The organism is Caulobacter sp. 05L422, assembly GCF_056397765.1.
The window spans coordinates 1-55639 of the sequence record NZ_JBFTOB010000026.1 but is presented as its reverse complement, the minus strand read 5'-3'; the positions used below and the strand labels follow the sequence as shown (position 1 = coordinate 55639).

The 55639-nt window shown below is 68.9% G+C and carries 51 protein-coding genes, 1 tRNA gene and 1 pseudogene (1 of these 53 cut by a window edge); 26 read left to right on the top strand and 27 right to left on the bottom strand.

Annotated features, from left to right (window positions below):
- The 3 genes in view from AC1DMQ_RS22055 to AC1DMQ_RS22045 are tightly spaced (at most 46 nt apart) and all read right to left on the bottom strand, a layout consistent with a single transcriptional unit that may run on beyond the window.
- Positions 1–54 carry the 5' end (the start) of a M23 family metallopeptidase gene (locus tag AC1DMQ_RS22055; protein ID WP_477035682.1) on the bottom strand. The gene continues 1080 nt to the left of window position 1, outside the view, so only the first 54 of its 1134 coding nucleotides appear in the window; the start codon lies at positions 52–54; the stop codon falls past the left edge of the window.
- 46 nt (positions 55–100) lie between these two features.
- Positions 101–754, bottom strand: a complete 654-nt coding sequence (locus AC1DMQ_RS22050) for a DUF3052 domain-containing protein (protein ID WP_477035681.1) — start codon at positions 752–754, stop codon at positions 101–103.
- Positions 754–1578: a crotonase/enoyl-CoA hydratase family protein gene (locus AC1DMQ_RS22045; protein WP_477035680.1), complete on the bottom strand. Its 825-nt coding sequence runs from the start codon at positions 1576–1578 to the stop codon at positions 754–756. Before AC1DMQ_RS22045 ends, AC1DMQ_RS22050 begins: the two co-directional genes overlap by 1 nt.
- Positions 1579–1910: 332 nt before the next feature.
- Between AC1DMQ_RS22045 and AC1DMQ_RS22040 the strand changes: the two genes are divergently transcribed.
- Entirely contained in the window at positions 1911–2267 is a 357-nt protein-coding gene (locus AC1DMQ_RS22040; protein ID WP_477035679.1) for a response regulator, read from the top strand.
- Between the two features lie 51 nt (positions 2268–2318).
- Complete coding sequence (locus AC1DMQ_RS22035) at positions 2319–2930, top strand: pyridoxamine 5'-phosphate oxidase family protein (protein WP_477035678.1); 612 nt, start codon at positions 2319–2321, stop codon at positions 2928–2930.
- 211 nt (positions 2931–3141) lie between these two features.
- On the opposite strand, the gene dksA is transcribed toward AC1DMQ_RS22035, so the two are convergent.
- Both dksA and fliX read right to left on the bottom strand, forming a co-directional pair.
- Positions 3142–3570: an RNA polymerase-binding protein DksA gene (gene dksA, locus AC1DMQ_RS22030; RefSeq protein WP_477035677.1), complete on the bottom strand. Its 429-nt coding sequence runs from the start codon at positions 3568–3570 to the stop codon at positions 3142–3144.
- A gap of 175 nt (positions 3571–3745) precedes the next feature.
- A complete protein-coding gene (fliX, locus tag AC1DMQ_RS22025; protein WP_477035676.1) occupies positions 3746–4174 on the bottom strand; it encodes a flagellar assembly regulator FliX in 429 nt (142 codons plus the stop codon).
- A 234-nt stretch (positions 4175–4408) separates the two neighbouring features.
- On the opposite strand from fliX, the gene AC1DMQ_RS22020 reads away from it, so the two are divergent.
- From AC1DMQ_RS22020 to AC1DMQ_RS22010, 3 genes are read left to right on the top strand one after another with little or no spacing between them, the layout of a single operon-like run.
- Positions 4409–5521 carry a flagellar basal body P-ring protein FlgI gene (locus AC1DMQ_RS22020; RefSeq protein WP_477035675.1) on the top strand — a complete coding sequence of 371 codons (1113 nt, stop codon included), beginning with the start codon at positions 4409–4411 and terminating at the stop codon, positions 5519–5521.
- Positions 5521–5838 (top strand): rod-binding protein, encoded by a 318-nt coding sequence (locus AC1DMQ_RS22015; protein ID WP_477035674.1) that lies wholly within the window; start codon positions 5521–5523, stop codon positions 5836–5838. Before AC1DMQ_RS22020 ends, AC1DMQ_RS22015 begins: the two co-directional genes overlap by 1 nt.
- A gap of 5 nt (positions 5839–5843) precedes the next feature.
- Positions 5844–6290, top strand: a complete 447-nt coding sequence (locus tag AC1DMQ_RS22010; protein WP_477035673.1) for a flagellar basal body protein — start codon at positions 5844–5846, stop codon at positions 6288–6290.
- Between the two features lie 182 nt (positions 6291–6472).
- Here AC1DMQ_RS22010 and AC1DMQ_RS22005 read toward each other — a convergent pair whose 3' ends face one another.
- The 3 genes from AC1DMQ_RS22005 to AC1DMQ_RS21995 all read right to left on the bottom strand — a co-directional run bounded on the left by AC1DMQ_RS22005 (position 6473) and on the right by AC1DMQ_RS21995 (position 11439).
- On the bottom strand, positions 6473–7579 hold the full coding sequence (locus tag AC1DMQ_RS22005; protein ID WP_477035672.1) for a PepSY-associated TM helix domain-containing protein: 1107 nt from the start codon (positions 7577–7579) through the stop codon (positions 6473–6475).
- Positions 7579–9750, bottom strand: coding sequence for a TonB-dependent receptor (locus tag AC1DMQ_RS22000; protein ID WP_477035671.1), 2172 nt, complete (start codon positions 9748–9750; stop codon positions 7579–7581). Before AC1DMQ_RS22000 ends, AC1DMQ_RS22005 begins: the two co-directional genes overlap by 1 nt.
- Before the next feature lie 84 nt (positions 9751–9834).
- Positions 9835–11439: an ABC-F family ATP-binding cassette domain-containing protein gene (locus tag AC1DMQ_RS21995; RefSeq protein ID WP_477035670.1), complete on the bottom strand. Its 1605-nt coding sequence runs from the start codon at positions 11437–11439 to the stop codon at positions 9835–9837.
- A gap of 222 nt (positions 11440–11661) precedes the next feature.
- On the opposite strand from AC1DMQ_RS21995, the gene AC1DMQ_RS21990 reads away from it, so the two are divergent.
- The 3 genes from AC1DMQ_RS21990 to AC1DMQ_RS21980 all read left to right on the top strand — a co-directional run bounded on the left by AC1DMQ_RS21990 (position 11662) and on the right by AC1DMQ_RS21980 (position 16344).
- Complete coding sequence (locus AC1DMQ_RS21990; protein ID WP_477035669.1) at positions 11662–12138, top strand: DUF1203 domain-containing protein; 477 nt, start codon at positions 11662–11664, stop codon at positions 12136–12138.
- Between the two features lie 104 nt (positions 12139–12242).
- Positions 12243–14045 (top strand): ATP-binding protein, encoded by a 1803-nt coding sequence (locus AC1DMQ_RS21985; RefSeq protein WP_477035668.1) that lies wholly within the window; start codon positions 12243–12245, stop codon positions 14043–14045.
- A gap of 124 nt (positions 14046–14169) precedes the next feature.
- The gene (locus tag AC1DMQ_RS21980; RefSeq protein ID WP_477035667.1) at positions 14170–16344 is read left to right on the top strand and encodes an ATP-binding protein; all 2175 of its coding nucleotides are present in this window, start codon (positions 14170–14172) and stop codon (positions 16342–16344) included.
- A gap of 4 nt (positions 16345–16348) precedes the next feature.
- Here the strand turns inward: AC1DMQ_RS21980 and AC1DMQ_RS21975 are convergent, their stop codons facing one another.
- Entirely contained in the window at positions 16349–16543 is a 195-nt protein-coding gene (locus tag AC1DMQ_RS21975; protein WP_477035666.1) for a hypothetical protein, read from the bottom strand.
- 171 nt (positions 16544–16714) lie between these two features.
- On the opposite strand from AC1DMQ_RS21975, the gene AC1DMQ_RS21970 reads away from it, so the two are divergent.
- Positions 16715–17440, top strand: a complete 726-nt coding sequence (locus tag AC1DMQ_RS21970; RefSeq protein WP_477035665.1) for a DUF1223 domain-containing protein — start codon at positions 16715–16717, stop codon at positions 17438–17440.
- A 9-nt stretch (positions 17441–17449) separates the two neighbouring features.
- Here AC1DMQ_RS21970 and AC1DMQ_RS21965 read toward each other — a convergent pair whose 3' ends face one another.
- Together AC1DMQ_RS21965 and AC1DMQ_RS21960 are read right to left on the bottom strand one after the other, a co-directional pair.
- Positions 17450–17914 (bottom strand): hypothetical protein, encoded by a 465-nt coding sequence (locus AC1DMQ_RS21965; RefSeq protein ID WP_477035664.1) that lies wholly within the window; start codon positions 17912–17914, stop codon positions 17450–17452.
- Positions 17915–17994: 80 nt separating this feature from the next.
- Positions 17995–18630: a hypothetical protein gene (locus AC1DMQ_RS21960; protein WP_477035663.1), complete on the bottom strand. Its 636-nt coding sequence runs from the start codon at positions 18628–18630 to the stop codon at positions 17995–17997.
- A gap of 276 nt (positions 18631–18906) precedes the next feature.
- On the opposite strand from AC1DMQ_RS21960, the gene uvrA reads away from it, so the two are divergent.
- Positions 18907–21816 (top strand): excinuclease ABC subunit UvrA, encoded by a 2910-nt coding sequence (gene uvrA, locus AC1DMQ_RS21955; RefSeq protein ID WP_477035662.1) that lies wholly within the window; start codon positions 18907–18909, stop codon positions 21814–21816.
- On the opposite strand, the gene AC1DMQ_RS21950 is transcribed toward uvrA, so the two are convergent.
- Genes AC1DMQ_RS21950 through AC1DMQ_RS21940 form a run of 3 tightly spaced genes read right to left on the bottom strand, consistent with a single transcriptional unit; the run spans position 21813 to position 24466 of the window.
- Positions 21813–22676 (bottom strand): hypothetical protein, encoded by an 864-nt coding sequence (locus tag AC1DMQ_RS21950; protein WP_477035661.1) that lies wholly within the window; start codon positions 22674–22676, stop codon positions 21813–21815. The two genes, uvrA and AC1DMQ_RS21950, sit on opposite strands and share 4 nt — an antisense overlap.
- A gap of 9 nt (positions 22677–22685) precedes the next feature.
- The gene (locus AC1DMQ_RS21945) at positions 22686–23540 is read right to left on the bottom strand and encodes a hypothetical protein (RefSeq protein WP_477035660.1); all 855 of its coding nucleotides are present in this window, start codon (positions 23538–23540) and stop codon (positions 22686–22688) included.
- Between the two features lie 11 nt (positions 23541–23551).
- Entirely contained in the window at positions 23552–24466 is a 915-nt protein-coding gene (locus tag AC1DMQ_RS21940; RefSeq protein WP_477035659.1) for a hypothetical protein, read from the bottom strand.
- Between the two features lie 175 nt (positions 24467–24641).
- On the opposite strand from AC1DMQ_RS21940, the gene AC1DMQ_RS21935 reads away from it, so the two are divergent.
- Positions 24642–25256, top strand: coding sequence for a glutathione S-transferase family protein (locus AC1DMQ_RS21935; RefSeq protein WP_477035658.1), 615 nt, complete (start codon positions 24642–24644; stop codon positions 25254–25256).
- On the opposite strand, the gene AC1DMQ_RS21930 is transcribed toward AC1DMQ_RS21935, so the two are convergent.
- Both AC1DMQ_RS21930 and AC1DMQ_RS21925 read right to left on the bottom strand, forming a co-directional pair.
- Positions 25253–26122 carry a hypothetical protein gene (locus AC1DMQ_RS21930; protein WP_477035657.1) on the bottom strand — a complete coding sequence of 290 codons (870 nt, stop codon included), beginning with the start codon at positions 26120–26122 and terminating at the stop codon, positions 25253–25255. The two genes, AC1DMQ_RS21935 and AC1DMQ_RS21930, sit on opposite strands and share 4 nt — an antisense overlap.
- The gene (locus AC1DMQ_RS21925; protein WP_477035656.1) at positions 26119–26913 is read right to left on the bottom strand and encodes a hypothetical protein; all 795 of its coding nucleotides are present in this window, start codon (positions 26911–26913) and stop codon (positions 26119–26121) included. The genes AC1DMQ_RS21930 and AC1DMQ_RS21925 overlap by 4 nt, the downstream gene beginning before the upstream one ends.
- A gap of 199 nt (positions 26914–27112) precedes the next feature.
- Between AC1DMQ_RS21925 and trmFO the strand changes: the two genes are divergently transcribed.
- Positions 27113–28558, top strand: a complete 1446-nt coding sequence (gene trmFO / locus AC1DMQ_RS21920) for a methylenetetrahydrofolate--tRNA-(uracil(54)-C(5))-methyltransferase (FADH(2)-oxidizing) TrmFO (protein ID WP_477035655.1) — start codon at positions 27113–27115, stop codon at positions 28556–28558.
- A 26-nt stretch (positions 28559–28584) separates the two neighbouring features.
- Here the strand turns inward: trmFO and AC1DMQ_RS21915 are convergent, their stop codons facing one another.
- Positions 28585–29508 carry a LysR family transcriptional regulator gene (locus AC1DMQ_RS21915; protein ID WP_477035654.1) on the bottom strand — a complete coding sequence of 308 codons (924 nt, stop codon included), beginning with the start codon at positions 29506–29508 and terminating at the stop codon, positions 28585–28587.
- Positions 29509–29609: 101 nt separating this feature from the next.
- Between AC1DMQ_RS21915 and AC1DMQ_RS21910 the strand changes: the two genes are divergently transcribed.
- Positions 29610–30431 (top strand): oxidoreductase, encoded by an 822-nt coding sequence (locus AC1DMQ_RS21910; protein ID WP_477035653.1) that lies wholly within the window; start codon positions 29610–29612, stop codon positions 30429–30431.
- 36 nt (positions 30432–30467) lie between these two features.
- Complete coding sequence (locus AC1DMQ_RS21905) at positions 30468–31559, top strand: mechanosensitive ion channel family protein (protein ID WP_477035652.1); 1092 nt, start codon at positions 30468–30470, stop codon at positions 31557–31559.
- Here AC1DMQ_RS21905 and AC1DMQ_RS21900 read toward each other — a convergent pair.
- On the bottom strand, positions 31549–32415 hold the full coding sequence (locus AC1DMQ_RS21900) for a DUF1206 domain-containing protein (RefSeq protein WP_477035651.1): 867 nt from the start codon (positions 32413–32415) through the stop codon (positions 31549–31551). The two genes, AC1DMQ_RS21905 and AC1DMQ_RS21900, sit on opposite strands and share 11 nt — an antisense overlap.
- 267 nt (positions 32416–32682) lie before the next feature.
- Here AC1DMQ_RS21900 and AC1DMQ_RS21895 point away from each other — a divergent pair, with 267 nt between their 5' ends.
- The 6 genes from AC1DMQ_RS21895 to AC1DMQ_RS21870 are packed head-to-tail and all read left to right on the top strand — an operon-like array spanning position 32683 to position 38469.
- Entirely contained in the window at positions 32683–33966 is a 1284-nt protein-coding gene (locus AC1DMQ_RS21895; protein ID WP_477035650.1) for an allantoate amidohydrolase, read from the top strand.
- Entirely contained in the window at positions 33963–35186 is a 1224-nt protein-coding gene (locus AC1DMQ_RS21890; protein ID WP_477035649.1) for a pyridoxal-phosphate-dependent aminotransferase family protein, read from the top strand. The genes AC1DMQ_RS21895 and AC1DMQ_RS21890 overlap by 4 nt, the downstream gene beginning before the upstream one ends.
- On the top strand, positions 35183–36097 hold the full coding sequence (gene puuE, locus AC1DMQ_RS21885) for an allantoinase PuuE (protein ID WP_477035648.1): 915 nt from the start codon (positions 35183–35185) through the stop codon (positions 36095–36097). Before AC1DMQ_RS21890 ends, puuE begins: the two co-directional genes overlap by 4 nt.
- Complete coding sequence (uraD, locus tag AC1DMQ_RS21880) at positions 36094–36615, top strand: 2-oxo-4-hydroxy-4-carboxy-5-ureidoimidazoline decarboxylase (RefSeq protein WP_477035647.1); 522 nt, start codon at positions 36094–36096, stop codon at positions 36613–36615. Before puuE ends, uraD begins: the two co-directional genes overlap by 4 nt.
- A 1-nt stretch (position 36616) precedes the next feature.
- Positions 36617–37798: a urate hydroxylase PuuD gene (locus AC1DMQ_RS21875; RefSeq protein ID WP_477035646.1), complete on the top strand. Its 1182-nt coding sequence runs from the start codon at positions 36617–36619 to the stop codon at positions 37796–37798.
- Positions 37795–38469 (top strand): TetR/AcrR family transcriptional regulator, encoded by a 675-nt coding sequence (locus AC1DMQ_RS21870; protein ID WP_477035645.1) that lies wholly within the window; start codon positions 37795–37797, stop codon positions 38467–38469. Before AC1DMQ_RS21875 ends, AC1DMQ_RS21870 begins: the two co-directional genes overlap by 4 nt.
- A 146-nt stretch (positions 38470–38615) precedes the next feature.
- On the opposite strand, the gene AC1DMQ_RS21865 is transcribed toward AC1DMQ_RS21870, so the two are convergent.
- On the bottom strand, positions 38616–39563 hold the full coding sequence (locus AC1DMQ_RS21865) for an acetamidase/formamidase family protein (RefSeq protein ID WP_477035644.1): 948 nt from the start codon (positions 39561–39563) through the stop codon (positions 38616–38618).
- Positions 39564–39787: 224 nt separating this feature from the next.
- Between AC1DMQ_RS21865 and AC1DMQ_RS21860 the strand changes: the two genes are divergently transcribed.
- From AC1DMQ_RS21860 to AC1DMQ_RS21840, 5 genes are all read left to right on the top strand, one after another.
- Positions 39788–40003 (top strand): AtzG-like protein, encoded by a 216-nt coding sequence (locus tag AC1DMQ_RS21860; RefSeq protein WP_477035643.1) that lies wholly within the window; start codon positions 39788–39790, stop codon positions 40001–40003.
- Positions 40000–41397 carry an AtzE family amidohydrolase gene (locus tag AC1DMQ_RS21855; RefSeq protein ID WP_477035642.1) on the top strand — a complete coding sequence of 466 codons (1398 nt, stop codon included), beginning with the start codon at positions 40000–40002 and terminating at the stop codon, positions 41395–41397. Before AC1DMQ_RS21860 ends, AC1DMQ_RS21855 begins: the two co-directional genes overlap by 4 nt.
- On the top strand, positions 41394–41798 hold the full coding sequence (gene hpxZ, locus AC1DMQ_RS21850; RefSeq protein WP_477035641.1) for an oxalurate catabolism protein HpxZ: 405 nt from the start codon (positions 41394–41396) through the stop codon (positions 41796–41798). The genes AC1DMQ_RS21855 and hpxZ overlap by 4 nt, the downstream gene beginning before the upstream one ends.
- 215 nt (positions 41799–42013) lie before the next feature.
- The gene (locus AC1DMQ_RS21845) at positions 42014–44191 is read left to right on the top strand and encodes a TonB-dependent receptor (protein ID WP_477035640.1); all 2178 of its coding nucleotides are present in this window, start codon (positions 42014–42016) and stop codon (positions 44189–44191) included.
- Positions 44192–44334: 143 nt separating this feature from the next.
- Entirely contained in the window at positions 44335–45306 is a 972-nt protein-coding gene (locus AC1DMQ_RS21840) for a nucleoside hydrolase (protein WP_477035639.1), read from the top strand.
- 141 nt (positions 45307–45447) lie between these two features.
- Here AC1DMQ_RS21840 and guaD read toward each other — a convergent pair whose 3' ends face one another.
- Genes guaD through uraH form a run of 5 tightly spaced genes read right to left on the bottom strand, consistent with a single transcriptional unit; the run spans position 45448 to position 51885 of the window.
- Positions 45448–46734: a guanine deaminase gene (guaD, locus tag AC1DMQ_RS21835; RefSeq protein WP_477035638.1), complete on the bottom strand. Its 1287-nt coding sequence runs from the start codon at positions 46732–46734 to the stop codon at positions 45448–45450.
- On the bottom strand, positions 46721–47731 hold the full coding sequence (gene xdhC, locus AC1DMQ_RS21830) for a xanthine dehydrogenase accessory protein XdhC (RefSeq protein ID WP_477035637.1): 1011 nt from the start codon (positions 47729–47731) through the stop codon (positions 46721–46723). The genes guaD and xdhC overlap by 14 nt, the downstream gene beginning before the upstream one ends.
- Positions 47728–50064: a xanthine dehydrogenase molybdopterin binding subunit gene (xdhB, locus tag AC1DMQ_RS21825; protein WP_477035636.1), complete on the bottom strand. Its 2337-nt coding sequence runs from the start codon at positions 50062–50064 to the stop codon at positions 47728–47730. The genes xdhC and xdhB overlap by 4 nt, the downstream gene beginning before the upstream one ends.
- Positions 50057–51538: a xanthine dehydrogenase small subunit gene (gene xdhA / locus AC1DMQ_RS21820; RefSeq protein ID WP_477035635.1), complete on the bottom strand. Its 1482-nt coding sequence runs from the start codon at positions 51536–51538 to the stop codon at positions 50057–50059. The genes xdhB and xdhA overlap by 8 nt, the downstream gene beginning before the upstream one ends.
- Positions 51538–51885 (bottom strand): hydroxyisourate hydrolase, encoded by a 348-nt coding sequence (uraH, locus tag AC1DMQ_RS21815; RefSeq protein ID WP_477035634.1) that lies wholly within the window; start codon positions 51883–51885, stop codon positions 51538–51540. The genes xdhA and uraH overlap by 1 nt, the downstream gene beginning before the upstream one ends.
- Positions 51886–52253: 368 nt before the next feature.
- On the opposite strand from uraH, the gene AC1DMQ_RS21810 reads away from it, so the two are divergent.
- A complete protein-coding gene (locus AC1DMQ_RS21810; RefSeq protein WP_477035633.1) occupies positions 52254–54554 on the top strand; it encodes an NADP-dependent malic enzyme in 2301 nt (766 codons plus the stop codon).
- A gap of 159 nt (positions 54555–54713) precedes the next feature.
- Here AC1DMQ_RS21810 and AC1DMQ_RS21805 read toward each other — a convergent pair whose 3' ends face one another.
- The 3 genes and pseudogenes from AC1DMQ_RS21805 to AC1DMQ_RS21795 form a co-directional block, all read right to left on the bottom strand.
- Complete coding sequence (locus AC1DMQ_RS21805) at positions 54714–54911, bottom strand: cold-shock protein (RefSeq protein WP_026171987.1); 198 nt, start codon at positions 54909–54911, stop codon at positions 54714–54716.
- A 144-nt stretch (positions 54912–55055) separates the two neighbouring features.
- Positions 55056–55259 (bottom strand): annotated as a pseudogene (locus AC1DMQ_RS21800) (cold-shock protein); the annotation flags it as partial.
- Between the two features lie 232 nt (positions 55260–55491).
- A tRNA-Met gene (locus AC1DMQ_RS21795) sits at positions 55492–55568 on the bottom strand.
- Between the last annotated feature and the right edge of the window lie 71 nt (positions 55569–55639).

Sequence of the window (55639 nt, the reverse complement as noted above, 5' to 3'; positions counted from 1 at the left end):
GGGCGCCGACACCAGCATCAGGCAGGCGAAGAGCGGCGCGATGCGGTGTCTCATGGCGATCTCCCCGATGGCCCGGACGTGGGGTCGAAGCGGCGTGGGATCAATCCTCGTCGCCGTCGAAACCCTCGTCGTCCTCGGCCGGCGCCGGCTTCACCACCGCCTCGCCCTTGCGCTTCACGAAGCGCAGCGCGGTGTGGGTCTTGGAGAAGGCGCAGACCTTGGTGTCGACCAGGCCCTGCTCGCGGGCGGCGGTCAGGATCTCGACGTCCTTCAGCGGCGCGCCCTTGCCCTTCTGGGCGACGATCCAGATCGCGCCCTTGGGCCCCAGGCCGCCGATCAGGTCTTCGAGCTGGTCGAAGTCGGCCAGGTCCTCGACGCCCAGGAACAGCAGGTCGATGCCCTCGTAGGCCTCCACCGGTTCGACGCGGGTCGACAACTCGTCCAGGAACTCGGCGTCGTCGATCGCCTCGACCACCACGGTCTGGCCGGCCTTGACGCCCAGCTTGTCCAACCGGCCGGGCGGGTTCTGGATGGCGTGCAGCCACTTGTCGGCCTGGCCCGGCTCCAGCGTGAAGCGCGTGCCGTCGGTCAGCACCAGGTCATCGCCCTCGACCTTCAGGTCGCGCAGGGCGTGACCCTGGTAGATGCCGCGCACCGCGCCGCGGAAGATCAGCTTGGGCGGCTCCCACACCAGCTTGCCGTCGCTCTCGCCGTCGGAGAGCTGGCCCCAGACGCCCTTGGCCTCCTTGCCCATCACGACCCCCTGAAGTTGGGCTGGCGCTTCTCGAGGATGGCGTCGACGCCCTCCATGTGGTCGTCGGTGTGGTGGGCGATGGCCTGGGCCGCGGCGCTCATCTCCATCAGCGTGTCGTAGCTGGCGGTCTGGCCGTGCTTGAGCAGGCTCTTGCCCATCCGCAGGGCGTGGGGCGGCTGCTGGGCGATCCGCGTGGCCAGGGCCATGGCCTCGTCCATCAGGGTGTCGGCCGGGACGGCCTTGCTGACCAGCCCCCACTCGGCGGCCTTGGCCGCGTCGATGACGTCGCCGGTGAACAGCAGCTCGGCGGCGCGGCTCATGCCGATGGTGCGCGGCATCAGCCAGGCCCCGCCGTCGCCGGGGATCAGGCCCAGCTTCAGGAAGGTGACGCCGAACTTGGCGGTGTCGGCGGCGATGCGGATGTCGGTCATGCAGGCCACGTCGCAGCCCAGGCCGATGGCCGCGCCGTTGACCGCCGCGATCGACGGGACCTCCAGGCCGTAGATGGCCCGCACGATGCGGTGGATGTTCTTGCGATAACCGTCGCGGACCTTGACGCCGTTGCCGCCGAACGCCCCTTCCCGCGCCTTCATCGCCTTGACGTCGCCGCCGGCCGAGAAGGCCCGGCCCGCGCCGGTCAGGATCACGCAGCGGATGTCTTGGTCGTCGTTGATCGCCTCGCAGGCGGCCGCCACCTGATCGCCGTCGCCCGGAGCGCCCAGGGCGTTCAGGGCGTCCGGCCGGTTGAGGGTGAGGATCGCGATGTGGCCGCGCTTCTCGGTCAGGATCAGGGGCGGAGGGGTCGAGGGGGTGTCTTGCGACATGGCGGGCGCGCTCCTGCGGGTTTTTCGGCTTGGGCCTTTTTGATCTGCATAGCGCAAATCACCCAGGGAGAGGCAAGAGACCAGCGCTCGGCGGACTTTGTTTTATAAACTAAGGTAAATCCCCGACTTCGCCCAAAACCGACAAGACCGTGCGCTTGTTTTTGTGATCACACACAACACCTGGAAGATCTTGCGGCGTGAGAACAAGACGCAACAGCACGCCCTGCGACATTTTAGACAAGCTGAGCCGTAAAAACCGTTAGCGCAGAACAGAATCATAGGCTTCTACTAACGCCAGGGACGAATTTTAAAAGCGGTGGCGTGCAGTGCACATGTCCCACAGACATGCTTTGATCATCGAGGATGAAATCCTCATCGCGATGGAAGTGGAGGCTTTGCTCGCCGAGCAAGGGTTCGACACCTTCGATATCGCGGAAAGCCCCCAGGAGGCGCTGGACTGCGCCCTCAGGCGTCCGCCCGATCTGATCACCGCCGACTATCGCATCATCGGCGGCACCGGCGTCGAGGCGGTGACCGCCATCCTCGCCCGCCTGGGGCCGATCCCCGTGGTCTACGTCACCGGCAACGCCGACCAGCTGGGCGCGCGCACCCGCGCCGTGGTCGACAAGCCGATCTCGCCCCACCGCCTGGCCGAGGCCTGCGCCATGGTCCAGAGCGCCAACGCCTAGGCGCGCGATAGCGACACCCGCTATGTTGGCGGCCCTGCAGGGGAGCCGTCCATGATCATCGACAGCCTCGAGGCGCTCGAAGCCCTCTACACGCCGGCCCCGGTCCCGGCCTCGACCGTCAAGGTCGCCGACCGCATCACCCCGCACTATCGCGCCCTGATCGAGGCCTCGCCGTTCCTGGCCCTGGCCACCGTCGGCCCCGAGGGCCTGGACTGCAGCCCGCGCGGCGACCAGCCCGGCTTCGTCCGCATCCACGACGAGCGGACCCTGATCCTGCCCGACCGCCGCGGCAACAACCGCACCGACAGCCTGCGCAACGTGATCCGCGATCCGCGGGTGGCGCTGATGTTCCTGATCCCCGGCTCGGGCACGACGTTCCGGGTCAACGGCCGGGCGGTGGTCAGCGCCGATCCCGACCTGCTGGCCAGCTTCGCCGTCGACGGCAAGGCGCCGCGCACCTGCCTGGTGATCACCGTGGTCGAGGCCTATTTCCAGTGCGCCCGGGCGATCGTCCGATCGGGCCTGTGGAAGGCCGAGGCTCAGGTGGATCCCCGATCCCTGCCCTCGCCCGGCGCGATGCTGGCGGCGATGAGCCAGAACGCCATCGGCGGGGAGGAATACGACAAGGGATGGCCGGAACGGGCGGCGGCGAGCCTGTGGTGAACTAGATCCTCCCCCTGTGGGGGAGGTGTCGGCGAAGCCGACGGAGGGGGAGTTATCGGCCGATCGCCGGAGCCCGGATCTTCGACCCTAAAACTCCCCCCGCCGATCGCTGCGCGATCGCCTCCCCCACAGGGGGAGGACCTTACAAAAACGGCCCCGCGGTGAGGCGGGGCCGTTCGAAACACATTCAGTCGAGATCCCTTGAAGGGTCTCAGTCGTCGCGGTGAACCCGTTCCCGACGTTCGTGACGTTCCTGGGCTTCCAGGCTGAGCGTCGCGGTGGGCCGCGCGTCCAGTCGAGCCAAACCGATCGGTTCGCCGGTTTCCTCGCAGTAGCCGTAGGAACCGTCCTCGACCCGGCGCAACGCCTGGTCGATTTTCGAGATGAGTTTTCTCTGGCGGTCCCGGGTGCGAAGTTCCAGCGCCCGATCAGTTTCCGACGACGCGCGATCGGCGAGGTCGGCATGGTTTTCAGTTTCCTTCTGGAGATGGGCGACCGTCTCGCGAGATTCGCGGAGGATCTCCTCTTTCCAGGCGTTCAGCTTTTGCTTGAAATACTCAAGCTGACGCTCGTTCATGAAAGGCTCGTCATCCGACGGACGATACGAGTCTGGTATCTTAAGAACAGTGGCCGTTTGCATTAACGCCTCACGCCCCGATGAACTCCGCCCAGGTCAGGCCGGGTGCTTATACCAAAACGATAGCCGGGTTCAATGAACGTCGCGTGAGCGGCGTGTTCACCGACGTGCACGGACATCGCGAATCTGGGGATATTCGATGAACCGTGTTCTTTAAGATACGGTTTCATCAGCGTTCTCAGCCCAGTCGCATCTGTTCGAGCTTGGCCGCTTCGACGGCGGCCCGGGTCTCGATTTCGTTGAGAATCGCCTCGAGCTTGGGGTCGTCCGTGGCCTCGCGATGTTCGCGTACGGCGCTTTTGAGTCGCGACAGCGTGCCGGTCGAAACCTCGCCGTCCAGGGTGGCCAGCTTCAGGGCGTCCAGCAGGTCCAGCAGGCCGCCGGCCCGCTTGACCGCCCGACGCTTGCGCTCCGCTGGGTCCATGTCGGCCTGCAAGGCCAGGAGCGCGTCGAGCGATCCGACCCCGGCCACGCCGCCTGTCTGGGCGACCCCGGACGCGGCGCTGGTCCCGCCCACCGAAGGCAGGGAAAACCCCGATCCGCCGCCCGCCGGTTTGGCCCGCGATGCGCCAACCGCGCCCGCGCCTCCCGTGCTGGAAACCTTCATGACGAAACGCTGCTCCGACTCACGATTTAGGGAGTCACCCCCTCCCCGTTAACCACATCTTGCTGGGGCGCCGCTTGCGGTATGGTTAATGCCGGGCAGAATCTGCCGAACCAGAATGTCGCAGGCGAAAAATGCACGCCTTTCGACGGATTTCATTGAGCTTTTCAGCACGTTCGGACTGGCCCGGTTCTGGCATGGGACGGCGCGGGGATGCCACCCCGCCGTAGGATCGCCATGTCTCGTTCATTCTTTGCCTCCGTTCTGGGCCTCGCTCTCGCCGCCGTCGCCCTGGTCTCCAGCCCGGCCGACGCCAAGTCGCGCATCAAGGACATCGTCGCCTTCGAAGGCGTGCGGGACAACCAGCTGGTCGGCTACGGCATCGTCGTGGGCCTGAACGGTTCGGGCGACAGCCTGCGCAACGCGCCGATGACCAAGCAGAGCCTGGAGGCCATGCTCGAGCGCCAGGGCGTCAACGTCCGCGACGGCAACCTCAACACCAAGAACACCGCCGCCGTCATGGTCACGGCCAACCTGCCGCCGTTCTCGGCGGCCGGCGCGCGCATGGACGTCACGGTCTCCACCCTCGGCGACGCCAAGAGCCTGCTGGGCGGCACCCTGCTGGTCACCTCGCTGCAAGGCGCCGACGGCCAGACCTACGCGGTGGCGCAAGGCTCGGTGCAGACCGGTTCGGTCTCGGCCGGCGGCGCGTCGGGCAGCTCGGTCACCAAGGGCGTGCCGACCGCGGGTCGGATCGCCGCCGGCGGCATCATCGAAAAGGAAACCGGCTTCCAGATGGTGAGCATGGACGTCCTGCGCATGACCCTGCGCAATCCGGACTTCACCACCTCGCGCCGCATCGCCGACGCCATCAACACCCGCTTCCCCAACTGCGCCCAGGCCCAGAACCCGACCATCGTCGCCGTGCGTCCGCCGGCCGGCATGGACATGATCAGCTTCGTCACCAACATCGAGAACCTGGAAGTCGAGCCCGACGCCCCGGCCAAGGTGATCATCGACGAAGTGGCCGGCGTGATCGTCATGGGCGACGACGTGCGCATCAGCCAGGTGGCGATCGCCCAGGGCAACCTGACCATCTCGGTCCAGGAGACCCCGGCCGTCAGCCAGCCGGCCCCGTTCAGCCAGGGCCAGACCCGGGTGGTCCCGCAGTCGACCGTCAGCGTCAACGAGGAGACTGGCAAGCAGCTGCTGACCCTGGGCGGCGGCGCCTCGCTCAAGAGCCTGGTCGGCGGCCTCAACGCCCTTGGCGTCACGCCGCGCGACATGATCTCGATCCTGCAAGCCATCAAGGCTTCGGGCGCCCTGCAAGCCGAAATCGAGGTGATGTGATGAGCGCTCTTTCCTCAGCCGCCGTTTCGCCCATCGACACCGTCGGCCCGACCGCCGCCTCGACCGCCGAACTGCTCAAGCGCGGCAAGATCCGCGACACGGCCCAGAAGTTCGAGGCCTCGTTCCTGTCGGTGATGATGCAGTCGATGACCGCCGGCATGAAGACGCCGGAGATCGGCGGCGGCGGGGCCGGCGAGGACATGTTCAAGTCCCTTCTGGCCGAGGAAATGGCCAAGCAGGTCTCCAAGGCCGGCGGCATCGGCGTGGCCGCGTCGATCCAGAAGGAAATGCTGAAGATGCAAGGTCTGAAGGAGTAACCCCCATGGCCCTCACCGCCCTCGATTGCGACGACCGCGTCGAACAGCTGATCATCCTGACCGAACGCCTGACCGACCTGATCGCCAGGCAGTCGGCCGCCTTCGAGGCCCGCCGCCCGCACGAGGCGGCGCAGTATGTCGACGAGGTGGCCAAGCTGGCCAATCTCTACCGCCACGAGTCGACCCGGGTGCGCGGCAACGTCGCCCTGGTGTCGGGCGCCGCGCCGCAGCGTCGCGCGCGCCTGGTGCGCGCCACCGAGGCCTTCGACGCCGTCCTGGCCCGCCAGGGCCGCGCCGTCACCGCCGCCAAGACCGTCACCGAGGGCCTGGTCCGCGCCATCGCCCAGGAGGTCGCCGAACAGCGCCCCACCGCTTCCGGCTACGGCCCCGGCGCCCAGGGCGCGGCCTATCGTCAGAACGGCACGGCGATCACGTTGAACCAACGGGCCTGATGCCGCCAAGAGCCTGACCCCTCTCCCCTTGCGGGAGAGGGCGGCCTCCGAAGGAGGTCGGGTGAGGGGTCGAAGAACGCAAACGCCGCGATCAGCCTCAAGGCCGGTCGCGGCGTTTGCTTTTTGGGAGACCCCTCATCCGTCGGCTTCGCCGACACCTTCTCCCGCAAGGGGAGAAGAACCTAGGCCGTCACCTCGACCGCCTTGGCCTTCGCCGCCTTCTTCCGCCGCTTGGGATTGCCCACCGGGTTGCCCCAGAAGGTCGCCACCGCCAGCGTGCCCAGCAGGGTCAGGGTCACGCCCGACACCGTCATGACCAACCGGTACGGCAGGCCGCCTACCTTGGCCGCGTGCAGCGGGTAGTCGAGGTTGGCGATGCGCGAGCCCAGCGGCAGGCCCTGGGCGTCGCGGTCGGCGACCATCTTGCCGGTCGCCGGATCGAACCAGGCCATGGTGCGGCCGTTGGGCAGCCACTCGGCCTGCTGGCGCAACCGCACCGAGACCAGCGCGCCCGGCTTGGCCGGCAGGCCGATCGTGCGGATTTCCGCGCCGGGATAGCGGGCCTGAGCCTGGGCGATCACCGCCGTCCAGTCCAGGTCCTTGGCCAGCTTGCCGCCCTTGATCTTCGGCGGGGCCGAGGCGGCCTTCATCACGGCCGCCGACGAGAATGGCGCGCGGATCGCGTCGGAGAACCATTTCAGGTTCATCGCCGCCCCGGTGGTCAGCGACAGGATCAGCAGCGGCGCCACCAGCACACCGAGGTCGCGGTGGTGGTGGACGATGGCCGCCCGCTTCATCATCCGCGGCCACGGTCGGATGTGGAACATCCGCCGGGTCGGCCACCACAGCCACAGGCCGGTGCCGACAAAGCCCAGGCCCGCCAGGCCGGCGATCCCGCCGACGATCTCGCCGGTGTCGCCGTTGAACAGGTGGTGGTGCAGGTCGAACAGCCAGACCTCGGGCCGGGTCCAGTTCGAGCTCCAGCTCTGGACGATCGCGCCGTCCTGGTCGGCATAGGCGGCGTTCTCGCCCTTGTAGGCCAGCTTGTGCAAGCCCAGGCGTTCGGTCGCCAGCACGATAGAGCGCGGGCGGTCCTTGGCGGCGAAGATCCGCGTCGCGGCCGCGCCCAAGCTGGCGGCGTCCTGGCGTTGGGCGTCGGCGGCGTGCGGCACGGTGGCGCGCAGGAAGGCGTCCTCGTGCAGCAGCAGCGTGCCGGTCAGGCCCATCACGGCCAGCAGCAGGCCGATCAGCCCGCCGGTCCAACGGTGGATGAGCCGGACGATCTTCATCAGAAGCGGGCTTCCCAGCCCAGGGTCGCCGCCCGCCCGCGCCCGGCGAAGAACCGGTCGTTGGCCGGCGCCGTCGTGTCGGAATTGTACGAGATGTACTGCTCGTCGAAGAGGTTCTGGACGCCAAGCGACAGCGCCCCGACCGGCAGCTGGTAGCGCACGAACACGTCGGCCAGGGTGTAGCCGGCGAAGTCGTCCTTCACGAGGGCGTTCTGCATGTCGCGCTTGATGTACGACTGGATCTGGAAGCGCAGGCCCCACTTGTCGCCCTGGTAGTCGGCGGCCAGGTTCAGGCGGTCGGGCGAGATGTTGGCGCCGTCCAGGTCCTTGTCGACCTTGCCGTCGGCGTTGGTGTCGGTCCGGCCCTCCAGGTGGGCGTAGCCGGCCGAGACGACCAGGCCCTGGATCGGGGTGCGAGCCTTCAGATTGGCTTCCAGCCCCTCGATCTCGACCCGCTGGCGCTGGACGTCGAAGATGCCGCCGCTGTTGCGGATCAGCAGTTGGCCCAGCTTCGAGGCCGACCAGAAATAGCTGAGGCTGGCGTCGAACGGTCCGCGCTTCAGTTCGGCGCCGATCTCGCGGTTGTTGGACACGATCGGCTCGATGTTCAGGAAGGTGTCGACGTCGACGTTGTCGACATTGATGCCGCGCAGGATCCGGCCGACGTCCGGCACGGTGTAGCCCTCGGCGTAGCTGGCGTAGACGCGCAGGCCGCGGACCGGCTCGACAACGACGCCGCCGTTGGCCAGGGTCGCCTTGAACTCGGGATTGCCGCGGCTGACCTTGCGCGAGCCGTAGAAGGCCAGGGTGGTGAAGTCGTCGACCTTCAGCTCGACGTTCTCGAAGCGCACGCCGCCGGCGAAGTGCACCTTGTCGTCGAGCAGCGAGAGGTTGCCCTGCACGAACGGCGCGACGCTCTGGAACTCGGTCGGCGGCACCCAGGCGCGGCCGGTTTCGATCAGCAGCTGCTCGGTGCGATCGTTGATGGTGTCCATGCCGACCGTGCCGGTCAGGCCCTCGATCCCCGGAATGGCCCGCTCGTAGCTGACCCGCGCGCCCAGCTTGCGCGAGCGGTTGGACGACTGGTCGAACAGCGTGCCGGCCGGGGCGATGGCCGGGTCCTGGAAGGTGGCGTTGACGTCGCCGCCGAACGTGTCGCGCGTGCGGTTGAAGAACGCCTGGGCGATCAGGTTGCCGCCGTAGAGGTCGCTGTTGACCAGCGAGGCCGACACGGTCTCGACGCGGTTGGCCGCCGGCTCGCCGGGCTGGACGCCGCGGAAGCTGGTGGTCGGCACGTGCATGATGCGGTTGCCGTTGGTCGGCGGATTGGGCCGCGCGGCGGTGATGACGGTGGTGACGTAGTCGCCGTCGCCCTTCAGCTCGAAGCGGTTGGCCACCACGTCCAGGCGGGTGTTGTCGCCCAGTTGCCAACCCAGGCGGGTGAAGAACGACAGGGCCTTGGAGTCCTGGACGTCGCCTTGGGTGCCGTCCATGCCCAGACGGCGGCCGTCGCCGTCGTAGAACGCGCCGCGCGCGTCGTAGGCGACGCCGGCGGTGGCGTCGAACTGGCCGCCGCGCCAGGCCACCAGACCCGCCAGCTTGCCGCCGACGCTGTCGCCCAGATCGTTGCCGGTGGTGACCTGGGTCAGGATCTTGCCGCTGACCCCGTCCGCCTTGGGCGGGCCGACGGTCACCTGGTTGACCACGCCGCCGGTGGCGCCGATGCCTTGCAGGGCGTTGGAGCCGTAGATCACCTCGACCCGGTCGATGAAGAACGGATCGATCGTATAGCCGTCGCGCGAGCCGTCGCGGATCGGGGTCGACTGCGGGATGCCGTTGATCGCGTACAGCGGCGAGCGGCCGCGCAGGGTCTCGCCGGCGCCCGACAGCTTCTGGCGGGTGGGCGAGAACGACGGCGACAGGGTCGAGACGGCGTCGACGATCGAGCCGCTGACGCTGACCTGCTGCGACAGGGCCTCGGAATCGATCACGTCGACGGTCAGCGGCAGGGCGCTGGCCGGCAGGATGGTGCGGGTGGCGGTGACCACCAGCTGGTCGACGTCGGTCGCGTCCTGGGCGTGAGCGGCGGTCGCGACGGACAGGGCCAGCAGGCTGAGACCGGCCAGGGCCGACGCACGACGACCAAGGCCGCAGGTTGAGATGGTCCGCATGTTGGTCGACGCCCCGGCAGTACAAAAGATGGCGCCGTATAACTGCTGTTGAGAGTGATTAGCAATGAACCGTAACGTGTACCTTCACCGCGACTGGAGTTCGATCCGCCGCTCCACCCCCACCGCGTCGAGGAAATCCTCGTCGTGGCTGGCGATCAGCAGGGCGCCGTCGTAGCCGGCCAGGGCGCTCTCCACCGCCTGGACGGAGTCGAGGTCCAGGTGGTTGGTCGGCTCGTCCAGGATCAGCAGTTGCGGCGGATCGGCCGCCATCAGCACGCAGGCCAAGGCCGCACGCAGGCGCTCGCCGCCGCTGAGCGTGGCCACCGTCTGGTGGGCGGCGACGTTGCGGAACAGGAACCGCGCCAGGGCGGCGTGGGCCTCGTTGGCGCCGGCCGCCGGGTTCAGGCGGCGGAAGTTCTCCAGGATGGTCTGGGTCTCGTCCAGCACCGCCGCCCGCTGGTCCAGCAGGGCCGCCGCGACGCCGCGGTTCACCGTTCCGGTCGTCGGCGCCAGCCCGCCGGTCGCCAACCGGATCAGGGTCGACTTGCCCGCCCCGTTGCCGCCGACCAGCGCCACCCGCTCGGGACCGGTCAGGCGGAAGCTGACGTCCGACAGCACCAGCGGTCCGTCCGGATAGGCCCCATTCTTGTATGCAAACCCGACGCCGTCGAAGTCGAGAACGGTCCGCCCGGCGGGCAGGTCGCAGGACGGCAGGTCGAAGGCCAGGCGGCGCAGGCGCTCGACCCGGGCGTCGGCGGCCTCGCGGGCCTGGGCGGCGTCCTGGGCGGCGCGGTCGGCCAGCCGCCCGTCTCGCGCCCCGCTCAGCTCGGCCCGCTCGGCCTGCGCGCCTAGCAGGATCTTCGGCTCGCTGCCCTTGGCGGCGAACTTGCGGCCGGAGGCGTCGCGACGGGCCTTGCGCTCGCGGGCGACCTGGGCCTCGCGGGCCGCCTGGCGCACCTGACGCTCGGCCGCCTCCAGGTCGTGCTCGGCGGCGGCCACGGCCTGGGCCTTGCGCTCGGCATAGAGATCGTAGCCGCCGCCATAGCTGGTCGCGCCCAGGCTGGTCAGCTCGACGATCCGGTCCATGCCGCGCAGCAGGCTCCGATCGTGGCTGACCACCACCGCTCCGCCCTTCCAGCGTCGCAGCACGTCGGCCAGCAGGCCGCGGGCGCCGGCGTCCAGGTTGTTGGTCGGCTCGTCCAGCAGGATGACGTCGGGCGCGGCGACCAGCAGACCGGCCAGGGCCGCGCGGGTCATCTGGCCGCCGCTAAGGGCGGCGGCGGGATCGGAGGCGTCTCGGCGCGACAGCCCGACCTCGGCCAGGGCGGCGGCGACGCGGCCCGGCAGGGTCCAGTCGGCCTCGATCAGGTCCTCTTCGGTCCCCTCCTCCGCCTCGATGCGGCACAGCCGGTCCCAGGCGGGTCCGACGCCCAGCAGGTCGGCCAGGCGCGCGCCCGGCGACGGCGCATGCAACTGCGGCAGCACGCCGACCACGCCGGCGCGGCTGACCGTCCCCGAGGTCGGGGCGGCGATCCCGCCGATCAGCGACAGCAGTGTGGACTTGCCCACGCCGTTGCGCCCCACGAGGCCGATACGTTCGGCCCCGATCGTCAGGTTCAGATTGTCGAAGAGGACGCGGCCGTCAGGGGTGGCGGCGCTGACGGAATCCAGAGTGATGAAGGCAGGCATGGGAAACCACGGTCAGGTCAGTGGGAAGGGCGAAACGGTCGTCCATCGCAATGTCCATGGTGGCCTCCATCGGTTGGCTCGGGATTTCGAGCACGGACGTTCTAGGCGATCGAACTTCGTTCGACAAGATTGGGTTCGGCAAGTTTCACGCCCATCGCAAGGATCGGGTGTCGAGCCGGCCCGGCGGGCGCCAAAAGCGGGTCTCAGCCAAGGGAGACCATCATGTCCTTCACCGTTTCCAGCCTGCCGATCGAGCCCTTCGCGCCGCTGTTCGCCCTCGACGACGCGGCTCTGGCAGAGCGCGGCATGCTGCGTGTCGTCGCCGACGCGCCGTTCGCCTTCCCCTGCCGCGTCACCCTGGAGGACGCCGCGCCGGGCGAGACCCTGATCCTGCTGAACCACGAGCACCAGGCCGCCGACACCCCCTTCCGCTCGCGCCACGCGATCTACGTCCGCGAAGCCGCCCAGGCCCCCGCGTCGACGACCGACGCCCTGCCCTCGGCCTTGCGCCGCCGGTTACTGTCGCTGCGCGGTTTTGACGCGGCCGGCATGCTGCTGGACGCCGACGTGGTCGAGGGCGCGGCCGCCGCGCCGGTGATCGAGCGCATGCTGGAAAACCCCGCCGTGGCCTACCTCCACGCCCACTACGCCAAGCCCGGTTGCTACGCCGCCCGCATTGATCGCGTGGGCCAAGTATAGGTCCAAGTATCGTATGGGAACGGTAGCGGTCTCAATCGCAACTTAACCTTGATCTCCTATGGTTCGCTTCAAGTCAGAGGGCTGACGAAGGCGCGCGGGGGCTCATGAAGCGGACGATCGGCAGGCCAGAACCGATACCCACACAGGAAATCGTCGGGTCGTACCTGCCGATCCTGCGCGGCTATCTGGTGGCCGCCGCCGCCTATTACAGCCTCATCAGCCTGTCCCATCCCTTCTACGAGAAGGGTCTGGCCCTGATCGTGCTGGAGGGGCTGGCGGTGGTCGCCGCCGTGGCCGGGTTCTGGCTGTGGCGCCGGCTGAAGGTCCGCCCGCCGCAAATGCCGGCGCTGGAGATCGCCGCCGTGGCGATGAACACGCTTTTCATGGCCAATGTCGCGGCCTACCAGTCCATCCACTTCGAGCCGGCCAAGTTGGTCTATTTCGTGCTGATGGCCCTGGTGTTCGCCACCTCGGCCCCGACCCGGCGCGTGGCCTTCGTCAGTGTCGCCGCGGCGACCGTCGGCCTGGTGCTGATGGCCCGCAACGCGCCGGGCGACCTGGTCAGCCAGTACGGCTTCATCGGCGTGGCCGGGGCCTTCGCCGCCCTGGGCATGTCGACGCTGATGCGCGGCGCGGTGATGCGCGAACTGCGCGCGCGCCTGGCGTCCGACGCCCTGAACCGCAAGCTGGAGGCCGAGCTCGAGGAGAACCGCCGCCTGCGCACCGAGGCCCAGGCGCTGATGGTGGTCGCCCAGACCGCCAGCCGCGTGAAGACCGAGTTCCTCGAGACCATGAGCCACGAGATCCGCACGCCCCTGAACGGCGTGCTGGGCATGGCCCAGGCCATGGAGCGCGACGCCCTGTCGGCCAAGCAGCGCGCCCGCCTGGCCATGATCCACGACAGCGGCGCCACCCTGCTGGACGTGATCAACGCCGTGCTCGACATCTCGCGGATCGAAGCCGGCAAGATGGAGATCGTCCGGGCCCCGTTCGACCTGGACGCCCTGACCGATACCCTGCGCCAGCTCTATGGCGGCCTGGCCCACGACAAGGGCCTGGACTTCAGCCTCGAGGTCGCCCCCGGAGCCGGCGGCTGGCGCGACGGCGACGCCGCGCGGCTGCGCCAGGTGTTCAGCAACCTGATCTCCAACGCTATCAAGTTCACCGACGCGGGCCAGGTCGCCGTGCGCATCGGCGGCGACGCCCAGACCCTGACCTGCACCGTCACCGACACCGGCGTCGGCGTGCCCGAGACCCGTCGCGCCCAGATCTTCGAGAAGTTCGTCCAGGTCGACGGATCGAGCACGCGCCGCACGGGCGGCAGCGGGCTGGGCCTGGCCATCTGCCGCGAGCTGGTGACGCTGATGGGCGGCCAGATCGGCTTCGAAAGCCCGACGCAAGGCGGCGCCTGCTTCACCTTCGAGGCGCCTTGCGCGGCCCTGGGGGCCCCGGTCCGGCCGGCGCCCGTCGAGGCGGCCGACGACGAACCGGCGATGAACGGCGAGTTGAAGATGCTGGTCGTCGACGACAACGCCACCAACCGCACCGTCCTCCAGGCCATGCTCGGCCACATGGGCGTCGCCTGCGGCGTGGCGCGCGACGGCCACGAGGCGGTGGCGATGTGGGAATCCGGTCCCTGGGACGCCATCCTGATGGACATCCACATGCCGGGCATGGACGGGCTGGAGGCCGGCCGGGTCATCCGCACGCGCGAGGCGGCCGAGGGCCGGACCCGCACGCCGATCCTGGCGGTCACCGCCAGCGTCCTGACCCACGAGACCGACCGCTACCTGGCCGCCGGCATGGACGGCTTCGTGGCCAAGCCGATCGCCGCCCAGCGCCTGGTGGCGGCCCTGGACGCGGCCCTGAGCGGCCCGCCGGAGGGCGTCGCAACGGCCGTGGGCTGAGGCCAGGCCAAAAGGTCCAGATCACGGACAACGACGACAACCTTGCTTCGGCGTCTCGGTTAACCTTCCTTGTTGGGCTCAGCTTGACTACAAGGGCGCCCAGTACCGCAGGCGGGGGCGTTCGATGGTGGCTTCAACGGAAACAGGCCCGACCGAACCGGCCGCCTGGCGCCATGTCCTCCGCTCGGCCCGCGAGATCTTCCTCGTGTCGCCCCGCTGGGCCAACGGCCTGGCCGCGCGGCTGGTGTTCTCCGCGGTCGTCTTCCTGGCCACCATCCCCTATTCGGACTGGCCGATGCCCTGCGCCTGGATGGCGGTCATGGCGCTGCTCGCCGTCGCCGAAAGCCGGAGCACGTCGTGGACCGGTTCCGGCCAGGGCGACAACTGGTTCGCCTGGCTGCAAAGCGCCGGCTACGCCGCAGCCGGATTCTACCTGACCTTCGTCCAGTCCGGCGCGGCCCAGACCTTCGGCGTCACGCTGTACGGCATCGTGATGTTCGAGATTCTGGCGCGGGACTACGTCCAGCCCCGGCGCATGGTCACCAACCTGACGCCGATGCTGATCTCGATGATGGTGGTGCAGTCGGCCGCCTGCATCATGATGGTGTACCGGGGCGAGCCCTGGCGGATCCTGACCGTGCTGGCCACGACCTATCTGGTGTTCCGGGGCCTGCGCTCGGTGCAGGTCGACCTGACCCAGACCCGTCACGAGCTGGCGCAGGCGTCGGTCCTGGCCGAGGCCTCGGCCCGCAAGATCCGCGAGGCCCACCGCATCGCGCTGATGGCCGAGACCATGGCCGGCATCGGCCACTGGCGCGTGGACATCGCCAGCGGCGTCACGACCTGGTCGGAGGGGGTCTACCGGATCTACGGCCTGGACCCGACCACCGCGCCGCCGCCCCTGGAGACGCTGCTCCTGCACTACGATCCCGCCGAACGGGACGAACTGAGAGCCCGGCTGCAGGCCGCCGCGGCCCTGGGCGAGCCGTTCGAGCTCGAGCGCCGGCTTACCCGGCGCGACGGCGCGGTGCGCCACGTCGTCTGCCACGGCGCCGGCGAACTGGACGCCAACGGCCGCGTGGAGACCCTGTTCGGGGCGTTCATGGACGTGACCGAAGCGCGGGTCCGCGAGGAGGCCCTGCGCGACGCCAAGCTGCGCGCCGAGGCGGCCGCCGAGGCCAAGTCCGAGTTTCTGGCCAATATGAGCCACGAGATCCGCACGCCCCTGACCGCGATCAACGGGTTCTCCAGCCTGCTGAGCGAACTGGAAGACCTGCCGCCGACGGCGGGCGCCTACGTCCGGCGGGTCAACACCGCCGGCCAGACCCTGCTGGCGGTCGTCAATGACATCCTGGACTTCTCCAAGCTGGGGGCCGGCCACGTCGCGCTGGATCCCCAGCCCTTCGCCCTGAAGCCGTTCTTCGACGATTTGACGGCCATGTTCACCGCCCAGGCCAAGGGCCTGACCCTGCGGCTCGACATCGACCCCGCCGCGCCGCCGGCGCTGATCGCCGACGCCGGCCGGTTGCGTCAGGTCGTGGTCAATCTGGTCAGCAACGCCATCAAGTTCACCGACGAGGGCGAAATCCGGATCAGCGTGGCCTATCACGCAGGGTTCGACATGCTGAAGGTCGCGGTCTCGGACACCGGCTGCGGCGTGCCGCCCGACAAGCGCGAACTGCTGTTCCAGCGGTTCTCGCAGGTGGACGGCTCGCTGAGCCGCCGTCACGGCGGCACGGGCCTGGGGCTTTCGATCTGCAAGGGGCTGGTCGAGTTGATGGGCGGGACCATCGAGATGATCCCCTCGGCCAGCGGCGGCTCGATCTTCCGGTTCTATGTCGGCGCGACGATCGCGCCGCTGGATCCCGTGGCCGCGCCTCGCGGCCTGAAAAGCGCGGCGTCGCCGACCTCGGCGGCGCGGATCCTGGTCGTGGACGACCTGGACGCCAACCGCGAGCTGGTGCGCGCGATGCTGGAGGCGACCGGCCACCAGGTGTCGGAGGCCGACAGCGGTTCGGAGGCTCTGCGCCTGGCCGCCGACCGGCCGTTCGACCTGATCCTAATGGACCTGCAGATGCCGGGCATCGACGGCTTCGCCTCGGCGCGGGCGATCCGCCAGCAGGACGTCCACAATCGCGAGACGCCCATCATCGCGCTCAGCGCCGACGTGCTGCCCGAGCATATCCTGGCCAGCGCCGACGCCGGCATGAACGGGCATATCGGCAAGCCGATCTCGGCCGCCGAATTGCTGGACACCGTCGCGCGTTGGTCGGGGGTCCGCCTGGGCGGCGAGCCCTAGCGGCTCAGAAGCTCAGCGCGCCCAGGTCGACGATGATCTTGAAGGCCCAGATCGTGCAGGCGATGCAGACCACCAGCGTGATGATGTCGTCGATTTCGGTGCGCTGACGGGCGACCTTGGCGGGCTTGCCGCCCTTGCCCTTGGCCGAAGCCTCCGGCGCCGCCGGCTTCGCAACCTCTTTCGCCGCCGCCTTGGCCACGCTCGATCATCTCCGTCGGCGCGCCCCATGCGCGTCTGCCCGGCCATAGACACCGGCGGTGCTGAAGGTTGCGCTTCCAAAGGCGGTTTATTGTTCGTGAACGCTGTAACCTTGGCCCGTCCCGCCGCGAACTGATCCCCGACGATCACCTGATCGATAGGGATGCGCGACATGACACGGACGACGATGCGGAAGACGGCCTGGGCCAGCCTGGCGGCGGGGACCGCCCTGGCGGTCGCCGTGGGCGCCTGGTCGATGTCCGGCGCGGGCGGCACGCCGCGGCGCCCGGTGGTGCTGGAGCTGTTCCAGAGCCAGGGCTGCTCGTCCTGCCCGCCGGCCAACGCCAATCTCAACGCCATCGCCGACCGACCCGACGTCCTGGCCCTGAGCTTCGGGGTCACCTACTGGGACCAGCTGGGCTGGAAGGACACCTTCGCAAAGACGGCCTACACCGACCGCCAGAAGGCTTACGCGCGCGGCCTCGGCGCCCAGCTCGGCACGCCGCAGATGGTGGTCGAGGGCCGCGAGGACCTGATCGGCACGAACGCCCGTGAGTTGGAAGCGGTCCTGCGCCGCGCCCGCCCGGCCATGGACGCCACGGTCGCCCTGTCGCGCGGCCGGGTCGAGATCGGGGCGGGCCAGGCCCCGAAGGCCGGGGCCGACGTCTGGCTGGTGCGCTACGATCCGCGCGTCCAGCAGGTGGCCATCCAGCGCGGCGAGAACAACGGCAAGACCCTGCCCCACCGCGACGTGGTTCGCGAACTGACCAGGCTGGGCGGCTGGAACGGCGCGCCGGTGGGCTTCAGCACCCTGCCGCCCGCCGATCCGGCCTTGCGCACGGCGGTGCTGGTCCAGGCCACGAACGGCGGCCCGATCCTGGCGGCGGCGCGGCTCTAGGTCAGAGAGCTAGCCGCCGTACCGCTTCTTCACGTCGTCGGTCAGGACGTTGCAGAGCTTCATCTGATCGCGCAGGAACGCCTTGTCGACCTCGCCGGCCTTGTGGAACTGCGGGATCAGGGCGGAAGCGAAGTCGAAGCGCGCCTTGACCACCTCCTCGCGCTTGACCTGGCCCACCAGCTCCAGCGTGTCGAAGGCGTCCATCAGGGACGGCGTGTAGAGCAGCTTCGTCGGGATGAAGAGCGGCTTGTAGAGGATGCCGCCGCCGGGTGCGATGATCGTGCCGGCCTCAAGGTCGGGGTTCGACAGGAAGAACCGGGTCATGTCGCAGGCCGCCAGGGCGTCGCCCCAGCCCTTGGCCTTGTTGATGTCCAGCGAGGCGAAGATCGACGGCTCGGCGGCGTGGCTCGGCGCGGCCACGGCGAGGGCGGCGAAGGAAGCAACGGCGGCGATGATCTGGCGAATGCGCGTCATGCAGGCAGGCTACGCCGGTTAAGATTGAGCGCCTACTGTCTTGGCCTCCATCCTGGAGGCGCTAGACTGGGCCGGTCGGACTAGCAGGGCCCTTGCCGCAGAGGCGCGCCGCCGGACACGCCCGGAAAGTCCAGGGACGACCCGCCCATTGCGTTGCCGGGCGTTCGTTGGGTGCGATAGGCGCGGCACCGCTCCTGGCGCGCCGCCTCGGCGTCGTACCGCGACGGCGGCGGCTTGGCAGGCAGTCCGGCCATCTTCCTTTGCCAGCGCAGTTCGGCCTCGCGCCACTCTCCGTAGCAGCGGTCCTTCTCTTCGTCGGTCATGTGCTCGCTGGTGAGGCCCAGGCAGGCGCGCTTGTACCGTCCGCGGTGGAAGGGTCCGCCCTCCTTCAGCGCCCATTTCGCCTTGGCGTCGGCGGCCCGGGCGGGATCGGTCCAGGCGCCGCCGTCCACGGCCCAGGCCGGATCGATGGCCGGCGTCGCCGACGGCGTCTGGGCCGGAGCGGCCGCGACGTCCGGCGCCGGCGCCGCCTTCTCGATCGGCGAACTCCGCGCATCGCGGGCCGATCGCGCCGGCGAGCGCGGCGAAGTCCTCCGACGAACTTCGGGCCGCTCCAGCGAGATCACCAGCGAGGTGTCGTCCATGGTCGGCGGCCGCCGCTCGGACAGGATCAGGCTGGCCAGCAACAGGGCGTTGATCCCGACGCCGCCCAGCACGGAAATCCATAGGCGCCGCCGTCTCGCCGCCTCGCCGCGCCCCATCCGCCACCCCAGGTTTAAGCCCCAGGGTGATGATCGCCTTTAGCTCGCGTTCTTTTCGTGGCCTTGAAGTGTCCGAGCGGCGCCGTCTGCTGACTCCTACTGTCAGCAGCCTGACACCGACCTAGACGCGGCATTTGTTCGCACCTTGTTCTTGTGTTAATCGCGGGTCTGCGCCCTACATATAGCCGTCTCGCCGTGGCTCTCCCCACGGCCTCACGCGTTCCGGAAAACATGGCTGAACAACTGAACTTCATCCGCGTGCGCGGCGCGCGGGAGCATAATCTCAAGAACGTCAGCGTCGATATTCCGCGCGGCGAGCTCGTGGTGCTGACCGGCCTGTCGGGCTCGGGCAAGAGCTCCCTGGCGTTCGACACAATCTACGCCGAGGGCCAGCGCCGCTACGTGGAGAGCCTGTCGGCCTACGCCCGCCAGTTCCTGGAGCTGATGAGCAAGCCGGACGTGGACCTGATCGAAGGCCTGTCGCCGGCCATCTCGATCGAGCAGAAGACCACCTCGCGCAACCCGCGCTCGACGGTGGGCACGGTCACCGAGATCCACGACTACATGCGCCTGCTGTGGGCGCGCGTGGGCGTTCCCTATTCGCCCGCGACCGGCCTGCCGATCGAGAGCCAGACCATCAGCCAGATGGTCGACAAGATCACCGCCCTGCCGGAAGGCACGCGCCTCTACCTGCTGGCCCCGGTCGTCCGCGACCGCAAGGGCGAGTACCGCAAGGAGATCGCCGAGTGGCAGAAGGCCGGCTTCCAGCGGCTGAAGATCGACGGCGAGTTCTATCCGATCGAGGACGCTCCGGTCCTCGACAAGAAGTTCAAGCACGACATCGACGTGGTCGTGGACCGCATCGTCACCAAGCCGGGCATGGAGCAGCGCCTGGCCGACTCCATGGAACAGGCGCTCCGTCTCGCCGACGGCCTGGCCGTGGCCGAATGGGCCAATGTCGAAGAGGGCGAGAAGGAGCCGCGCCGGCTGCTGTTCTCCGAACGCTTCGCCTGCCCGGTCAGCGGCTTCACGATCGCCGAGATCGAGCCGCGGCTGTTCTCTTTCAACAATCCGGCGGGCGCCTGTCCGGCCTGTGACGGCCTGGGCGCCAAGCTGGCCTTCGACGCCGACCTGATCATCCCCGACAAGGACAAGAGCCTGCACAAGGGCGCGGTGTCGCCGTGGGCCAAGGGCCCTTCGCCGCTCTACACCCAGACCCTGCAGGCCCTGGCCCGCCACTACGGCTTCTCGATGGACGAGCCCTGGCACAAGCTGCCGGAAAGCGCCCGCCAGATCGTGCTGCAAGGCTCCAAGGGCGAGAAGATCAAGTTCGTCTACGACGACAACGCCCGCAAATACGAGGTCGCCAAGCCGTTCGAGGGCGTGCTGCCGAACCTGGAGCGCCGCTGGCGTGAGACCGACAGCTCGTGGGTCCGCGAGGAGCTGGGCCGCTACCAGTCCGACACGCCTTGCGAGGTCTGCCACGGCAAGCGCCTGAAGCCCGAAGCCCTGGCCGTGAAAATCCACGGCCTGGACATCGCCGCCGTCTCGAACCTGGCCATCCGCCCGGCCCGCGACTGGTTCACGGCGCTGGAAGGCCACCTCTCCGACAAGCAGATGGAGATCGCCCGGCGGATCCTGAAGGAGATCAACGACCGCCTGCGGTTCCTGGTCGACGTGGGCCTGGACTATCTGAACCTGTCGCGCGGCTCGGGCACCCTGTCGGGCGGCGAGAGCCAGCGCATCCGCCTGGCCAGCCAGATCGGCAGCGGCCTGACCGGCGTGCTCTACGTGCTGGACGAGCCGTCGATCGGCCTGCACCAGCGCGACAACACCCGGCTGCTGCAATCGCTGCAGGGCCTGCGTGACCTGGGCAACTCGGTGCTGGTCGTCGAGCACGACGAGGAGGCCATCCTCACCGCCGACTATGTGATCGACATGGGTCCGGCGGCGGGCGTGCACGGCGGCGAGATCGTCGCCGAGGGCAAGCCGGCCGACATCATGGCCAATCCCAACAGCATCACCGGCCAGTACCTGACCGGCGCCCGCGAGATCGAGGTGCCCGAACAGCGCCGCCCGATCAATAAGAAGAAGACGCTTCGCGTCATCGGCGCCACCGGCAACAACCTCAAGGGCGTGACCGGCGAGATCCCGGTCGGCACCTTCACCTGCATCACCGGCGTATCGGGCGGCGGCAAGTCGACCTTCACGATCGAGACCCTGTACAAGGCCGCCGCGCGCCGCCTGAACAACGCCAGCGACGCCCCGGCCTCGCACGAGCGGATCGAGGGGCTGGAGAACTTCGACAAGGTCATCGACATCGACCAGTCGCCGATCGGCCGCACCCCGCGCTCGAACCCGGCGACCTATACCGGCGCCTTCGGCCCCATCCGCGATTGGTTCGCCCAACTGCCGGAGAGCAAGGCGCGCGGCTATGGCCCCGGCCGCTTCAGCTTCAACGTCAAGGGCGGCCGCTGCGAGGCCTGCCAGGGCGACGGCCTGATCAAGATCGAGATGCACTTCCTGCCCGACGTCTACGTCACCTGCGACGTCTGCAAGGGCCAGCGCTACAACCGCGAAACCCTGGACATCCTGTTCAAGGGCAAGACCATCGCCGAGGTCCTCGACATGACGGTCGAGGAGTCCGCCGACTTCTTCAAGGCCGTGCCGCCGATCCGCGACAAGATGGAGACGCTTAAGCGGGTGGGCTTGAGCTACATCAAGGTCGGCCAGTCGGCCACCACCCTGTCGGGCGGCGAGGCCCAGCGCGTGAAGCTGTCCAAGGAGCTCTCCAAGCGGGCCACCGGCCGCACGCTCTATATCCTCGACGAGCCGACCACCGGCCTGCACTTCGAGGACACCAAGAAGCTGCTGGAGGTGCTGCACGAGCTGGTCGACCAGGGCAACACAGTGGTCGTCATCGAGCATAACCTCGACGTCGTGAAGACCGCCGACTGGCTGCTGGACTTCGGTCCGGAAGGCGGCGACGGCGGCGGCGAAATCGTCGCCGTGGGCTCGCCCCAGGACGTGGCCAAGGTCGAGGCCAGCTGGACCGGGCGCTATCTGAAGGACGTCCTGGCCCGCCACGAGGAGCGGCGGCTGGAACGGGTCGCGGCGCTGAAGGCGGCCAAGCGGGCCTAGTCGAACACGGCGGCCTGATCGACGATCGGGTCGCCGGCCAGGCGACGCCAGGCGTAGCCGAGCGGCGCGACCTGCACCGCGAAGGCCACGACGTGGATCATCGCGCTGAACGCCATCAGCAGCAGGCTCCGTGGACCAAGGGCGGCGTTCATCGCTTCGGCGACCGACGGATATCGCGTCGCGGCGCGTGGCGCGTTCACGGCGAGCGCATCGGACAACAGGTCTCGGCCGTAGCTGGCGATCTCCTCGATCAAGCCGGCCAGGATCAGCGTCGTGACCAGGATCGCCGCCAATCGCAGATGGCGTCCGCGCGTCAGGTCCGCGGACTTGGCCAGGCGCACCCGGCCATCGGCGACGGTCAGGGGCGCCGCCAGGGCCAGCCGCGCGCCGAACAGCACCAGCACGACGGCCGCCAACCGCCCCAACGCGCCCATGCGCGAGACAATCGGCTCCGGATTGATGGAATACATCATCAACGCCGACATCATCATCGCCGAACCGATCAGCGTCGCCAGCGTGAACGGGATCGTCAGGGCCAGCAGGCGAAGCTCGTCACCGCCGAACCGGGGCCAGGCCCGCCGCTGATCCTCGGGCCGCATTTCAGCGCGCAGCACGGCCGCCAGGGCTACGACCACCGCGATCTGGCCCACGACCAGGCCGCTGGCGGAAAGCTTCAAGGCGATCGCCCCGAACCCCGCTTCCGGATCGGAGCTTTGCACGGCCCAGATCCGCGCGGCGGCGGACGCCACGCCGCTGATCAGGAACACAAACGCCCAAGACAGCGCCGCCGCCGGTCGATGCGCGACCAGCCGGAAGCCGGACAATACACCGTCGCGCCAAGACAGGGTCTGGGATGTCATCGCAGGCCCCTAATCGAACACGGCGGCCTGGTCGGACGCGCGGTCCTCGGCCAACGCCCTGGCGATGACCGTCGCCGGCGCGGCCTGCAGAACCACGCCGAGGCCGAAGATCAAGCCCTGCAGGAGCAACTGGCCCAGCTGCAAGGGATGGAAGGCCGACTTCAGCACGGCGGTCGTGGCGCCGTAGGCGCTCCATCGCATGGCGGGAAGCTGCTTCACCATGTCGTTCACGGCGATGTTGCCGCCGACGCCGATCAAGAGCGCGACCGCCGTCGCCAGGCAGAAGAGGGCGAAAATCTTCCAGCGCCTCTTGCGTGTAAGCCGCCACGCGGCGCGCAGTCGCATTTCCCCGGCCCGCACGGTCATGACGCCCGCCGGCCACAGTCGGCCGGCCAAGCCGAACATCAGGATCACGCCGACCGAACCCGCCGACAACATGATCGCGTCCTGGGTCGTCCCCTCGCTGATGCCCGCCGCCACGCTGATCGTCATGCCGATCGCCATGGTCAGCAGCACGACGAGCAGGCCGGGAACCAGCAGCAGGCTCAGGATGAACAGGCGGGCTTCGTCGCCGCCCAACCGAAGTCCGGAGCCCCGGGCGTCCGGCTTGGCGTCAAGCCGGGCGACCGCCGCTCCGATGATCGCGATCGTCGCGCCGACCACGGCAAGCAGCAGGATGACCGTGGACGCCATGCCGGCGAAGTTTGATGACTGGCGGGAGAGATGGACGTTCATGATCGTCATGATCCGTCCGCCGAAGCTGATCAGCGCTCCGACCAGGGCCAGGCCCAGCGTCGCCGCCGGGCGGCGACGCAGCAGGTCGAAGCCCGCGAACGCCGCTCGCGCGAAACCGAAATCCCCCAACAGGAACGCTCCTAGCCGAAGGTGTCGGAGACGTCGCGGCCCTTCAGCTGGGCGTAGATGGTCGGGGCCGGGGCGAAGACGATCAGCAGGACCAGGATCGACACCACGCCCGAGAACAACGTCCGCACGATGCCGGCCGGGGTGAAGAACGAGGCCAGCGAACTCATGTCGGGATTGAAGGCGTCGGCCATGGCCGCGAGCCCGCCGCCCAGGCTGGCGCCGATCACCGCGATGATCACCAGCAGCAGCGCATAGACGACAACCGCCAGGACCAGGGCGACGAAGTAGGCGCCGAACAGCGGCCAGAACTGGCCCTTGGTCAGGTCCCAGGAGTCCCGGATGCTGACCTTGCGCGTATCGAACGTCAGGACGCCGGCGAACGACAGCCTCACCGCCAGGAAGACCATCGCCGCCAGCACGCCGAGGAACAGCAGCACGCCCAGGATCACGCCGATCGCGGCGCCGCCGACGGCGATGCCGATGCCGATGACGACGCCCGCCACGATCACCAGGCCGAAATAGGCGGCCAGCAGGATCAGGTTGACCAGGAGCAGAACGGCGGCCTGCCGCAGCTCGTCGGCGCCGATGCGCAGGTGGGCGCCGGCGCTGTCCTGGGGCCGCAGCACCAGGCGATTAACGCCGGCCAGCAGGATCGAATAGACTACCAGGCTGTAGAGGGCGGAGAACAGGAACAGCGGCCCCATGCCCTCCATGGCCTTGAGGGTGGCCTGGGGATCGGTGCTCTGCTCGGCGCTGAGCTCCAGCATCGCCGCCATCTGCGGACCGGCCAGCTTGATGGTGGCGATGCTGACGATCACCGAGGCGACCGTCATCAGCACCACCCATACGCCCACCGTCTTCAGGTGCTCGCGCACCAGACGAAAGCCCGACAGCGCCGCGTCGGTGGCCGAGAATTGTTGTTGCATGGTCTGTTTCGCCCCTCAAAGCCCATCACGCCTAACAAGGTTCGCGGCCGCGCGACAGTCCCGCTTGGATGTTTGCCCGCCAGGATGTTTGCACTGTGCAAACGCGCCGGCCAATTCTAACGTTCGTTTGAAGTGGCCGAAACAGGCCGCGCGAAGGTCGCTCGAGGAGGATGTCATGAAGCTCTATGGCGAGGCCAATCCGGCCCCCAATCCGCGCCGGGTGCGCATCTTCGCGGCGGAGAAGGGGCTGGACCTGCCGGAGATCCGGATCGGCATGCGCCAGGGGGGCCACAAGTCGCCCGAGCACAAGGCCCGCAACAGCTTGGGCCAGGTGCCGGTGCTGGAGCTGGACGACGGCGAGATGATCAGCGAGAGCGTCGCCATCTGCCGCTATCTGGAAGCCCTGCATCCGGCCCCGCCGATGTTCGGGACCTGCGCCCTGACCCAGGCCCGGACCGACATGTGGGTGCGCCGGCTGGAGTTCCAGGTGATGATCCCGGTCGGCATGTACTGGCGCCATGCCCATCCGCTGACCGCGTCGCTGTTGGTCCAGAACCGCGAGTTCGGCGAGTCCAACAAGCCGATCGCGGCCAAGTCCATGAACTGGCTCGACCGCGAACTGGCCGACGGCCGCGAATGGATCGCCGGCGACGCCTACGGGATCGCCGACATCGTGGCCCTGACCACGATCGACTTCGCCGGCTTCATCGGTCTGGACGTCCCGGAAGAGGCCGAGCGGCTGAAGGCCTGGCGTGAACGGGCCTCGGCCCGGCCCAGCGCGGCGGCCTAGGCGGCGGCGGGCGCCAGCTCGCTTTCGTGCAGGTCGTAATAGGCCCTGGCCGGGGCGGCGGTCAGGATCACCATCTGCACGGTGAAGAAGAACGGCGCCAGCAGCAGGGTGGCCAGGCCGGACAAGGCCAGCATGATCGGGTTGGTGATGCCGCCGGAAAAGGTGAGGATCAGCCCCGAAACCACGGTCTGCGCCACGCCGACCAGGATCGTCAGCACCACCGCCAGGGCATACATGCCCAGCAGGTGCCAGAAGTGATGATCGGTCAGGGTCCAGGTCCGGCGCAGGTCCAGCTTGCCCTCGGCGAAGGTGGTGATCGACAGCAGCGACAGGCGGATGCCGGCCCATATCGACAGGCCGGCCACCGCGATGGCCCCCAGCACCTCGACCCAGCGGTTGGTCTCGACCGCGCCCAGGCTGATCAGGCCGGCGCCGATCAGCACCAGCACGGCGCTGGGCAGGGCGGTGACGACCAGGGCCACGATCCAACCAACCAGGGCGACGACGAACTGTCGCCCTTCCTCGGGACCGACCCGCAGATAGGCCAGGCGCCGTTCCTGCGGTCGCACCACCGCCCGCATGATCGCCACGCTGATCACCGACTGCAGGGCCACGGCGAAGGCGATCAGCGGCAGCAGCGTGCCCTTGCGGCGGGCGACGATGTCGAACAGCTCGCGCAGGTCGTTTGTCCGCGACAGCAGCGCCAGGTCGGCCCGCACGGTGCCGCCGAACGCGAAGGCGACCACCAGTCCCAACACGACCAGCATCGCGAAGTAGCAGGCGGCCCAGGCCAGCACGACCAGCGGCTTGCGACGCGTCATGCGGACGCCTTCGAGGGCGGCTTGGACGGGCGAGAAGGTGGTCATGTCCGGAGGGTTCCAGGGGTCGGGGCGGGCTGCAGTCGGTAGACGTCGATCAGGGCCGCGGTCCAGACCGGGATGAGGTAGAAGAACACCGGGGCGACACTGACCAGTTCGGGGACCAGCGCGCCCTCCGAAAAGCCGGCGATGGCTCGCAGATAGCCGATGGCGACCACCAGGATGACGGCCGGCGCGGCCAGGACCGCCCCCGTCGCCGCCAGGACCAGCACCACGCCGCGCGTGCGACCGAAGGCGCTGAGCACCTGGATCCTGTCCAGGTCGACGGTGGCGGCCGGGGCCAGGGACAGGCGCAGGAACAGCCAGATCATGATCGCCGCCGACAGCAGCGGCGGCAAGCCGGCGGCCAAGGCGCCGGGCCCGTCCAGCGCGCCGCGCCAGGCGTCCAGCGAGGTGATGTCCAAACCGGGCGCGTTGCTCTTGGCCACGCCCACGACCACCGCCCCGACCAGCACCGCCAGCACGGCCATCACGACAGTCAGGATGACGGTGACCAGGGCCTGGACCGCCGCCAGCCGCCACTCCTGGGCGCCCCAGCGCAAGCCCTTCCAGCCGGCGGGACCGCCGAACGCGGCGCGGTACAGGGCGCCGTAGGCCAGAGTCGTGGCGGCCAGTTCCAGCGGCAGGCCGAGGAAGGCCAGGCCCGGCGGCAGGGCGCGGGGCAGCAGGCCGAGCGCGGCGCCCACGACGAGCGCGCCCCAGCAGTCCCGTACGCCCGGCGCCCATCCCGCCATCCCGGCGCGAACGGTCCGCCCGATCGCCGCCGATCCCTCGCCCATGCAGCCCTCACTCGTCCGCTGTCCGCGCGAACCCCTGAACCCCAGGAGTCATAAGCGGTTCGCCCCCGGCTTGGCGACGAGTCGCGACGGGTGTCACGCTGAATTTCACCGGACGTGGCCCTGGCGCCGCGCCCGTACGCTCCGATAGCGGACAACACGCGGGTTCCGCCGCGCGACCGCCGGGGGTATGAGGGCGCCCATGAGCACTTCCCCCCATTCCACCTCCCCCGTTCACGTCATCGGGGGCGGCCTGGCCGGGTCCGAGGCCGCCTGGCAGATCGCCCAGGCCGGCGTCCCGGTCATCCTGCACGAGATGCGTCGCGACGTGCCCTCAAGCAGCGAAGCGATAGGGCCGACAAAAGTGCGGACCGATGCGCACCAGACCGACGGCCTGGCCGAGATGGTGTGCTCCAATTCCTTCCGCTCCGACGACTGGCAGTTCAACGCCGTCGGCCTGCTGCACGCCGAGATGCGCAAGCTGGACTCGCTGATCATGTCGGCCGCTGACCAGCATCAGGTGCCCGCCGGCGGCGCCCTGGCCGTGGACCGCGACGGCTTCTCGGCCGAGGTCACCCGCCGCATCGAGGCCCACCCGCTGATCACCATCGCCCGCGAGGAAGTCGCCGGCCTGCCGCCGGAAGACTGGGACAGCGTGGTCGTGGCCACCGGCCCCCTCACCTCGCCCGCCCTGGCCGACGCGATCCTGGAGCTCTCCGGCGAAGGCCAGCTCAGCTTCTTCGACGCCATCGCCCCGATCCTCCACGTCGAGTCGATCGACATGGACATCGCCTGGCGCCAGTCGCGCTACGACAAGGAAGGCCCCGGCGGCGATGCGGCGGCCTACATCAACTGCCCGATGAACAAGGCCGAATACGAGGCCTTCATCGACGCCCTGCTCGAGGGTCCCAAGGCCGAGTTCAAGGACTGGGAGCACGTGCCCTATTTCGACGGCTGCCTGCCGATCGAGGTGATGGCCGAGCGCGGCCGCGAGACCCTGCGCCACGGTCCGATGAAGCCGGTCGGCCTGACCAATCCGCGCGACCCGACCGTGAAGTCCTACGCCATCGTCCAGCTGCGCCAGGACAACGCCCTGGGCACGCTGTGGAACATGGTGGGCTTCCAGACCAAGCTGAAGCACGGCGCCCAGGCCGACGTCTTCCGGATGATCCCGGGCTTGCAGAACGCCCAGTTCGCCCGGCTGGGCGGCCTGCACCGCAACACCTTCATCAACAGCCCGCGCCTGCTGGACCGGTCGCTGCGGATGAAGGTCGCGCCGCGCCTGCGCTTCGCCGGCCAGATGACCGGCGTCGAGGGCTATGTCGAAAGCGCCGCCACGGGCCTGTTGGCCGGACGCTTCGCCGCCGCCGAACGCCTGGGCAAGACGCTCGAAGCGCCGCCTCCGACCACCGCCCTGGGGGCCTTGGTCGACCATGTCACCGGCGGCCACATCGAGGGCGAGGAGGTCGGCAAGACCTCGTTCCAGCCGATGAACATCAACTACGGCCTGCTGCCGCCGATGGAGACCCCCAAGGTCGGCGACGACGGGGTGAAGATTCCGCTGAAGGAACGCGGCCGGGCCAAGAAGCGGCTGATGAGCATACGGGCGCTGGCGGACCTGGACGGCTGGATGAGCGGGGCCGGCTGAGCCGTTGTCGACAGGTCTGGGCGGGCCTACGACTCGGCCCGGACGCCCGCCGCCGCGCGAACATGGTCGATGAAGGCCCGCAGCGCCGGCGCCATCTGGCGTTGGCGCGGATAGGCCAGGAACAGACCCGGGAACGGCGCCGACCACGCCTCAAGCAGAGGGACCAGACGCCCCTCGGCGATGTGCCGCTCGACCCTTTGGTCGACGACGAAGGCGATGCCGATCCCGTCCAGGGCCGCGGCCAGGGCCATGGCCTTGTCGCTGACGATCAAAGGTCCGTCGACGGCGACCTCGAACCAGTCGCCGTCCTGCCAGAACTCCCAATGGTAGGGCGTGGTCGTGCCCGGCCAGCGCCAGCGAATGCAGCGATGGTCGACCAGGTCGCGCGGCGTGGCCGGCGTCCCGTGCCGGGCCAGATAGTCCGGCGAGGCGACGGCGATCTGGCGCAGGTCGGGCCCCAGCCGCACGGCGATCATGTCCTTCTCGATCACCTCGCCCAGCCGCAGGGCCACATCGAAACCGCCGCCGACGAAGTCGCTGACCGCGTCGTCCAGGCTGATGTCGAGCACCACGTCGGGATAGGCGGCGTGGAAGCCGGCCAGCATGGGCCGCAGGTAAAGTTCGGCGGCCGAATGGAACGACACCACCCTCACGACGCCGGACGGCTGCTCGCCCTGGTGGCGGACCTGGCCCACCGCCGCGCCCAGCTCGGCCATCGCCGGCCGCACCCGCTGGAACAGGCGCTCGCCCGCGTCGGTCAGCGAGACGCTGCGGGTCGTGCGATTGAACAGCCGAACCCCGACCCGCGCCTCGAAGCCACGCACCATCTGGCTCAGCGCCGAGGGCGACACCCCCAGCGTCTCGGCCGCCCGACTGAAGCTGAGCGTTTCGCCGACGGCGACAAAGGCGCGCAACTGGCCGAAGCCGCTGCTGTTGATCACGGCGTCCATGGCGCTACTCATTAGGTCAGATTAAAAGTCTTGTGACGAATGCATCCATTATAAAGGCGCGTCACCGGTTCGATATAGGGCGCTCCACAAGGAGACCCTCCATGAAAACCTGGTTCATCACGGGCGTGTCACGCGGCCTCGGCCTGGCCCTCGCCCAAGCCGCCCTGGCGCGCGGCGACACCGTCGTCGGCACGGTCCGCGCCGGAACGCCCGACATGGTCGCCGGCCCCGGCAAGTTGCATCTACTGAGCTTGGACATGACCGAGGTCGACGCCGTGTCCAGTACGGTCGACCAGGCCTTCGCCCTGGCCGGAACGATCGACGTGATCGTCAACAACGCCGGCTATGGCCTGCTGGGCGCGATCGAGACGGCGACCGACGACGAAGTCGCCCGCCTGTTCGAGGTCGACTTCTTCGCGCCGTTCCGCCTGATCCGCGCGGCCCTGCCCTACCTGCGGGCGCAGGGGCGCGGTCACATCCTCAATGTCACCTCGATCGCCGGCCGGGCGCCGGGCGCCGGGTCGGGCCTCTACGCGGCGGCCAAGTTCGCCCTGGAGGGGCTGTCGGCGAGCCTCGCCCAGGAGGTCGCGCCGATCGGCGTCCACGTCACGGCCGTCGCGCCGGGCGCCTTCCGCACCGACTTCCTGTCCAGCCATTCGATCCGCAAGAGCGACGTCACGACCGGCGACTACGACGCCACGGTCGGCAAGGCGGCCCAGGCCTTCGACGGCATGGCCGGCCGGCAACTGGGCGATCCGGCCCGGGCGGCAGAGGCGATCCTGGCCGTCGTCGACGCCGAGGCGCCGCCGCGCCAGTTGTTGCTGGGCTCTGACGCCCTGCGTCGGGCGCGCGAAAGGTTGGACGTCCAGATCGCGGAAATGGACGCCTGGGAAGCGACGACCCTGGCCACCGATCACGCCTAGACGGGAGCCGCCGCGCGGCCCGCGCGTTGGGGAGGCATGTCCGCCTCCCCTCCCTGGCTCACGGACCTGGCGCTGCGCCTGGCCTGGGCCCCGCCGTGGGCCGTCAGCCTGGGCCTGATCGTGGTCGCCGTGCTGGTGGCGCTGGCCGTGCATTTCGTGCTGGTCCGGATCGTCCGCCGCTCGCTGGCCAGGGACGCCTTCTGGTCGGCCCTGGCGGTGCGCACCCGGCGGCCGACCCGCATGGCGTTCATCGTCGCCGCGCTCAGCCTGGCCGCCTCGATCGCGCCCCTCACCACCGCCCAGGCGGCCAACGCCAAACACGTGCTGCTGATCCTGTTCATCGTGCTGGTCGGCTGGATCGTGCTGACCGCCTTGGACATCGGCGCGGCCCTCTATCTTCGCCAGTTCAAGATCGACGTCGAAGACAACCTGCTGGCCCGCAAGCACCTGACCCAGGTGAAGATCCTGCGCCGGGCGTGCGCCGTCGTGGTCGGGCTGGTGACGGTGGGCCTGGCCCTGATGACCATCCCCGGCGTGCGCCAGTGGGGCGTCAGCCTGCTGGCGGCGGGCGGGGCGGCCTCGCTGATCGTCGGCCTGGCCCTGCAGCCGCTGCTGACCAACCTGATCGCCGGCATCCAGATCGCCATCACCCAGCCGATCCGCATCGACGACGCGGTGATCGTCGAGAAGGAGTGGGGTAATATCGAGGAGATCAACGCCACCTATGTGGTGGTGCGGCTGTGGGACTGGCGGCGGATGGTGCTGCCGCTCAGCTACTTCATCCAGACGCCGTTCCAGAACTGGACCCGCGAGAGCGCCGCCCTGATCGGCACGGCCATGCTCTATGTCGACCACGCCGCCCCGATCGACCGCCTGCGCGCCAAGCTGGACGAGATCGCCAAGGCCTCGCCCCTGTGGGACGGCAAGGTGGTCAATCTGCAGGTCACCGACGTCACCGCCCAGGTGCTGGAGGTCCGCTGCCTGGTCAGCGCCCGCAGCGCGCCCAAGACCTTCGACCTGCGCTGCGAGGTCCGCGAGAAGATGATGGCCTTCCTGCGCGACGAGATTCCCGAAGCCCTGCCGAGGCAGCGGTTGGGTCTGTCGGAGACCGCGCCGGCTACGGCGTGATTTCCGGCGGCGGACGAATGCGCCGGTAGCGCGCCTCGATCAGGCCGAACAGCCCGAAGGCGACAAGACCGGCGGCGACCAGGCACAGGGCCGAGCTTCCGAACGGCCGCCCCTCGATCGCCTGCAGCGCCCCGCCCCAGCTGCGCGCCTCGCCGGCCCGAGCCTCCAGACCGGCCAGCACCAGGAACACGCCCAACGGCAGGCTGGCCAAGCCACGCGCACCGTAGCCGATCTTGGCCAGGGGCACGACCCGGCGACAGGTCTTGTCGTCGCAATCCAGGCGCTTGCTGAAGTCCTGCATCACGCCCTGGATGACGTTGCCCACCCCGAACGCCACGACCACCAGGCCGGCGGCGATCAACAGGGTGTCGCCATAGGGCAGGTCCAGCACGGCGCCGGCGGTGTGATGGGCGGTCTGCTCCTCGTCGGCCTCTCCGACATCCTCCAGTTCGTCGAGCACTTCGAAAGCCGAGAACGCCAGGCCGCCGTAGACCAGTCCGCTGACCGCCTGGCCGATCCGCACCGCCCAGGCCTTGGGCGAACGGCCGTGCCGGTCGGCGTCGAACACCGCCTGCAGGATCCGCCAGGCCGCGAAGCCCGCCAGACCGAACCCGATCCCGCCGATCAGCACCCAACCCAGCGGCCATTCCGCCCAGGCGCGCAACAGGCCCTTGGCGCCCTTGGCCCGCGGCGTCAGGTCCAGCGCGGCCAGCAGGACGATGGACCCGAGACCGAGATAGACCAGGCCGCGCGCCGCGTAGCCCAGCCGCGACGCCAGCTCGATCGCCTTGGAGACGTTCGCCCGCCGGACGCGCTGCACGAGCCTGCGGGGCAAGGCGATCGGCGATGTCGACATGGTTCGTGCCCGGAACAGCCCAACTTGGATGAACCAACGGCGGCTCGGCTCAGGCGTTCCGCTTGCCCCCATCGAGGGCGGCGCTGTCTTTCACTAAGTAAGTGATTTATGACTTAGCTGCAGGCGCCGCTGGTTCGGTCTGGCGCTTGTCGAGGCAGACGCGCGGGGAAGCCGTTCCGCGCCGCCGAACATCGAGGGCTTTGCCGCTCGCCGATGTTAGGCAAGCATGTCACGGATGGCGTGTACGGCAAAGGGGAGCCCGGCAGGGTGGCGGAGGCCTTCGAGATCGGCGACTTCAAACCCGGAGTTCGGGCCAAGGCGCGCTGCGACCTGATGGGCGTGGAGCCCTTCAGCGAAGTCGACGGCATGCTGGTGCGCCGCTTCCTGACCCCCGCCCACGACGAAGCGCTGAAGACCCTGGCCTTCTGGATGGAGGAGGCGGGCATGACCGCCCGTCGCGATCACGCCGGCAACCTGATCGGCCGCTACGAGGGCGAGACGCCGGACGCCCCGGCCCTGCTGATCGGTTCGCACATCGACAGCGTCCGCAACGGCGGTCGCTATGACGGCGCGCTGGGCGTGATGCTGGGCGTCGATGTGGTCGAGGCCCTGAACGCCGCCGGCCGCCGCCTGCCCTTCGCCGTCGAGGTGATTGCGTTCGGCGACGAGGAGGGCTCGCGTTTCCCCGCCTCCATGACCTGCAGCCGCGCCGTGGCAGGAACCGTCAAGCCCAGCGTCATGGAGATGACTGACGGCGACGGCGTCAGCCTGGCCGAGGCTTTCGCGGCGTTCGCCCTGGACCCCACCCGCCTGGAGGAAGCCGCCCGCAAGCCCGGCGAGGTGTTCGCCTTCCTGGAGGCCCACATCGAGCAGGGCCCGGTGCTGGAGGCCGAGGGCCTGGCCCTGGGCGTGGTCACCGCCATCGCCGCCCAGAAGCGGCTGATGGTGCGGTTCACCGGCATGGCCGGTCATGCGGGCACCACGCCGATGAACCTGCGCAAGGATCCCGGTCCCGCCGCCGCCGAGGCGATCCTGGCGCTGGAGCGGATCTGCGCCCCTCAAGGTGATTTTGGCGGCAAGGACGGCCTGGTCGGCACCGTGGGCCGGATCACCGCCCTGCCCGGCGCCTTCAACGTCATCCCCGGCGCGGTCGAATATTCGATGGACGTCCGGGCCGAGGTCGCCGCCACCCGCGACGCGGCCGTCGAGGCCGTGACCGCTGAGATCCGGGCCATCGCCGCGCGGCGCGGCCTGGAGGTCAGCGTCACCCTGATGCAGGACCTGGCCGCCAGCCCTTGCGATCCCGGCCTGACCGCCCTGCTCGAAGACGCCGTCGCCGCCACCGGCCAGGCCGCGCGCCGCCTGCCCAGCGGGGCCGGCCACGACGCCATGGTCATCGCCGACCTCTGCCCCACCGCCATGCTGTTCATCCGCTGCGAAGGCGGGATCAGCCACAATCCGCGCGAGGCCGTCACCGAGGCCGACTGCGCCCTGGCGGCGACCGCCATGCTCCATTTCATCGACCAGCTAGAACGACGCGAACGCGCATGACCCAGACCTTCGGCGAACTCGACCACCCTGCCCGCCTGCTGATGGGCCCCGGCCCGATCAACGTGCATCCGCGCGTGCTGCGGGCCATGTCCGTACAGTTGCTGGGCCAGTTCGACCCCGAGTTCACCGGCTACATGAACGAGACCATGGCGCTGTACCGCCAGGTCTTCCAGACCCAGAACCGCTGGACCTTCCTGATCGACGGCACCTCGCGCGCCGCCATCGAGGCGGCCCTGGTCTCGGTGCTGGCGCCCGGCGACGACGTGGTGGTGGTCAACGCCGGGCGGTTCGGCCTGCTGCTGTCCGAGATCGCCGAGCGCTGCGACGCCAAGGTGACCCTGGTCGAGGGCGAGTGGGGCAAGGTCGTCGATCCCCAGGCCGTGGAGGACGCGGTCAAGCGCGTGCGCCCGCGCCTGGTGGCCTGCGTGCACGGCGACACCTCCACCACCATGGCCCAGCCCATCGAGACGATCGGCGAGATCTGCCGCCGTCACGACGCCCTGCTCTATGTCGACGCCACCGCCACCATCGGCGGCATGAGCGTGCCGGTCGACGCCTGGCAGGCCGACATCGTCACCGGCGGTTTGCAGAAGTGCCTGGGCGGCCCCTCGGGCTCGGGTCCCATCACGATCAGCGACCGCGCGGCCGAGCACATCAATGGCCGCAAGCACGTCGAGGCCGGCATCGCCTCGGCCGGCGTCGTCAGCGGCAACGGCCGCCGCATCGCCTCCAACTATTTCGACCTGGCGATGATCATGGACTACTGGTCCGACAAGCGGCTGAACCACCACACCGAAGCCGCCTCGATGCTGTACGCGGCCCGCGAATGCGCCCGGGTGGTGCTGGAGGAAGGCCTTGAAGCGAGGTTCGCCCGCCACGCCCAGGCCGGGGCGGCCGTGGTCGCCGGGGTCGAGGCGATGGGCCTCCAGGTCTACGGCGACAAGGCCCACAAGATGACCAATGTCACCGCCGTGCTCGCGCCCGCCGGCGTCGACTACGACCGGGTGAAGGCCCGCATGCGCACCGAGTTCGAGATCGAGATCGGCGCCGCTTTCGGCCCGCTGGCCGGCAAGGTCTGGAGGATCGGGGCCATGGGCGTGAACGCCCGCAAGCACGCCGTGCTGCAGACCCTGGCCGCGCTGGAGGCCGTGCTGCGCTGGGAGGGCTTCGGCGCTCCGGCCGGCGCGGGCGTGGATGCGGCGGCGAAGGTGTTCGCATGACCTATCCCCGTGATCTGATCGGCCATGGCGAACATCCGCCCCACGCGCAGTGGCCGAACGGCGCCCGCGTGGCCGTGCAGTTCGTGCTGAACTACGAGGAGGGAGCCGAGCGCAGCGTGCTGCACGGCGACCCGCAGGCCGAGCACTTCCTGTCGGAGATGGTCGGCGCCCAGCCGATCCCCGACATGCGGCACATGTCGATGGAGAGCCTCTACGAATACGGCTCGCGCGCCGGCTTCTGGCGCATCCGGCGATTGTTCGAGGAATTCGGCCTGCCGCTGACCGTCTACGGCGTGGCCCAGGCCATGGCGCGCAATCCCGACGCCGTCGAGGCCATGCTGAAGTCCGGCTGGGAGATCGCCAGCCACGGCTATCGCTGGATCGACTACCAGCACTTCCCCGAAGCGCTGGAGCGCGAGCACATCGCCCAGGCCATCGAGATCCACGAGGCCCTGACCGGCGAGCGGCCGCTGGGCTGGTACCAGGGCCGCACCAGCCCCAACACCGCCCGGCTGATCGCCCAAGAAGGCGGCTTCGTCTACGACGCCGACAGCTATGCCGACGACCTGCCGTACTGGGACGACCAGCACGGCAAGGCCCAGCTGATCGTGCCCTATACCCTGGACGCCAACGACATGCGCTTCGCCGCGCCCCAGGGCTTCAACAGCGGCGACCAGTTCTTCGCCTATCTGCGCGACAGCTTCGACGCCCTCTACCTGGAAGGCGAGACCGCGCCGAAGATGATGAGCGTCGGCCTGCACTGCCGGATCGTCGGCAAGCCCGGCCGGATCATGGCCCTGCGCCGCTTCCTCGAACACATCACCCGCCACGACAAGGTCTGGGTGGCCAAGCGCATCGACATCGCGCGCCACTGGATCGCCACTCATCCCTATAAGGAGAGCGCCCAATGAGCGCCCCGCCCCTGACCCTGGCCGATCTGAACCGGATGAACCGCACCGGCTTCGCCACCACCCTGGGCTTCGCCTTCGAGCTGTCGCCGTGGGTGGTGCAACGCGCCTATGACGCCGCGCCGTTCGACAGCGTCGAGGCCTTGCACGCCGCGACCATGGCCGTTCTGGAGGCCGCCTCGGAAGACCAACGCCTGGCCCTGATCCGCGCCCACCCGGAGCTGGCCAGCAAGGCCGCGATCGACAAGACCCTGACCGCCGAGAGCAACGCCGAGCAGGCCAGCGCCAGCCTCGACAAGCTGACGCCGGAGGAGTTCGAGCGCTTCCACGCCCTGAACGCCGCCTATCGCGAGCGCTTCGGCTTCCCGTTCATCATCGCCGTGCGGCTGAACGACAAGACCTCGATCCTGGCCGACATGCAGGCGCGCCTTGCCAACGAACAGGCCGGCGAGATCGCCGAGGCGATCCACCAGATCGGCCTGATCTCGAAACTTCGACTGCAAGACGCGGTGACCGGCTGAGATGGACTATGACGTCACCACCTGGCTGAACCTGGGGCTCCGCTGGCTGCACGTGATCGCCGGCGTCGCCTGGATCGGCGCCTCGTTCTACTTCGTCTGGCTGGACAACAACCTGCGCCCCCCCGTGCCTGAAAAGGACGGCGTGAAGGGCGAGCTGTGGGCGGTGCACGGCGGCGGCTTCTACCACTCGCAAAAGTACATGACGGCCCCGGCCCACATGCCCGACCACCTGCACTGGTTCAAATGGGAGGCCTACACCACCTGGCTGTCAGGCTTCGCCCTGCTGATCGTGCTCTATTACGTGGGCGCGCCGGTCTATCTGATCGACGCCTCCAAGCACGCCTTCAGCCAGGCCGGCGCCATCGCCACGGGCCTGGCCTTCATCTTCGGCGGGCTGGCCGTCTACGAGGGCCTGTGCCGCTCGCCGCTGGGCGGGAAACCGCGCCTGTTCGGCGTCGTCTGGTTCCTGACTCTGACGGCCGCGACCTGGGCCCTGACCCAGTTGTTCAGCGACCGCGGGGCCTTCATCCACGTCGGCGCGATCATCGGCACCTGCATGGTCGGCAACGTGTTCCTGATCATCATCCCCAACCAGCGCAAGATCGTCGCCGACATGCTGGCCGGCCGCCCCGTCGATCCACGCCTGGGCGCGATGGGCAAGCAGCGCTCGGTGCACAACACCCACATGACCCTGCCGGTCATCTTCATCATGATCAGCAACCACTATCCGGCGGTGACGGGCCACCACCTGGCCTGGCTGCTGCTGGCCCTGATCAGCGCCGGCGGCGTGTCGATCCGCTACTTCTTCATCCTGCGCCACCACGGGGTCACCAAGCCCGACTACCTGATCCTTGGGGCGTTCCTGATCTTCGGCGTCAGCATGATCGCCAGCATCAAGCCCAAGGCTGAAACGGTCTCGAACGTGCCCTTCCCGGTCGCCCAGGCGATCGTCCAGAAGCACTGCGTGGCCTGTCACGCCGCCGTCCCGACCCACAAGGGCTTCACCGCCCCGCCCAACGGCGCGGCCTTCGACACGCCGGTCGGGATGGCGCGCTATGCGGGCAAGATCCGGGAACGCGCGGTGGACTCGACCAGCATGCCCCTCGGAAACGAGACTCACATTACCGATCACGAACGCGCCCAGTTGGGCGCCTGGATCGAAGCTGGAGCAAAGACGCAGTGACCACCCTGGTAGAGACGCCTTCGGCCGCACCGACCGACGACGCCGCTCCGGCGCCCCGCAAGCGAAACGCCGAGCGGACGCGCAAGGCGATCCTGACCGCGGCGCTGCGGGAGTTCTCCCAGGCGGGCTACGCCGGCGCGCGGATCGAGAAGATCGTCAAGGCCGCCAAGTGCAACATCCGCATGCTCTACCACTACTTCGGCGACAAGAAGGGCCTGTACCTGGCGGTGCTGGAGGCCGCCTACGAGGACCTGCGCGGCCGCGAGGCCGAGCTGGAGATCGACTTCGACAAGCCGCTTGAAGGCTTCCTGGCTCTGCAGCGCTTCACCTTCGACTATTTCGAGAAGAACCCCCGCATCGACGGCCTGCTGCGCAACGAGAACCTGATCCAGGGCAAGTTCGTCTCGCAGTCGCGCAAGGTCACCGAGACCGCCTTTCCGCTGCGCCGGACCATCGAGCACCTGATCGACAGCGGCCAGAAGCAGGGGATCTTCCGCGACAACCTGGACTGGGCCCAGATCTACGTGACCATCGCGGCCATGAGCCGGTTCCACCTGGCGAACGGCTATTCGCTGTCGGTGACGCTGGATACCGACATGAGCAAGCCGGAGTGGCGTCGGGCGCGGCTGACGCATGCGCTGGAGCTGTTGGAGGGGTATCTGCGGAAGTAGGTGCAGCGAACACTTGCCCCCTACGGGTCGCTTCGCGACCGTCTTCCCCCAGAGGGGGAAGAGGACGCCGCGCGAAAGTCCTCCGCCCCCTTGCCGCGACAGACGGCGAAGCCGTCAGGCGGGGGCAAGTCCGTGGGCCACCGCCTCTAGAACAGAACCCCCTTCTCCAGCATCCCGTGCACCCCCTTCTCGCCGTTGACCATCTGGGTCACCCGGAAATCCACGGCCAGCGAACAGAACTGGTAGGCCTGCACCCGCGTCAGCGATGACCGCGACACGATCAGGTCGATCATCGCCCGCAAGGCCTGCTTCATCGCCAGGTCCAGGTCCTCGTTGAAGCCCAGCGTCAGGTAGTGGGTCGGGCTTTCCGCGCTCGGCCAGGTCCGAACCCCGACGTCGGCAGCCTTGTGCAGCACGAAGGTGAAGGTGCCGGTCAGCCCCATCTCCAGGGCGTTGACGCAGACCTCGCCGTCGCCTTGCCGCCCGTGACCGTCGCCGGCCGAGAAGTTCGCGCCCGGAACCCAGACCGGCAGGAACAGGGTCGAGCCGGCGACCAGCTCCTTGCAGTCCATGTTGCCGCCGTGTTCGCGCGGCTCGCGGCTGGACAGGCGTCCGTAGCGGGCCGGCGGGGCGACGCCGGTCGTGCCGAAGAACGGCCGCAGCGGCAGGGTCGGGCCCCAGGCCGGCTTGCAGGTCCCCGCCGTGGCGTCGACGGCGATGTGGCTGACATAGCGCTCGGGAAACTCGTCCGGCAGGGTCCCGGCCAGCGGCCGGACGGCGCAATAGCCCCAGGTGTTGTTCGGCTCGATGGCCTCGATCCGCACCTCCAGGGTGTCGCCCGGCTCGGCGCCCGCGATCGCCACCGGACCGGTCAGGATGTGCGGGCCAATGCGCTCCAGCCTGGCGTCGTGAATGGCCCGCAGGGCCGGCGGGATGACCAGGCCGGACTCCGGAGCCGGCATGACCTCGGGGCCGCCCGACACGCAGTCGATGACCACCGTGTCGCCGGGCGCGACCGTCAGCACCGGGTCGAAGGCGGCGTCGAAGATCCCGAAGCGCACGGTGTCCGGGGTCGAAGCCAGGTGATGCAGCATGAAGTAAGCCCTCTATTACCAGGGCCCAGTTGGCGCGCGCCGCCCTCGCCGCCCTAGCCTCGACCACCGTGCGGGTCGGCGAAGCGCGCCGGCGCCCACCTGACGGGCGCCGCGACGCCCGGCATGGCGCGGACGTGGGCGTCGGCGCGTTCGAGGCCTATGTTGCTGGAGGCGACCGCCTATCCCGGTTATGAAGATTTTTCTTACTTGTGGAGCTCGCCCGCATGGCGACCGATCCGGCGCTCGCAGCGTTCCTGGCCCTCGATGACGACACGGTCGCCGCCTATGCGGACGCCCGGGCCGAGACGCTGGGCCTGACCCTGCCGCCGGAGACCCGCGCCGGGGTCGTCGAGAACCTGGCCCTGCTGCGCCGCCAGGCCGCGACCTTCGTGGCTAGCCTCGACGAGAGCGTTGGCGCGCCCGGGGCGTTCGAGCCATGAGCGCCGCCGATTTCCGATCGGCCCAGGCCGTCGCCGCCGACATCCAGTGGGGCAAGACCACCGCCCGCTCCGAAACCGAGGCCGCCCTGGCCCGGGCGGCCAGCGACCCGTTCAACGCCTACACCGCCATCTTCGCCGAGCGCGCCCTGGCCCAGGCCGAGGCCATCGACGCCGACCTCGCCGCCGACCGCCCCGTCGGTCCGCTGGCCGGCGTGCCGTTCGCGGTCAAGAACCTGTTCGACGTCGAGGGCGTCACCACCATCGCCGGCTCGAGCATCCGCCGCGACGCGGCCCCCGCTCCCCACGACGCCACCGCCGTCCAGCGCCTGACCGCCGCCGGGGCGGTGCTGATCGGCGCGCTGAACATGGACGAGTTCGCCTACGGCTTCGTCACTGAGAACGCCCACGACGGTCCGACCCGCAATCCGCACGACCCGGCCCGCATCGCCGGCGGCTCGTCCGGCGGCTCGGCCGCGGCGGTCAGCGGCGGGCTCGTGCCCCTGACGCTGGGCTCGGACACCAACGGCTCGATCCGCATCCCGGCCAGCCTGTGCGGGGTGTTCGGCCTGAAGCCCACCTTGGGCCGCCTGTCGCGCCAGGGCGCCTTCCCCTTTGTCGAGAGCCTGGACCATGTGGGGCCGTTCGCCCGCACGGTCGCCGACCTGGCCCTCGCCTACGACCTGATGCAGGGCCCCGATCCGCTGGATCCGCTCTGCCGTCGGCCCGCCGAACCAGCCGCCCCCCGCCTGCAAGCCACGGCCGACGCGCCCCTTCGCGTCGGCGTGCTGGGCGGCTGGTTCGCGCAGGGCGCCTTTCCCGAAGTGCTGGAGGCGCTGGAGATCGTCGCCGACGCCCTGCAGGCCCGGCGCGGCGTCGAACTGCCCGGCGCCGAGCTGGCCCGCGCCGCCGCCTTCTGCCTGACCCCGATCGAGGCCGCTCATCTGCATTTCGACGACCTGAAGTCGCGACCGCTGGACTACGACCCCGCCGTCCGTGACCGCCTGCTGGCCGGCGCCCTGGCGCCTGAAGCCGTCGCCGAGGCCGCGCGCCGCTATCGCCCGGTGTTCCGCGACGCCGTGCGCCGAGTGTTCGAGGATTTCGACGTGCTGCTGGCCCCGGCCTCGGTATGCCCGGCGCCGGGCATCGGCCAGACGACCATGGAGATGGGCGGCCAGCAGGTCTCGGTGCGCAAGAACCTCGGCGCCTACACCCAGCCCATCAGCTACATCGGCCTGCCCGTCGTGGCCGCGCCGGTCAACCGCCCCGGCAAGCTGCCGATCGGCGTGCAGATCATCGCGCCGGCCTGGCGCGAGGACCTGGCCCTGGCCGCCGCCCTGCGCCTGGAGCGATCCGGCGTGCTCGCCGCCCATCGCCCGCCGGAGCCGACACGATGACGACCGTCAACGAACCCGAGGTCCTGGCCGAGGTGACCGCCGCCGTCGACGCCTACGAGATCGCGTTGATGACCAACGACGTCGAAGCGCTGGACGGCTTCTTCCGCGATGCGCCCGAGACCGTGCGCTATGGCGTGGCCGAGAATCTCTACGGTTTCGAGGCGATCGCGGCCTTTCGAATCGGCCGCTCGGGCGGCTCGCCGCAGAGGTCGCGCCTAAGGACGGAAATCACTACGTTTGGGCGAGACTTCGCAATCGCCAACGTCGAATTCCTGCGCGAAGGGGCAAAACGTCCCGGCCGCCAAAGCCAAGCCTGGATCCGCACCGAAAAGGGCTGGAAAATCGTCTCGGCCCACGTCTCGCTTCTCCAGGACGGCGTCGATCAACGCCTTGCGCCGTAAGCGATCGATCGTCAGAGCCATGACAATAAGTAATAAACCTCTGACTTATGATCTGCTTTTGAGCAGTCCTGTCGCGGCGTGGTCAAATAGTAACAACCAGAGCAAAAATTTCACCAAACGGCGGTCGGGACGTCATCAAACCTTTGGATTCGTCTCAATCATTGTGCATTGCACCCTCAAGCGTCGGGCCGCCGACGCATGAAGGGGATACTTCAATGACCACCGCCACCAAGCTGCGCAGCCGCCTCCACCGCGGCGCCGCCCTCACCGCCCTGGCCATCGCCGTCGGTGTCGCCGCCCCGGCTTTCGCCCAGGAAACGCCCACGGCGCTGAGCGACGTGATCGTCACCGCCCAGAAGCGCTCGGAAAACATCCAGGAAGTGCCGGTCTCGGTCGCCACCATGGGCGGCGAGAAGCTGGACGCCCTGTTCGCCGGCGGCGAGGACGTGCTGGCCCTGTCGAGCCGCGTGCCCGGCCTGTTCGTCGAAAGCTCCAACGGCCGCGCCGCCCCGCGCTTCTACATCCGCGGCCTGGGCAACACCGACTTCGACCTGGCCGCCTCGCAGCCGGTCTCGGTGATCATGGACGACGTGGTCATGGAAAACGTCGTGCTGAAGAGCACGCCGATCTTCGACGTCGAGCAGGTTGAAGTGCTGCGCGGCCCGCAGGGCACGCTGTTCGGCCGCAACACCACCGCCGGCATCGTCAAGTTCGACAGCGTCAAGCCGAGCCAGACCTTCAAGGCCAACGGCACGGTGACCTACGGCTCGTACGGTTCGTGGACCGCCGAAGCCGGCGTCGGCGGCCCGCTGGTCGCCGACAAGCTGGCCGGCCGGATCGCCATCCTGGGCCAACACCGCGACGACTACATCGACAACACCTTCACCGGCGTGAAGGACGCGATGGGCGGCTATGACGAATACGCCATCCGCGGCCAACTGCTGTGGACCCCGACCGCCGACCTGAGCGTCCTGCTCAGCGCCCACAACCGCTCGCTGGACGGCACGGCCGCGATCTTCCGCGCCAATATCCTCACGGCCGGCAGCAACAAGATCAACGGCAACTTCGACCGCAAGGAAGTCTTCTACAACGGCGGCGCCAACAACCCGCAGAAGTACGACGGCAACGGCGAGTCGATTAAGGTCGACTACGACTTCGGCGACGTGACCCTGACCTCGATCAGCGCCTACGAAACCACCAACGGCTACAGCCGCGGCGACATCGACGGCGGCGTGGCCGGCACCGGCCCGGGCTTCATCCCCTTCGATTCCGACACCAAGGACGGCATCGACGACCTGGACCAGTACACCCAGGAACTGCGCCTGGCCTCGGACACCGAAGGCCCGTTCAGCTGGCAAGTCGGCGGCTACTACTTCAAGTCCGACTTCCTGGTGACCACCGACGCCGGCTTCGCCAAGGCGACGCTGAATCACAAGAACACCGCCTGGGCCGGCTTCGGTCAGGCCGCCTACCAGGTCACCCCGGCCCTGAAGATCACCGCCGGCGCCCGCTACACCGACGACAAGAAGACCATGACCGTCGTCGGCTCGACGGCGCCGGAAGTCGAAGTGTCGGACAGCAAGGTCTCGTGGGACCTGTCGGCCTTCTACACCGTCACCGACGACTTCAGCCTGTACGCCCGGGCCGCTCACGGCTTCCGCGGCCCGACCATCCAGGGTCGCGACGTGGTGTTCGGCGCCTCGCCCTCGGTCGCGCAGTCGGAAACGATCCAGTCGTACGAAGTCGGCTTCAAGAGCGAACTGCTGGACCGCCGCGTCCGCTTCAACGGCGCGGTCTTCACCTATGAAGAAAAGAACCCGCAGTTCAGCGCCATCGGCGGCGCCACCAACGGCACCCTGCTGATCAACGCCGACAAGGGCGAAGCCTACGGCGTCGAGTTCGACGGCGAGTTCAAGGTCACCGAGAACCTGCTGCTGACGGCCGGCTACAGCTACAACCACACCAAGATCAAGGACAGCGATCTGGCCGTGGCGGTCTGCGCCCAGTGCACGGTCACCGATCCGCTGAACGGCTCGGGTCAGGCCCTGGTCAACGGCAACCCGTTCCCGAACGCGCCGGAATACGTGCTGAACTTCACGGCCCGCTACAGCTACCCGGTCGGCGACGGCGAACTGTTCGCCTACACCGACTGGTTCCAGCAGGGCTACACGAACATCTTCCTCTACCAGAGCAAGGAGTTCTACTCGAAGGGCGACTTCGAAGGCGGTCTGAAGCTGGGCTACGCCAAGCAGGACGGCAGCTACGAAATCGCCGCGTTCGCCCGCAACATCACCAACGAGGTGAACCTGCGCGGCGGCATCGACTTCAACAACCTGACCGGTTTCGTCAACGAGCCTCGGATCGTCGGCATCTCGATCAGCGCCAAGCGGTAATCTGAAAGACCCCGCCCGGCCTTCGCGCCGGGCGGATTGCCCGAAGGATTGCCATCGTCCCGCCATGCTCCCGGTTCGCGCCGGGAGCATGGTTCGTTTCGGAGGGTCTCCCCCTCCATCACACGATGAGATAAGTCCTTCGGATGACGACTTCCCCTACGCCCAGCAAGATCATCTTCGACACCGACCCCGGCATCGACGACGCCATGGCGCTGCTGTTCATCGAGGCCAGCCCCGCGCTCGAGCTGGTGGCCGTGACCACGGTCTACGGCAACGCCGACATCGAGATCACCACTCGCAACGCCCTGTATCTGAAGGACCGCTTCGGCCTGAAGGCCCCGGTCTTCAAGGGCACGGACAAGCCGCTGACCCGGCCGCGCAATCCCTCGCCCACCTTCGTGCACGGCGAGAACGGTCTGGGCGACGTCGAGCTGCTGGGTCTGGTGCCCGCCAAGCCCGAGGCCAAGCCGGCCTATCAGGCGATCATCGACCTGGTGCGCGCCAACCCGGGCGAGATCACCCTGGTCGCGGTCGGTCCGCTGACCAATCTGGCCCTGGCGCTGAAGGCCGATCCCGCGTTCGCCCCCCTCGTGAAGGCCGTGGTGATCATGGGCGGCGCGTTCGGCGTGGCCGGCAAGCCGGGCAACGTCACCCCGGTGGCCGAGGCCAACATCTGGAACGACCCGGAAGCCGCCGACCTGGTGTTCACCGCCCCCTGGCATGTGACCGCCGTCAGCCTGGACGTCACCACCCAGGTGGTGATGACCCCCGGCTACATGGACGCCCTGGAAGCCTCGGCCGGCCCGGCCGGCGAATTCCTCAACGCCATCTCCAAGCCCTATGCGGCCTTCTATGGCGGCCGCGACGGCATCGTCGGCTGCTGCGTGCACGACGCCGCGGCCGTGGCGTTTGTGATCGATCCGTCGCTGTTCGAGGTCCGGGCGGGTTCGATCCGGGTGATCACGGATGGGATCGCCCTGGGACAGACGTGCCAGAAGGTCGACGGGGAGCTGTTCGGGCCGTCGGCCTGGGATGACCAGCCGGTCCAGGCGATCACCGTGGGGGTGAAGGCCGAGGGGTTGTTGAAGCTGTATGCGGAGACGATGGGCGTTTAAGCGGCGAGCACTTGCCCCCTACGGGTCGCTTCGCGACCGTCTTCCCCCACAGGGGGAAGAGGAGCCGCGCTTGACGTCCTCCGCCCCCTATGGGGGCGGACAGACCGCGAAGCGGTCAGGTGGGGGCAAGTGGGGTGAGCCCTAACGCCGATACCGCTCCACCCCGGCCACATACGTCCGCTCGACCACCCGGTCATCCCCCAGCACCGTCAGCGCGAACAGCCTGTCCTCCAGGCTCCGCGCCGCCGGCATCCGCCGCGCCAGCAGCGGCGTGGCCGCCAGGTCCAGCACCAGGAAGTCGGCGATCTTGCCGTGCTCCAGGCTCCCGATCTCGTCCTCCAGCCCAAGGGCCCGCGCCCCGCCCAGCGTCGCCAGGTACAGCGCGTGGAACGGATCCAGCGCCTCGCCGCGCAGCTGGCCCACCTTGTAGGCCTCGCCCAGGGTGTGGAGGATCGAGAACGTCGTCCCCGCCCCCACGTCCGTGCCGATCCCCACCTTCACCCCGTGGGCGCAGGCGGTCTCCAGCGGGAACAGGCCCGAGCCCAGGAACAGGTTCGAGGTCGGGCAGAAGGCGATCGCCGAGCCCGCCTGAGCCAACCGCTGGAAAGCGTCTCCCTGCAGATGGACGCAGTGGGCGAAGACAGAGCGCTTCCCGACCAGGCCGAAGCGGTCGTAGACGTCGAGATAATCCGTGGCGTCCGGGAACAGCTTCGCCGTGTCGACGATCTCGCGGATGTTCTCCGACAGGTGGGTCTGCATCCACACCGTCGGGTGCTCCGCCAACACCTCGCCGGCCATGGCCAGTTGTTCGTCGCTGCAGCTGATCGCGAAGCGCGGCGTGACCGCGTAGCCCAGCCGGCCCTTGCCGTGCCAGTCGGCGATCAGGCTCTGCATGTCGGCCCGGCTGCTCTCGACCGTGTCTGTCAGGCCGGGCGGGGCGTTGCGGTCCATCAGCGACTTGCCGGCGATCACCCGCATGTCGCGCTTCAGGGCTGCGGCGAACAGCGCCTCGACCGAAACCTTGTGCACCGAGCCAAACACCAGGGCGCTGGTCGTGCCGTTGCGCAGCAGCTCCTCGACGAAGAACTCGGCGGTCTCTTCGGCGTGTCCCGGGTCGGCGAAGGCCGCCTCGGCCGGGAAGGTGTGACGCTCCAGCCAGTCCAGCAGCTGCTCGCCATGGGCGGCGATGATGTCGACCTGCGGGAAGTGGATGTGGGTGTCGACGAAGCCCGGGACGATCAGCTTGCCGCGCAGGTCCTCGACGGCGACGTCGCCCAGCTCGTCGGCCAACTTGGCGTGGTCGCCGCAAGCGACCACGCGACCGTCCTCGACCAGCAGCAGGCCGTCCTCGTGGAAGGCGTGCGCCTCTCCATCCGTGATGCTCGGGTCGGCCTCCAGCTGGAGGATCGACGCCCTATAGGCTTGCAAGCTGGAGATCCTTCGTACGTTCGCGGCGGGCGGCCTCGAGCCGCATCAGCAGGTCGGCGACCACCGAGACGGCGATCACCTCGGGGGCCTTGTTCTTCAGGTGCGGCAGGCCGATCGGGCAGGTGACGCGGGACACCGTCCCGTCGCCGAAGCCGTCCTTGCGCAGCCGGCTCAGGAACCGGGCCTTCTTGGTGTCCGACCCGATCAGGCCCAGATAGCCGAACGCCCCGCCGGCCAGGGCCGACGAGGTCAGGGCGTAGTCCAGATCATGGTCGTGGGTCATGACAAGGATGTAGGCGTCGGGGCCCACGCCCATGGCGGCGGCGGCCAGTTCGGCGGGTGTTCCCACCGTCACGCCCAGAAACTCGGCGGTCTCGGGGCGGGTGTCGTACCAGGCCAGGCGGAACGGCAGCGGCTCCAGGGCCCGCGCCACGGCCTGGCCCACATGGCCAGCGCCGAACAGCAGCACCGGCGGGCGCGGCAGATCCTGCGGCTCGACCAGCACGTCGCCCAGGATCGGCCGGGCCCCGCGCGCGGTGGCCGGTTCGCCCGCCAGGGTGATCGGCGCGCCGTCGGGACTGGACGCCGCGACCGGGGCGATGGTCTTGGACAGGGCGCCGGGGTTGAAGCGGGTGCGGACCTCGAAGGGCTGATCAGCGTCCAGGCGGCGCGCGGCGTCGGTCAGCCAGTCGACGGCGGTCTTGTCCAGGCGCTCGATCAGCAGCCGCACACGACCGCCGCAGCACTGGGCCAGCAGCGGGCCAAGCGGATAGTCCTGCAGGGCGAAATGCACCTGTGTCAGCAGCATCCGCCGCGCCTGGTCGGCGACCTGATGCTCCAGGTTGCCGCCGCCGATCGTGCCGGCCTGGCCGTCGGCCCAGACCACCATCTTGGTCCCGGCGTCGCGCGGAGCCGAGCCCTCGGTGGCCAGGATAGTCACCAGGGCGACCGTCTCGCCGAGGGCCAATTGGGCCAGGGCGGAGCGGGCCCAGTTCACGACGCCGCCCTCCGCTTGACGTCCTCGACCGCCATCAGGATCCGCTCCGGCGTCGCCGGCGCGTCCAGGTCGGGAAACACCTTGTGATCGACCGCCGAGGCCACGGCGCGGTTCACGGCCGACAGCACCGACAGGGCCAGCATCAGCGGCGGCTCGCCCACGGCCTTGGAGCGGTGCACCGTCTCCTCGACATTGCGCCCCGGTTCCCACAGCGCCACGTTCAGCACCGCTGGCCGGTCGCCACAGGTGGGAATCTTGTAGGTCGAGGGCGCGTGGGTCAGCAGCCGGCCGTCGGCGCTGAACACCAGTTCCTCGGTGGTCAGCCAGCCCATGCCCTGGATGAAGCCGCCCTCGATCTGGCCCAGGTCGATGGCCGGGTTCAGCGAGCAGCCGGCGTCGTGCAGGATATCGGCCCGCGTGACCTTCATCTCGCCGGTCAGGGTGTCGATCAGCACCTCGCTGCAGGCCGCGCCGTAGGCGAAGTAGTAGAACGGCCGGCCGGTGTGGGTGGCGCGGTTGTAGTGGATCTTGGGCGTGGCGTAGAAGCCGGTGGACGACAGCGACACCCGGGCCAGGTGAGCCTGGCGGCACAGGGCGGCGAACGGGATCAACTCGCTCCCGGCCCGCAGGCCTTCAGGCGTGAACTCGACCTCGCCCTCGTCGCAGCCCCATTTCTTCGCCGCGAACGCGACCAGCCGCGCCTTGAGGGTGTTGGCCGCGTTCAGCGCCGCCATGCCGTTCAGGTCGGTGCCCGACGAGGCCGCCGTGGCCGAGGTGTTGGGGACCTTGTCGGTGACGGTGGAGGTCACCTTGATCCGCGATACGTCGACCTTGAACGCCTCGGCGACGATCTGGGCGACCTTGACGAACAGCCCCTGCCCCATCTCCGTCCCGCCGTGGTTCAGCAGGATCGAGCCGTCGGCATAGAGGTGGATCAGCGCCCCGGCCTGGTTCAGGTGGGTGGTGGTGAAGGAGATGCCGAACTTCACCGGCGTCAGGGCCAAGCCCTTCTTCAGCACCGAGCTGCGGGCGTTATAGGCGTCGATCTCGCGCTGGCGGGCCTCGTAGTCGCAGGACGCCGCCAACTCCGAGAGCAGTTGCGGCGCGACGTTGTCCTCGACGGTCTGGTGATAGGGCGTGAGGTTCCGCCCCTCGCCGCCATAGAGATTGCGTTGGCGGACCTCCAGCGGGTCCAGCCCCACGGCCTGGGCGACGGCGTCCATCACCCGCTCGATCGCCGCCATGCCCTGCGGACCGCCGAAACCCCGGAAGGCGGTGTTCGACACCGTATGGGTCTTGAAGCGGTGCGAGACGATCTCGACGGCCGGCAGGAAGTAGCAGTTGTCGGCGTGGAACATCGCCCGGTCGTTGATGGCCATCGACAGGTCGGTGGTCGAGCCGCAGCGCGAGGCCAGCTCCAGGGCCAGGCCGGTCAGCCGGCCTTCGTCGTCGAAACCAACGTCGTAGGCGACCTCGAAGTCATGCCGCTTGCCGGTCATGACCATGTCCTCGTCGCGATCCGGACGAGCCTTGGCGGCGCGGCCGGTCTTCACGGCGACCAGGGCCGCGGCGGCGGCGAACAGCGAGGCCTGGGTCTCCTTGCCGCCGAACCCGCCGCCCATCCGGCGCACCTCGATGGTCACCGAGGTATGCGGCACGTCCAGCACGCGGGCGACCAGATGCTGGACCTCGCTGGGATGCTGGGTCGACGACCAGACGTGGACGTCGCCGCCCTCGCCCGGCGTGGCCAGGGCGACCTGGCCTTCGAGATAGAAGTGGTCCTGGCCGCCGATGGCGAACGCGCCTTGCAGGCGTCGCGGCGAGGCCGCCAGGGCGGCGGCCGTGTCGCCGCGCGCCATGCGCTGGCTGGCCTCGATCTTCAGGTCGGCCTCGCGGGCCTCCCCGATGGTGATCGCGGCCGGCAGGTCCTCGTACTCGACCACGGCCTTGGCGGCGGCTGCGCGGGCGGCTGCGATCGAGGTGGCGGCCACGGCGAACAGGCTCTGACCGACGCAGATCACCTCGCCGTCGGCGAACAGCTTGTCGTCGTGGATCACCGGGCTGACGTCGTTCTCGCCGGGGATGTCCTGGGCGGTCAGCACCGTCACCACGCCGGGCGAGGCGCGGACGGCCGACAGGTCCATCGACACGATCCGGGCGTGGGCCTTCCTGCTCATGCCCAGGTGGACGTGAAGCATGCCGGCGGGCTCGGGGATGTCGTCGACATAGATCGCCGCACCCGAGACATGGCGCAGGGCGCTGTCGTGCGGCAGCGAGGCGTGGACGCCCTGGAACACGACCGGCTCGATCACCGTGGAACTGGAGTCAGCCATGGGCCGCCTCCGGCGTTTGGGGGGGCGCCTCCGGCACGCGGGTCTCCAGGTCCGGCCGGGCGGACTCGATGAAGACCTTGCGCAGCATGTTGCCGGCCGTCAGGGCGCGATAGGCGGCCGAGGCGCGGGCGTCGGTCAGCGGCGTGAAGTCGCCGGCCAGGGCCTCGACGGCCGCGTGGATCGTGGTGCGGTTCCAGATCTGGCCGACCAGGGCGTCTTCGCAGGCCGTGGCCCGCTTGGGCGTGCCGGCCATGCCGCCATAGGCGATGCGGGCGCTGACGACGGTCTCGTCGACAATCTGGATGTTGAACGCCCCGCACACTGCCGAGATATCCTGGTCGAAGCGCTTGGACAGCTTGAAGACCTTGAACATCGCGCCCGGCGCCGGATCGGGGACCAGCACGGCCTCGACGAACTCGCCCGGACGGCGATCCTGCTTGCCATAGGCGATGAAGAAGTCTTCCAGCGGCACGGCGCGCCGCTCGTTCCACTGGCGCAGGACCAGGGTCGCGCCCGCCGCGATCAGCGCCGGCGGCATGTCGCCGATCGGCGAGCCGTTGGCGATGTTGCCGCCGATTGTACCGCTGTTGCGCACCTGGGTCGACCCCAGCCGCCGCATCATGGCGCCGAGATCCGGATAGAGTTCGCTCAGCGTCTCCAGGGCGTCGACATAGCGCACGCCCGCTCCGATCCTCAGGTTTCCGTCTTCGCGGGTGACGGTCTTCAGTTCGTCGACCCGGCCGATGTCGATCAGGGTCTTCAGCGGCTTGCGAAGCTTGGTGACCCACAGGCCGATGTCGGTGGCCCCGGCCACGATCACCGCGTCGGGGTTAGCCGCATAGGTCTGGGCCAGCTCGTCCATGCCGCGCGGCGTGAACCAGCGACGGGCGCCCCCGGCGATGGGGTCGTCATGCTGCAGCTCCAGCATGGTCTCACGCTTCAACCCCGCCAGCTTGTCGGCCACGTCCGGCGCCGCCTCTGGGACGATCGCCTCGGCCGCCGCGATGATCGGGCCATAGCCGGTGCAGCGGCACAGGTTGCCCGCCAGCACCTCGTCGATCGGCGCATCCGCGCCCTTGGCCGCCACGGCCCGACCGTACAGCGACATGACGATGCCGGGCGTGCAGAAGCCGCATTGCGAACCGTGATGCTCGACCATCGCCGCCTGCACGGGATGCGGCTTCTCCTCCGCCCCATCCTTTCTGGACACGCCCTCGACGGTGATCACCGCCTTGCCGTCCAGCATCGGCACGAACTGGATGCAGCTGTTGACCGCCCGCCAGGCGGTCCCGCCCTGCCCGTCCAGCTCGCCGACCAGCACCGTGCACGATCCGCAGTCGCCCTCGGCGCAGCCTTCCTTGGTCCCCGTGCGCCGCAGGTCGCCGCGCAGATGCTCCAGCAGCGTGCAGGTGGGGTCGACGCCCTTGGCCTCGACCACCTCGCCGTTCAGCAGGAAGCGCACCGTGTGAGCCATCAGCTGCCCCGATAGGTGGAATAGGCGAACGGCGAGACCAGCAGCGGCACGTGATAATGCTGAGCCGTGTCGGACACCGCGAAGTCGATCACCACCACGTCCAGGAACGGCGGATCGCTGACGACCGCGCCCAAGGCCTTGAAATAGTCGCCCGCCGAAAACTCCAGCCGATAGCCGCCGACCGTCAGATCCTCGCCCTCGACCAGGCGCGCCCGGCCGTCCGCGTCGGTGCGGGTTTCGCTTAGCAGGCTGACCTTTTCGCCGCGCCGGGCGGAAACCCGCACAACGACCCCCGCCGCCGGGCGGCCGGCCGCCGTGTCGAGGATGTGGGTGGTTAGGCCGCTCATGCGTTCGTGGTTCCTTGCTCGACGTCGCCGTGCGCCATTCTAGACCCCTGGGCCTTCCGAGCGATGCTGAAACCGCCTCGCCCGCAAGTCCAGCCCGGACGCTCCATCGCCCCGCCAAGACGGCGAACCGCCTTGCATGGCGGCGCTGGGCGCCCGCCGGATAGGCGCTATATAAGTCTTTTATTACTTATCGGGCCACCCGCGATCGCCCTCGCGGCGCCCCGAACCGCAAAAAACGTGGCCTGACCTTGGGTAAGATTGGAAATACCGCGCCAACACCGGTAGCTAGGCCCTGACGGATCGCACAGAACGCCGCACCAGACGATCCGCGCCGCTTCCACCTTGCGCAGTCACCGAGGAACGACCCGATGGACGAGGATTTCCGTAAAGCCGCCCTGGACTACCACCGTCTGCCGCGGCCCGGAAAGTTGGCGATCGAAGCCACCAAGCGCATGGCCACCCAGCGCGACCTCGGCCTGGCCTATTCCCCCGGCGTCGCCGCGCCCTGCGAGGCCATCGCCGCCAATCCCGACCTGGCCCGCGACTACACAGCCCGCGGCAACTTGGTGGCCGTGATCTCCAACGGCACCGCCGTGCTGGGCCTTGGCAATATCGGCCCGCTGGCCTCCAAGCCGGTGATGGAAGGCAAGGCGGTCCTGTTCAAGAAGTTCGCCGGCATCGACGTCTTCGACATCGAGGTCGACGCTGAGAATCCGGACCGCTTCATCGAGGTGGTCGCGGCCCTGGAGCCCACCTTCGGCGGCATCAATCTGGAGGACATCAAGGCCCCGGAATGCTTCGTCATCGAGCGCAAGCTGCGCGAGCGGATGAACATCCCGGTCTTCCACGACGACCAGCACGGCACCGCCATCGTCTGCGCCGCCGCGGTCCGCAACGCCCTGCTCGTCCAGGGCAAGCAACTGAAAGACGTGAAGCTGGTGACCTCGGGCGCCGGCGCGGCCGCCCTGGCCTGCGTGGACCTTCTGGTCTCGATGGGCCTGCCGGTCGAGAACGTGACGCTGACCGACATCAAGGGCGTCGTCTACGCCGGCCGCGACGACGACATGCTCGACAACATGGCCCGCTACGCCCGCAAGACCGACGCCCGCACCCTGTCGGAAGTACTGGCCGGCGCGGACATCTTCCTGGGCCTCTCGGCGCCCCGGGTGTTCAAGGCCGAATGGCTGCCGCTGCTGGCCCCCAATCCGCTGATCCTGGCCATGGCCAATCCCGAGCCGGAGATCCTGCCCGAGCTCGTCGCCGCCCAGCGCCCCGACGCCATCATGGCCACCGGCCGCAGCGACTATCCCAACCAGGTCAACAACGTCCTGTGCTTCCCGTTCATCTTCCGCGGCGCGCTGGACGTCGGCGCGTCGGAGATCAACGAGGCCATGAAGGTGGCGGCCGTCGAGGCCATCGCCGAACTGGCCCGGGCCGAGGCCTCCGAAGTGGTGGCCAGCGCCTATGGCGGCGTCGCCCCGATGTTCGGCGCCAGCTACATCATCCCCAAGCCGTTCGACCCGCGCCTGATCCTGCAGATCGCCCCGGCCGTGGCCCGGGCGGCCATGGACAGCGGCGTGGCCACCCGGCCGATCGCCGATTTCGACGCCTATCGCGCCGAGCTGGAGCTGTTCGTCTATCGCTCGGGCCAGCTGATGCGTCCGGTGTTCGAGCGGGCCCGCAAGGCGACCAAGGCCTCGACCATCCGCGTGGCCTATGCCGAGGGCGAGGACGAACGCGTGCTGCGCGCCGTCCAGACCGTGCTGGACGAAGGCCTCTGCAAGCCGGTGCTGATCGGCAAGCGCGAGACGATCATCGCCAAGGCGACCGAAATGGGCCTGCGGCTGGACTTCGACAATCGCGTCGAGATCCTCGATCCCTCGGCCGACAAGGCGTTGTTCGCCCCGCTGGTCGAGCGCTACCAGGGCCTGGTCAGCCGCCGGGGCGTGCCGCCCCTGGCCGCCGAACGCCGCGTGACCAACCGCCGGACCGTCTCGGCCTCGATGCTGCTGCAGGCCGGCCATGTCGACGCCGCCCTGGTGGGCGGGGCCGGCGACTGGTGGCAGCACATGACCTATGTGCTGCCGATCATCCCCAAGCGCGAGAACGTCGGCCGGGTCTACGCCCTGTCGGCCCTGATCATCGACAACGGCACGCTGTTCTTCTGCGACACCCACGTCAACGTCGACCCGACCGCCGAGCAGGTGGCCGAGATGACCCTGCTGGCCGCGGAATCCGTGCGCCGCTTCGGCCTGACGCCCAAGGCGGCCCTGCTGTCGCACTCCAGTTTCGGGGCGTCGAACTCGCCGACCGCGCGCAAGATGCGCGAGGCCCTGGCCCTGGTCCGCGAGCGCGCGCCCGAGCTCGAGGTCGACGGCGAAATGCACGCCGACGCCGCCCTCTCCCAGGCCCTGCGCGACCGTCTGGTCCACGACAGCGCCCTGAAGGGCTCGGCCAACCTGCTGGTCATGCCCACCCTGGACGCGGCCAACATCGCCCTGACCCTGCTCAGCGCCGCCACCGAGGGCCTGCTGGTCGGGCCGGTTCTGCTGGGCATGAGCCGGCCGCTGCACGTGCTGACGCCCAGCGTCACCGCGCGCGGCATCGCCAACATGACCGCCCTGGCGGTGAACCAGGCGGCCGCCGAACGCGATAATCGAGGGGCCTAGAAGGTCCGCTCACCGCCCCATCCAACGGCGAAAACCAACACGAAAAAGGCCCCGCAGAAGCCCCTCCGCCGTCTCAGCGACGGGGAAAGGCTCCAGCGGGGCCTGATTTCTAGGTCGAAAAGTCGGCTGAACGCTCCGCGTCCGGCCTGATTCCGATCCTTAGAGGATGCGCAGGTTGCCGGCCGAGGTCTTGCCCGAGCGGCGGTCCTGTTCCAGTTCGTAACCGACTTGCTGGCCTTCGTTCAGGCCGCGCAGGCCGGCGCGTTCAACGGCCGAGATGTGCACGAAGATGTCGCCGCCGCCGTTGTCCGGCTGGATGAAGCCGAAGCCCTTGGTGCTGTTGAACCACTTCACCACGCCCGTGCCGGCTTCGCCCGAACCGCCGCCACCGCCGCCGCCGTAGCCGCCGCCGCGGGGAGCATCGTAGCCGCCGCCGCGCGGGGCGTCGAAGCCGCGCGAGGCCGGACGGCGGGGAGCCGAAGGCGCGGCGCCTTGGCCGGTCACGCGCAGATTGCCGGCCGAGGTCTTGCCCGAACGGCGATCCTCTTCCAGCTCATAGGCGACCTGGTCGCCTTCATTCAGGGCCGACAGGCCCGAACGTTCAACCGCGGCGATGTGGACGAACACGTCCTGGCCGCCGTCCTCGGGCTGAATGAAACCAAAGCCCTTGGCCGGGTTGAACCACTTAACGACACCGTTCGCCATCTTATCCTCAAAACCTCATTCAGCGGGCCAGTTGCCGACCCGCGTCCTTCCATCCTGCTCTCATGACGCAAATCTACGGAACGCGCTACGGGGTTTGATTGCAGAATCTCAAGCCAAGGCGGGTCCAGGCGATAAATTTTCGCGTGACACGGGTCGATGGCGACCGAAACGCCACCGGAAGTGGCGCCGAGGCCACACATCGCGAGGCGCTCGAAAGCTTGGCTTTAAGGTTTGGGTGCGGGGACAGGATTTGAACCTGTGACCTTCAGGTTATGAGCCTGACGAGCTACCGGGCTGCTCCACCCCGCGGCGAAGGAGGTAGTTTGTGTATCGTGGGTAGGGTTGGACTTTGGAGCGTGAGCTCTACAAGAAGCATCCTT

Bases quoted from the DNA above. Each gene is read 5' to 3' on its own strand.
- AC1DMQ_RS22050 (WP_477035681.1), bottom strand. From the start codon at position 754: ATGGGCAAGGAGGCCAAGGGCGTCTGGGGCCAGCTCTCCGACGGCGAG.
- AC1DMQ_RS22045 (WP_477035680.1), bottom strand. From the start codon at position 1,578: ATGTCGCAAGACACCCCCTCGACCCCTCCGCCCCTGATCCTGACCGAG.
- AC1DMQ_RS22040 (WP_477035679.1), top strand. From the start codon at position 1,911: ATGTCCCACAGACATGCTTTGATCATCGAGGATGAAATCCTCATCGCG.
- AC1DMQ_RS22035 (WP_477035678.1), top strand. From the start codon at position 2,319: ATGATCATCGACAGCCTCGAGGCGCTCGAAGCCCTCTACACGCCGGCC.
- dksA (WP_477035677.1), bottom strand. From the start codon at position 3,570: ATGCAAACGGCCACTGTTCTTAAGATACCAGACTCGTATCGTCCGTCG.
- fliX (WP_477035676.1), bottom strand. From the start codon at position 4,174: ATGAAGGTTTCCAGCACGGGAGGCGCGGGCGCGGTTGGCGCATCGCGG.
- AC1DMQ_RS22020 (WP_477035675.1), top strand. From the start codon at position 4,409: ATGTCTCGTTCATTCTTTGCCTCCGTTCTGGGCCTCGCTCTCGCCGCC.
- AC1DMQ_RS22015 (WP_477035674.1), top strand. From the start codon at position 5,521: ATGAGCGCTCTTTCCTCAGCCGCCGTTTCGCCCATCGACACCGTCGGC.
- AC1DMQ_RS22010 (WP_477035673.1), top strand. From the start codon at position 5,844: ATGGCCCTCACCGCCCTCGATTGCGACGACCGCGTCGAACAGCTGATC.
- AC1DMQ_RS22005 (WP_477035672.1), bottom strand. From the start codon at position 7,579: ATGAAGATCGTCCGGCTCATCCACCGTTGGACCGGCGGGCTGATCGGC.
- AC1DMQ_RS22000 (WP_477035671.1), bottom strand. From the start codon at position 9,750: ATGCGGACCATCTCAACCTGCGGCCTTGGTCGTCGTGCGTCGGCCCTG.
- AC1DMQ_RS21995 (WP_477035670.1), bottom strand. From the start codon at position 11,439: ATGCCTGCCTTCATCACTCTGGATTCCGTCAGCGCCGCCACCCCTGAC.
- AC1DMQ_RS21990 (WP_477035669.1), top strand. From the start codon at position 11,662: ATGTCCTTCACCGTTTCCAGCCTGCCGATCGAGCCCTTCGCGCCGCTG.
- AC1DMQ_RS21985 (WP_477035668.1), top strand. From the start codon at position 12,243: ATGAAGCGGACGATCGGCAGGCCAGAACCGATACCCACACAGGAAATC.
- AC1DMQ_RS21980 (WP_477035667.1), top strand. From the start codon at position 14,170: ATGGTGGCTTCAACGGAAACAGGCCCGACCGAACCGGCCGCCTGGCGC.
- AC1DMQ_RS21970 (WP_477035665.1), top strand. From the start codon at position 16,715: ATGACACGGACGACGATGCGGAAGACGGCCTGGGCCAGCCTGGCGGCG.
- AC1DMQ_RS21965 (WP_477035664.1), bottom strand. From the start codon at position 17,914: ATGACGCGCATTCGCCAGATCATCGCCGCCGTTGCTTCCTTCGCCGCC.
- uvrA (WP_477035662.1), top strand. From the start codon at position 18,907: ATGGCTGAACAACTGAACTTCATCCGCGTGCGCGGCGCGCGGGAGCAT.
- AC1DMQ_RS21950 (WP_477035661.1), bottom strand. From the start codon at position 22,676: ATGACATCCCAGACCCTGTCTTGGCGCGACGGTGTATTGTCCGGCTTC.
- AC1DMQ_RS21940 (WP_477035659.1), bottom strand. From the start codon at position 24,466: ATGCAACAACAATTCTCGGCCACCGACGCGGCGCTGTCGGGCTTTCGT.
- AC1DMQ_RS21935 (WP_477035658.1), top strand. From the start codon at position 24,642: ATGAAGCTCTATGGCGAGGCCAATCCGGCCCCCAATCCGCGCCGGGTG.
- AC1DMQ_RS21930 (WP_477035657.1), bottom strand. From the start codon at position 26,122: ATGACCACCTTCTCGCCCGTCCAAGCCGCCCTCGAAGGCGTCCGCATG.
- AC1DMQ_RS21925 (WP_477035656.1), bottom strand. From the start codon at position 26,913: ATGGGCGAGGGATCGGCGGCGATCGGGCGGACCGTTCGCGCCGGGATG.
- trmFO (WP_477035655.1), top strand. From the start codon at position 27,113: ATGAGCACTTCCCCCCATTCCACCTCCCCCGTTCACGTCATCGGGGGC.
- AC1DMQ_RS21915 (WP_477035654.1), bottom strand. From the start codon at position 29,508: ATGGACGCCGTGATCAACAGCAGCGGCTTCGGCCAGTTGCGCGCCTTT.
- AC1DMQ_RS21910 (WP_477035653.1), top strand. From the start codon at position 29,610: ATGAAAACCTGGTTCATCACGGGCGTGTCACGCGGCCTCGGCCTGGCC.
- AC1DMQ_RS21905 (WP_477035652.1), top strand. From the start codon at position 30,468: ATGTCCGCCTCCCCTCCCTGGCTCACGGACCTGGCGCTGCGCCTGGCC.
- AC1DMQ_RS21900 (WP_477035651.1), bottom strand. From the start codon at position 32,415: ATGTCGACATCGCCGATCGCCTTGCCCCGCAGGCTCGTGCAGCGCGTC.
- AC1DMQ_RS21890 (WP_477035649.1), top strand. From the start codon at position 33,963: ATGACCCAGACCTTCGGCGAACTCGACCACCCTGCCCGCCTGCTGATG.
- puuE (WP_477035648.1), top strand. From the start codon at position 35,183: ATGACCTATCCCCGTGATCTGATCGGCCATGGCGAACATCCGCCCCAC.
- uraD (WP_477035647.1), top strand. From the start codon at position 36,094: ATGAGCGCCCCGCCCCTGACCCTGGCCGATCTGAACCGGATGAACCGC.
- AC1DMQ_RS21875 (WP_477035646.1), top strand. From the start codon at position 36,617: ATGGACTATGACGTCACCACCTGGCTGAACCTGGGGCTCCGCTGGCTG.
- AC1DMQ_RS21865 (WP_477035644.1), bottom strand. From the start codon at position 39,563: ATGCTGCATCACCTGGCTTCGACCCCGGACACCGTGCGCTTCGGGATC.
- AC1DMQ_RS21860 (WP_477035643.1), top strand. From the start codon at position 39,788: ATGGCGACCGATCCGGCGCTCGCAGCGTTCCTGGCCCTCGATGACGAC.
- AC1DMQ_RS21855 (WP_477035642.1), top strand. From the start codon at position 40,000: ATGAGCGCCGCCGATTTCCGATCGGCCCAGGCCGTCGCCGCCGACATC.
- hpxZ (WP_477035641.1), top strand. From the start codon at position 41,394: ATGACGACCGTCAACGAACCCGAGGTCCTGGCCGAGGTGACCGCCGCC.
- AC1DMQ_RS21845 (WP_477035640.1), top strand. From the start codon at position 42,014: ATGACCACCGCCACCAAGCTGCGCAGCCGCCTCCACCGCGGCGCCGCC.
- AC1DMQ_RS21840 (WP_477035639.1), top strand. From the start codon at position 44,335: ATGACGACTTCCCCTACGCCCAGCAAGATCATCTTCGACACCGACCCC.
- xdhB (WP_477035636.1), bottom strand. From the start codon at position 50,064: ATGGCTGACTCCAGTTCCACGGTGATCGAGCCGGTCGTGTTCCAGGGC.
- xdhA (WP_477035635.1), bottom strand. From the start codon at position 51,538: ATGGCTCACACGGTGCGCTTCCTGCTGAACGGCGAGGTGGTCGAGGCC.
- uraH (WP_477035634.1), bottom strand. From the start codon at position 51,885: ATGAGCGGCCTAACCACCCACATCCTCGACACGGCGGCCGGCCGCCCG.
- AC1DMQ_RS21810 (WP_477035633.1), top strand. From the start codon at position 52,254: ATGGACGAGGATTTCCGTAAAGCCGCCCTGGACTACCACCGTCTGCCG.